Source organism: Streptomyces sp. DT224 (assembly GCF_049844595.1).
Taxonomy (GTDB): Bacteria; Actinomycetota; Actinomycetes; order Streptomycetales; family Streptomycetaceae; genus Streptomyces.
Genome location: NZ_JBNCLI010000008.1, coordinates 233,660 through 274,413, shown reverse-complemented (window position 1 = coordinate 274,413; position 40,754 = coordinate 233,660). Strand labels below are relative to the sequence as shown.

Below are 40,754 nucleotides of genomic sequence, written 5' to 3'. Positions count from 1 at the left end.
TGGGGGGTTCCAAACTCCGCTGGGGCCCCGGGGGGGGGGGGGGGGGGGGGGGGGGGGGGCCGGGGCCCCCCCCCCGCCCGCGAGGTCTTTCAGCCCTGGTCCTGCCGTCGGCCGAGGAAGCCGGTGATGATCTCCAGCCACTCCTTGGGCTGCTCCAGGAAGGGTAGGTGCCCGGTGGCGAGCTCGGCGGTCCGCGCGCCCGGAATGGCCTCATGCAGTTGGTACTGGAGGGCAGCGGGTATCAGGTTGTCGGCGGTGGTGACAACGATGAGGGTCGGGACGGTGATCAGGGCAAGGTCTGAGCGCACGTCGGCGCGGCGGACCAGATCGACCTGGGCCCTGGTGCCCTGCGGCAGCGCAGAGGCGGCCTGCTGGGCGGCGGCACGCACCTGCTCCGAGGTGAGGGAGTTCAGCGCCGGTGCACTCACGGTCAGCTGGGTCAGGTACTGGGCGAGCAGGAGGTGCTGCCCGGACTCGTAGAGCTGGTGCCAGATTGCAGCGGCCAGCTCGGTACGGGTGTCCAGACGGGCGAACGCGGCGGTCAGGATGAGGGAGGTGACGCGTTCCGGGTGGCGGGCCGCGGCACGGATCGCGACCGGGCCGCCCAGCGAGTAGCCGCAGACGGCGAAGGTGTCGAGCCCCTCGGCGTCTGCTGCGGCGACGAGCTGGTCCGCCAGCGCGTCGAGCTCCAGGGGCGTGGACGTGGTGGGACTCTTTCCTGAGCCTGGGTAGTCGACCCCGACAACGGTGTGCTGCGCGGCGAGCCCTTCCATGATCGGCCCGTAGTTGGCCTCGATCCCGCCGCCCGCGCCATGGGCGAGGAGGAGGCCGGGGCCGGAGCCGTGGACGGTGCGGGCAGGGGCGTTCGGGACTGATGTGGTCATGGACGTGTCCTCATCTGGCGAAGGGGTGGGCAGGGGGTGACTATGTGCAGCGTTTGTTATCCAGTGACCGGCGGCAGCAGGATTTGCCCGTCTGCGTGACGGCGGTGGGGGCGTGGAGCCGCAAGGGTGCGCGAGGGGCTCGGCCGGCTGGTTGCCGGTGGTGGGGGGCCAGCATCGCGGGGTCGGGGCGGGCTGGTCCGATGTCCACCGGAGGCAGGCGTAGCGCCTACCTGGCCACGGCGGGAGCGTGGGCTTCGCTGAGCCTGCGCACTGCTTCGGCGACGCGGCGGTCGGTGGCCGGGCCGAACGGGGCGACGGGACACGCTTGGGGACCGATGACGACTCCGGTCTTGCCGATCAGCGCGTCGTCGGTGGCGGCGATGATCGATGGCCTGGCTGCCGCGGACGCCGGGCCCGACGTGGACCGTTTGAACTTGCGGCGCACCAGCGGCCACAACAGTCGCAGGGCGGGAGAGACGATCTTCGGGTCGGTCAGGGTGCCGTTGGTCATGTCGGTCGCGGCGCCCCCGGGGTCGGCGGCAAAGACCGATACGCCCGTGCCGTCCAGCCGCGCGGCAAGGTCGAGGGTGTAGGCGAGGTTGGCGAGCTTGGCGCGGCCGTACCAGTGGAAGCCGTAGTAGCCGCCGGGCGGCTCGACGGCGTCGAACACCCGCTTCGCGACCCCGACCGCACCCGAGGTCACGTTCACGATCCTGCTCGGCGAACCTGCCGCCAGCGTGGGCAGGAGCAGTTCCGTCGTCAAGTACGGCGAGAGGTGGTTGACGAGGAACGACGCTTCTATCCCGTCCAGGGTCTGTCGCTCCGGGAACAGTGCCCCGACGTTGTTGACCAGCACCGCCAGCGGATCCCCTGATGCCTGGCGCTCGGCTGCGATCCGGTCGGCCAGCGCACGCACCTGGTCGAGCGAGGAGAGGTCGGCGGCCAGGAACCGCCCAGGATGCGCCGGAGCCATGGCGTTGATCCGGTCCACCGCCTGGGCGCCCCTGTCGGCGTTGCGTCCGACCACGGTGACCGAGAAGCCAGCGACGGCAAGCCCCAGCGCCGTCTCGAAACCAATTCCGGCCGTCCCGGCGGTGACTACAGCTTTCCTCATACGCCCCTCCATCTCAAGCAGAAAAACGGATAGGTCATCCGATTGCTGGAGGTGACGCTAGCACATATTCGGATGACCTATCCGTTTAGTGCGGGACCAGCATGGCCGCCATGGAGTCGCACGCCCCTCACACCCACACCGGGTACGGACGCTGCCCGCTGCAGAGGTCCTTCCTCTCCGGCCGCAAACCGGAAGACGCGGTCGTCCTTCAGCCAGCGCCCACGGCGGACGCCTGAGGAATTCCGGTCCCACGCCCCTGGGGAATTCCGTGACCGTCCGCAGGCGCGGCGAAGCCGCGAGACCGCATCGCAGTGGCGCCCGGTGGTGTGGCGCGGTGGAGCGCGCCGCACCACACCACCGCCGTCCCGGAGGTGCTGGTACGCGCTGGTGCGGTGCACCGGATGTGCCTCCATTGCCTGCCTCATTCCCGCGGCCTCCAGTTGGCGCAGAACGTCGGCGACGTCGCCGTGCTCCTCGGTGTCGGCGTACACGTGAACGTTCACGTGTACGCCGACAGCATCTGTTCAGGCCCGGTCGGGCCCGGACAGATGCCGGCGATAGCCGGTGGCTACTGCTGGGCGGGGAAGTCCGCACTGCGGGAGAGGTCCTCCCATGCGGTGAACTCGGCGCGCAGCTCGTAGAGCTCGTGGGCAGGGCTGCCGAGGAGGAGCCGGTGGGGGCCGGTCACCGGCGGTGGCCGCGGTGTAGATGGCTGCGGCGGCGCGGGCCGGGTCCTCGGGCACGCCGCCGGTGTCCTCGCGGAACGAGGCACGCGCGGCGCCCGCCGTGGCGGCGTTGTCGGCGATCTCGTGCTCCGGCACCGTCTCGTCGGCGGAGCGGCCGGCCCGGATTCGGGGTCAAGGCCCTGTCGGGCCTGACCCGCAATCGTGGACACGGGGCCCTCAGGTCCACCGCGCCGACTCCGTCGGCGTCTCTCCCGAGCATGGATGACCCACCACAGGCGGGAACATCGCCGCGTGGCGCCACTTGTGCAATGACTGGGCGAAGTTGGCGTCGACGCGGCCCTGTGCAGTCGACCAGGTCAGCCTCGTCGCATACCACCTTCGAAACGGCCAGCCCACGGCCGGAGGGCCGGGCCGACGGCACACCTCCCCAGAAGTGGCTGCCGCGTCGCAGATGATCAGCACTTACGGAGTCGGCTCGATCGTCGCCGCAGCCGCGCCCTTGGTCACCCCGGCGCGATCCGCCACCTCCTGCAGCGCGACGGGCCTCAGTTTCTGTGCGGCCGGCCCACCGGCCGCACCTGCCAGCACCCGGGCACGGCTGCGCAGGGCGCGCTCCTGCTTCAGCTCGCCCGCACCTCTTCGCGCGCGGCGGTGGGTGCGTGGCGCACCGCGGCCGCACCCTCCGTGTCGGTCGAGTCGTCCACCGGCGTCCTTCCGTGTTCGTCCCGGCTGAGCCGCCCCCGCTGTTCGGGCCTGATCACCGACACTGCCACCGCCGTCACCGCCACCACCGCGGCGAGTCCACCCGCGGCCAGCAGTGTCGTGGTGTCCGGCTCCAGCAGGGCCTGGCCCCGGCGGGCCTGCCAGACCAGCAGCCCGGTCAGGCCGGAGTAGCCGAACGCCGCGACCGCCACCAGCCGCGCCCGCTTGACGGCCAGCGCCACCAGCGGCAGGACCTGAAGGGCGTGGATACCAACGAAGTGGGCCGCGCGCAGGTCGCCCGACCCGGTCGACCACCCGGTTACGGGCATGCCGGCACCGCCGTCGGGCGCGCCGACCGAGTGCGCGCCGATGGTGGCCAGGGTCGCCCCCGCGTCCAGCGCCTGGGCCTGATCCGGGGTCGGCGCGGTCATCAGGTATCCGACCGACATGCCCGCCAGCGAGACCAGCACGCCCAGCGGGACCGCGCAGGCCATCGCCCGCGCCGCCCCGTCCGCCGGAACCCAGGACCGCGCCGAACGGGTCAGCACCGCCCGGCGTGCCGACCGGTGCTGGAGCACCAGGACGATGCCCACCGCCAGGGTCAGCGCCCAGCCCAGGTAAGCGGCCCCACCCATCACCATGAACACAGCCCCGTCCAGCGCGGTGCCGACGTTGAAGTGGCTGCGGACGCCCCGGGCCGCCTGGAAGGTGATGGCCGAGATCTCCGGCAGCACGAAGGCAGCGGCGGTCAGCGTTCCCAGCCACCACAGGGTGCGCCGCCGGGTCCGGGCGCTGCCGATCATCCAGGCCAGGGTGATCGCGTACAGGCCGAAGGAGAGGGCGAACTTCAGTGGCTTCAGCCAGACGTTCTCACCCATCACCGTGCGACCGTCCACCAGCAGGCCGACCGCGCTGAACGCGGCCAGTGCCCCCATCGCCGCCGCGCACACCGCCAGCGGGCGGTGCCAGGCGGTCCGCGGGGTCCGCCGCCGGATGCGTGGGGTGGTGCCGGTGCCGTCGAAGTAGGCGGTCATGGTGTCTCCTCGTGTTCGCCTCGACCTGCGTCCAGCCTGCTGACCGATGGCCGGCGCCACCACGGACGCGGACACCGATCCGGTATGACGGCGTCACGAAGCCGACAACCAGGGCACCGCCCATCACCGGCACGGTCGCAACAACCCGTCCCGGGAAAGCCAGGTGACGGCTCGGCAGTGGGAGGGGGTCTGTCGAACGATCGGTGTAACTCGGGTTGTTGAGGGCTACTGACGTGCTGCGGAGAGCCGGCCGCCGAGCACCACCGCACAGGCCGTGAAAGTCAGCAGGCCGCCGACGAGGAACGTGCCCCGCACCTCGACAGACGGCAGGATCAGCCCGCCGAGCGCGGCGCCCGCCGCGATGCCGGCGTTGTAGAGACCGGAATTGGCCGCGAGCGCGAGGTCCGTGCGGCCCGGTGCGCAATGGAGCATCGCGTGCTGGGTGGTCATGAACACCGGCCCGAGTGCACCGCCCATCAGTACCAGGAACACCACCGCGGCCACCGGATCGCGGCCGGCCGCGTAGAGACCGGTCATCCCCACCGCCTGCGTGGCCACGGCACCCGTCAGCGCGGCCTGCGGAAAGCGGTCCAGCACCACCCCGGTGACGCTCACCCCGATGAGACACGCCACCCCGAAGACCACGAAGAGGGCACTCACCGCGCTCGGGGAGAAGCCGCTCACCTCGCCCAGAAACGTCACGATGTAGGTGTACCCGGCGAACGCGCCGGTGGCGGACAGGGTTCCGGCCGCCAGCACGATCCCGAACCGGCGGGCGTCGGGCCTGGTCCCGTAGGCGGCGGGCTCCTCTTCCGGCCGCGAGGTCGGCAGCAGGACGGCGATCGTCACGAGGGAGACGAGCCCCAGCCCGGCCAGCACGGCGACGGGCACCTGCCACGCACTGTGCTGCCCCAGCCAGGTCCCGGCGGGGACACCCAGCACGAGGGCGAGCGAACCGGCGACGGACAGCGCTCCGATCACACGCCCACGGAGCCCGGGCGCGAACAGGCCCACCGCGACCGGCCCCATCACGGCCCAGAACAGCGCCTGGGCGAGTGCGGTCAGCAGCCGCGCCGTAAGAAGCGACCAGTACGAGGCCGCCAGGGCCGCCGCCAGACTGGATACGACCAGCGCGGCCAGCAGTCCGGTGAGTACATGGCGCCGGGGCGCTGCCCTCACGGCGTGGGCGAGCGGCACGGACGCGACGGCCACGGTGACGCCGTACCCGGTGACCAGGAGTCCGACCGCCGGCGCAGACACCCGCAGGCTGTCGGAGATGACCTCGAGCAGGCCGATCGGCAGGTTCTCCGCGGTGTTGAAGGTGAAGGCCGCCAGCATCAGGGCCGCAAGCACCACCGGCCCGCGCCATGGAACCGGTCGTGGCACGACCTTGCGTTCCCTTCCTGACCTCGTCCGCCGGATCTGCTCCGTGCCACCGTCCATGGGGGTACCTCACCGGGTTCGCGGGTCCCCCGCAACCGCATTCATCTCCTGTGGTGGGCGGGGGCGTACTTGGCCGGTCCCGCGCGGTCTCCGGGGGTTACACACCCTTCGTGAACGCGGTGGTGTGGTCGGCGACCCACTGACGGAACGTTCGCGGCGCCGTCCCGAGGACGTCGGCCACCGCAGTGGTGATGTACGCCGGCTGTCCGACCGCCGCGCTCCACGCGGCGAGCAGCATGTCGACGACCGAGCCGGGCGCCGTGCCCTCCGACAGCCTTCGGAACTCGTCCGGCGTCATCTCCTCGAAGGCGATCCGTTGTCCCAGGACGTCAGCGATGACGTCCACCTGCTCGGCCTGGGTCATCGATTCGGGGCCGGTGAGGACGTAGTCGGAGGAGGCGTATCCGTCCAGGCAGAGGGTTCGCGCCGCGACGGCTGCGACGTCACGGTCGTCGACCGGTGCCGTCTCGGCGGCGCTGTGAGGCCAGCGGACGACTTCCCCGGCTCGGATCGCGGGTGCCCACCAGGCCGGAGCGTTCGACGCGAGCATTCCCGGCCGGATGATCGTCGACTCGAGTCCGGTGGCCGCGATGAGCCGCTCGATGCCGGCGTGGAGCTCGGCCATGGGATTGGGCTGCTGGAAGAAGGGGTGCGGCGTCTGGTGCGGGGAGGAGAGGAAAACGACCCGTCGCACGTGGGCCGCCAGCCGCTCGACGACTGCCGCGGCGGTCCGGGGCGGAGCGGTCCACACGAGGAAGACCGCACCGGCGCCGCGCAACGCCGGGTCCAGTGACTCGGGCACGGTGAGGTCACCGGCGAAGACCTCGACCTCCGGAGGCAGCATCGCCGCCGCCTCAGTACGACGCGCGAGGGCTCGGACCGGCACGCCCGCGCCGAGGAGCTGATCGATGACGACGCGGCCGATCCGGCCCGTCGCGCCGGTGACGAGCACGGGAGGAATGTCTGTCTGATGCATGCCACTCATAGAAACGTTACCGAGTTAAAAACGCAACTCGGTCATGAATGTTACGGTGGTCCCATGAGCGAGGCGAAGGGACTGCGGGCCCGCAAGAAGGAGCGGACGCGGGACGTCATCGGAGACGCGGCCGTGTCGCTCTTCCTGGAGCGCGGTTTCGACAGCGTCTCGGTCAACGACATCGCCGCGGCGGCCGAGGTCTCCAAGCCGACCCTCTTCCGGTACTTCCCCACCAAGGAAGACCTGGTGCTGCACCGGTTCGCCGATCACCAGGGCGAGGCGGCACGCGTCGTACGCGACCGTAGGTCCGGCGTCGAACCGGTGACGGCGCTGCACCGGCACTTCCGGGCCGGCCTCGACCGGTACGACCCCGTCACCGGCCTCAGCGACCATCCCGAGGTGGTGGCGTTCCATCGGCTGGTGTTCAGCACACCGAGCCTGGCGGGGCGGCTCACCCGGTATCAGCTGGAGGACGAAGAGGCGCTGGCGGATGCCCTCGGCATAGGCGTCCGGGCACGCCTGCTGGCCGCCCAGGTACTCGCGGTCCAACGGGTACTCGCCCGGGCCAACTGGCAGAAGATCGCCGCCGGCCGCACCGCCCACGACGTCCGCCCCGAAGCCGTGGCCGATGCCGACCATGCCTTCGGCCAACTGGCCTGACAGGCGCCGCCGGGATCCGGGTGCCCGCCTTCCGCCTGCCCGCGCCGGTCCGGGTGGCGACCGTCCGGCAGTCCGAACCGGCTGTTTCGGCGTCCGAGGAACGGGCCTGCGGCCTCCAGCGGCCTCCAGCGGCCGCCACCGAGCCGGCGGCCTGCGCTGTGGGAACCCCCTCCCCCGCAGGGGCGTTGTCACGGGTTGCGGGGAGGACGAGGGGAGTTGGACCGTGGCGCAGAAGCACTCGCGGGGGCCGTGGCGGCTGCTGCTGGTCGAGGACGACCGGGAGCTGGCCGGCATGCTCTCCGATGTACTGCGGGGCGAGGGATACGCGGTCGATGTGGCGTCCGACGGCCAGCAGGGCCTGCATCTCGGCCTCTCCCGGCAGTACGACGTGCTCGCCGTCGACCGGCGCCTGCCGGGGCTCGACGGCCTCGACCTCATGGGCCGGTTACGGTCCCGTGGCGTGCGCACGCCCGTGCTGCTGATGACCGCGATGGGCACCGTGCACGACCGGGTCGACGGGCTGGACGCCGGCGCCGACGACTACCTCGTGAAGCCGTTCGACCTCGACGAACTCAGCGCGCGCTTGAGAGCCTTGTGCCGACGGGCCCTAGATGCCGCCGATGTACTCAGAATCGGCTCGGGGCACCTCTACGTCGGCCGCAGGGAAGTCGAGCTGGCGAACGGCGAACGGATAGCCCTCGCGCCCCGGGAGTTCGCTTTGCTGTGGGCACTCGCTTCGCGCCCCGAAACGGTGTACACGCGGACGGAGTTGCGCCGGCTGGTGTTCCAGGAGGCCCCCGCCTCGTCCATCGTCGACACCTATGTCTACTACCTGCGCCGCAAGCTGGGCAGGCGCGTCGTGCGCACGGTCCGCGGTCTCGGCTACCGGCTGGGGGCGCTGTGAATCCGCCGGCGTCGGCCGAGTGGGCGGCGGTGCGGCGGGCGCGCCTGCGGATCGCCGTGATCACGGGGGCGATCATCACGTTGCTGGTCACGGTCGTCGGCGGGGTGGCGCACACGGTGATGGTGGACGCGCAGAACGATCAGGTGTGGCGCGAGTTGCGCTACGGCGCCATGTACGGCGACCCGGCCAAGCCTCCCGTATGTACGTGGCTGTACGCACCCGGCGTGGAGACCCTGTCCAACGCTCCCCGCGGATTCCCCGTGCGCGCCGACATGGACGAGGCCCTCAGCACCCGTGAGGCCGTGGAGCGCACCGTGGAGCGTGACCACACGGTCTATCTGGTGCGTACCCAGCCCCGGGCCGACGGAGACGTCGTGCAGGCGGTGTTCGACATGCGCTTCCAGCTGGCCGACCGCGGCCATCTCTGGTTCGCACTGGCGGTGGCCGAAGCGGTGGGGCTGCTGGCCGCGGCCGTCACGGGGGTGGTCCTCGGGCGTCGTGCCGTGGCCCCGCTGGCGGAGGCCCTGACCCGCCAGCACCGGTTCGTCACGGATGCCAGTCACGAGCTGCGCACCCCGGTCACCCAGGTGCACACGCGGGCGCAGATGCTGGCGCGGCAGGCGGCCGACCAGGATCTGCCGGGCCCGCATCGTGACACGCTGGCCCGGCTGGTCGCTTCGACCGGGCGGCTCGGCGAGGTGCTCGACGACCTGCTGCTGTCCGCGAGCCTCGCGGCCGGCCCGGCACGGCGATCGGAGCACCGGCCGGTGGAACTGGTCGCGCTGGCCCGGTCGGTGGTGGCCGAGGAGTCGGACCGGGTGGGCGCACGTCGTCTCACCGTCGTCGTGGACGGTCCCCCGTATCCTCTCTTCGTCGACGGTGTCCAGTCCGCGCTGCGCCGCGCCGTCGGTGAGCTGCTGTCCAACGCGATCCGCCACACCCCGGCCGAGGGGCGGATCGAGATGGTCCTCTCGCGCTCCGGAGGGACGGTGCTCCTGGCCGTCGCGGACACCGGGCCCGGGTTCGAGCCCGCCGCGGTGGAGCAGCTGTTCCGGAGGTTCCACCGCGGCAGCGGCGATGGCGGGCGGTACGGGTTGGGGCTGGCGCTGCTGCGGGAGGTCGTCACGCGCCACGGGGGTACGGTCGCGGCCGACGGGCGTCCCGGCCAGGGTGCCCGGTTCACCATCCGCCTTCCGGAGTGCGCGGCCCCGCCCGGCGTCGTGGCCGAAGCCCGGCCGGTCGAGGCGCAACCGGTCACGGTGTCGCGTGCGCGGCGACCAGGCGGGCCGCGGTGCGGACATCCCGGTCCAGCGGGCGGTCCGGCTCGACGGGGGGAATCGCCTCGCTGAGAGCGTCGAGGAGTTCCGCGCACCGGGGCGCGGTGGGGCGGCGGGCGCCGACATGGGCCGCCTGGCGCAGGCCGAGCGCGAGCGATCCGGTGAGCAGGCCGAGGAGTTCCGCCATGTCGTGGGACCGCAGGGCGGCCTGGGTGCCGAAGGGGACGACGTCCTGGTTGTGCAGGTTCGTCGGCAGGCTCTGCATGCCGGCCGGTGTGGCGTTGCGGCGGATCTCCGCGACGAACGCGGTGGCGGCGAGTTGCACGCCCTGCAGCCCGTGTTGAAGGCCCGGTGCGGTGGCGAGCATCGGCGGCAGTCCCCCGTTGCGCGCCGGATCGGTCAGCAGGTCGAGCTGGCGTTCGGCGAGATTGCCCAGCTGGGCCGTCACGGACGCCAGCAGGTCGGCCGCGAAAGCGGCGGGCTGGCCGAAGAAGTTGCCGCCGTGCACCACTTTCCCTTCCCGGTCGGCATGGCCGGGAAAGAAGAGCGGGTTGTCGCTGACGCCGCCGAGGTCAGCGGCGACCACGCCGTCGACGTAGCCCAGCGCGTCCTCCGCGGCGCCGAGCAACTGCGGGGTGCAGCGGATGCTGTACGGCTCCTGGAGCGGCCGGCTTCCCGAGGGGCTGAGGCCGGTGAGCGTCCGCCGCATGCGCGCGCCGGCGTCGACCGCCCCGGCGTGCCCGTACGCCCGTAGCAGGTCGTCGTCCAGGAAGCCGGGGTCACAGCCCAGCAGGTCGGCCAGGAGGCAGGTGAGGACCGTGAGCGAGCGGTGTGCGTCGCGGACGCTGTCCCGGGCGAGCGCCAGGGCCGCGGTGGTGACGGAGGTGCCGTTGACGAGGGCGAGGGCATCACGGCCGTCCAGGTCGAGTGGGCGCAGCCCGGCGGCGGCCAGCGCCTCGCCGGCCGCCATGCGTCGGCCTTCCAGATAGGCGTACCCGCGACCGCGGAGTGCCTGGGTCGCGTAGGCGAGGGGGATGAGGTCGCCGCTCGCGCCGACGGACCCGTAGCGGGGGACGGCGGGCGAGAACGTCGTCGCGAACATGGCGGCGAGGCGGTCGACGACCTCGGGCGAGACGCCGGAGAGGCCCCGGGCGAGGGACCAGGTGCGCAGCAGGAGGGCGGCACGGCAGACCTCGTGGGGCAGATCCGGTCCCTGCCCCGCCCCGAGGTGGGCGAGGGTGTTGTCGCACTGGTCCGCCTCGTCGGGGCGGCCGGCGTACCCGACGAGTGCGCCGAAGCCCGTGGTGGCGCCGTAGATGGGGCGGGCGCCGCTGCCGTCGCCGTGTCGCAGCCCGTGGAAGAAGCGGCGTCCGAGGTCCACACGGGCTCGGGCGGAGGCGTCCACGGTGACGGTGAGCGGTGTCGCGGCTCGGCGCAGGGCGGCGGAGTCCAGAGGGCCGGTGAGGGAGAGGGAGTCCGTGGTGGTGAGCACGTCGGGAAAGGTAGGCGGGCAATCTCAGAGTGCTCTGAAATCGGGTGGCTAGCTTCCGGGGCATGACCCATGACTACCTGATCATCGGTGCGGGGCCCGCCGGACTTCAGCTCGCCTCGCTGCTGGAGCGGGACGGCGGGGACTACGTCGTCCTGGAACGCGGCAGCGGTCCGGGCACGTTCTTCACCCGGTTCCCCAGGCACCGCTACCTCATCTCGAACAACAAGGTGCACACGGGGTACGACGATCCGGAGCTGCGGCTGCGGATGGACTGGAACTCCCTGCTGAGCGACGACCCGGAGCTGTTGTTCACCCGGTACAGCCCCCGCTACTTCCCGCCCGCCGACGACCTGGTGCGCTATCTGTCGGACTTCGCCGCCCGGACCGGGGTGCGCGTGCGGTACGACACGGAGGTGACGGAGGTCTCGAGGAACGGGGAGGGGTTCGCCGTCACCGACCACACCGGCAAGGTGTGGCGGGCCCGGCATCTGGTGGTCGCCACCGGGATGCCCGTCCCGAACCTGCCCGCGATCCCGGGCGTCGAACTGGCCGAGCGCTACGACACGATCGACACCGATCCGAAGTCCTTCACCGACCAGCGGGTGCTCATCATCGGCCGGGGCAACTCCGCCTTCGAGACGGCCGAGAACCTGATGGAGACGGCGGCGGTCATCCACCTCGTCGGCTCGGGCTCGCTGAAGATGGCCTGGCGGACCCACTACGTGGGACATCTGCGCGCCGTGTACAACAACTTCCTGGACAGCTACCAGTTGAAGTCGCAGAACGCCCTTCTCGACGGCCGGGTCCTGGCCATCCGGCGTGACGAGGACGGTTTCCACGTCCCCATCGCCTTCGAGCGGGTCGACGAGGTCGTCAAGGAGATCCGCTACGACCGGGTGATCGTCGCGACCGGCTTCCGGTTCGACACCTCGGTCTTTGACGACACCTGCGCACCGGAGGTGATCGTCGACGGCCGATTCCCCGATCTGACGCCGCTCGGCGAGTCGGTCAACGTACCCGGTCTCTACTTCGCCGGGACCCTGATGCAGGGGCGCTCCTTCGGGAAGGCGACGACCGGCTTCATCCACGGCTTCCGCTACGCGGTGCGTGCGCTGTACCGCGGTCTGCGGCAGCGCCACGCCCAAGTGCCCTGGCCCACGACGGTGATCGGGGATTCCACCGAGCGGGCCGTCGACGCGGTGATCAGCCGGGTGAACCGTTCCTCGGCACTGTGGCAGCAGTTCGCGGTCCTCGGTGACTTGTTGCTGCTCGCCCCGGACGGCACGTTCCGCTACGCCGAGGAGGTGCCCGTGGACCATGTGCCGGGGGCGGTGCGGGCCGGGGAGTTCGGCGAGGTGGAGGCGTACGCGGTGATCACGCTGGAGTACGGGGAGGACCACGACCGGGTGGACCCCTTCGACGTCGGTGCCGGCCGCAAGTCCCAGCAGGACGTGTCGGGTCTGGACGGCCGCTATCTGCATCCGGTCGTCCGCTGGTACCGGGACGGCGAGTTCGTGGCCGACCACCACCTCACCGAGAACCTGGAGAACGAGTGGGACAGCGAGGAGGTCCACCGCGCCCCGCTGGACGCCTTCCTCACCGCCCGGCGCAGCCCGGCCGCCCCGGTGGCGCCGTGACACTCCGTGAACTCCACGAAAGGGCGCGGAAGGTACTGGACCCGGTCGTCTACGACTACGTCGCGGGCGGCGCGGGCGAGGAGCGTGCCCTGGCCGAGAACGAGCGGGCATTCGACCGCTACGCGCTGCTGCCGCGGGTGCTGAGCGGTGGTGAGGCGCGGGAGACCGGCGTCGATCTGCCGGGCGCCCCGCAGGCGTCCCCGGTGTTCGTGGCACCGACCGCCTTCCACCGCCTGGCGCACCGGGACGGCGAGCGGGCGACGGCCCGTGCCGCCGCGGCCGAGGGTGCCGTGCTGGTGACGGGAACGGCGGCCACCGTCGCCGTGTCCGATGTCGTCGCGGCGGCACGCGAAGGGGCCCCGGACCCGGCCGTGTGGTTCCAGCTGTACCTGCATCCGCGCCCTGAGGTCACCGGGGCGCTCGTCCGGCGCGCCGAGGACGCCGGCTGCACGGCCCTCGTGGTGACCGTCGACTCGCCGGTGTTCGGCCGGCACACCCGGGACCTGCGCAACGGGTTCACCGACCTGCCGCCGGGATACGCCGCGGAGAACATGCGCGGCCTGCCCGGCGCGGGACCCGGTGCGCTCACCGCCATCCCGATGTCCGCCGCGCTCCGCTGGCCGGACTTGGCCGAGGCCGTGCGCGGCACCTCGCTGCCCGTGCTGGCCAAGGGGGTCCTCCATCCGGACGACGCGCGCCTCGCCGTCGAGCACGGCGCGGCCGGGGTGATCGTCTCGAACCACGGCGGCCGCCAGTGCGACGCGGTCCCGGCGGCCGTGGACTGCCTTCCGGCGGTCGTCGCGGCGGTCGCGGGCCGGGCCCCGGTCCTGCTCGACGGCGGGGTGCGCCGGGGAAGCGACGTCGCGGTGGCCCTCGCGCTCGGTGCCAGGGCCGTCGGCGTCGGACGTCCCGTGGTGTGGGGCCTGGCCGCCGACGGGGAGGCGGGCGTGCGACGGGTCCTCGCGACGCTGCGCGACGAGTACGACCACACGCTCGCCCTGTGCGGTGGGCGCCGGAACACCGATCTGAGGTCCGGCATGGTGGTACGGAAGGGGAGCACGTGGTGAAGGCCCGTACGGGTACGGACGCGTGGTGGCTGCCGCGCGCTGTGGTGGCGCTGCGTGTCCGCATCTTCGAGAAGGTCAACGGGGACCGGGCGGTGACCCTTCCGAACGCCACGCACGGTCCGGAGGTGTTCGAGCGGGTCTACGCCCACCCCCACGCGAACGGCCGGAGCGAGGGGGCGGGTCTCTCCGACCTGTTCTGGTACTGGCTGGCGCCGGGACCCGAGGTGCACCAGGAGCACCTGGAGCCCGGTACGCGCTACCAGGACGTGGCCGCGACGACGCGGCGCATCGTCGCCGGGAACTCGGCGGACCTCACCGCGGCTGCCGCCCGTGCCGTAGGGGATGCGCTGGACGCGGTGCCGGACACGCGGATCAGTCTCGTACGGCTGCGGGACCTGGTGATGCCGGCGTGGGCCGCGTTCTGCTACGAGTTGGTCTTCCAGGAGCCGTGCCCGCCACTGGCCCGGAAATTGATCACCGCGCATGCCGACGACGTGATATCCGCGCTGAAGTGCACCGGTCTGCGCCATCCGCGCCGCCGGGCCCGGCTCACCGGCTACCTGAGGGACCGGGTCGCGGCCGGCCACGTACCGCACCGGCTGCCGCCCTCCCTGTCGGTGCCTGAGCAGGTCCACTACCTGCAGGGGACCTTCTTCAACACGGCGGTCGTGCAGCTGTCCGAGGCGACCGCGCACGTGCTGCTCGCCGTGGCCCGCCACCCGGAGGTGCAGCGGCGCCTCCGCGCGGATCCGCAGGACGACGCGTATCTGACGCGGGTGCTCGACGAGACGATGCGCCTGTATCCGCTGTTCGGCATCGCCCACCGCATCACCACCGGGGACATCGACCTGGACCCGGAGACGGTTCTGCCGACCGGTTCCGTGGTGTGCTTCAGCTACCCCGGCTACCACGCCACCGGATACGAGCGGCCCGACGTGTTCGACCCGGACCGCTGGGCGGACCTCGCCGTCAAGGACGCCCCTCACATCCCGTACGGCGTGGCGGCCAACCGCCCCTGCCCGGCCTGGCGGCTGTCGCCACTCGCTCTGCGCGCGGCGGTACGGGAGGTGCTGCACCGGTTCCGGCTGGACTCGACGGCCTCCCACACCCGCTCCCTCCCGCATCGGGCGCCTTGTCTGCTGATCCCGCACGGCCTGCCGCCCCGGCCCCGCCGCCTGGGCGCGCTCCGCGGGTTCGTCCGGCTGCGGGACGGGGTGGAGGACGTCACCCGGGGCGTCCGCCAACTGCTCCTCGGCACGGTCATGGTCCTGCACGCCCGCACACAGCGCCCGGCCACCCGGTATTTCGAGGAGCGGCGGACCGGAGGGTGCCCTGTGCCCGAGGTGGAGAGAGGCAACGGATGACGCCCCACGAGCCGTGCCCGGGCTGCCGCGAGGTGAGCGCATGACCTCGCCCGCCCGGCCCCCCTCCCTGATTGCCCGGCCGCTGATGTTCTGGGCAGGTGTGGCCCTCACGTGTACGGGTGTCGGCCAGCACGTCTGGATGTTCGTCGATTCCAGGTCCATGGGCTTTCACATGGCGATGATGGGGATGTCCGGCGTGATGTGGGCCGCGATGGCCGCCATCGCCGTGGGCGTGGTGGTCTCCGGATGCGCGGTCGTACAGAGTCCCGGTGCGGCCGAGGCCGGGACCTCCGTTCCGGACGGGACATCTCAGGCACACCGGCGCCGTCTCATCGGTGTGCTGAGCTTCGCGCTGATGGTGGACCAGATGAAGCCCGCCACCCTGGCGTTCATCCAGCCCGGCATGCGCGACGAGTTCCAGCTCAGCGCCGCCGAGATCTCCTGGCTGCCGACCGTCGCGCTGAGCGGCACCGTACTGGGATCACTCGTCGGCGGCCGCGCGGCCGACCGGATCGGACGCAGGGCGACGATCCTCATCGCGTCCCTGCTCTTCCTCGGTACGACGGTGTGCGGGGCCATGCCGTCCTTCGGCGGCATCCTGGTCATGTGCGCGCTGATGGGGATGGCCGCCGGAGGCATGCTCCCCGTCGTGTACGCCCTGATGACCGAGAGTCTGCCGCCGGGGCGGCGCGCCGCCGTCATGGTGCTGCAGGCCGGCCTCACCACCACCGGCGGCTATATGGCGGCCTCCGGGCTGGCCTCGTTGCTGATCCCGTTGACGGGGTGGCGCGTCCTGTGGTTCGCGCAGCTCCCCCTGGTGCTGATCCTCATCGCGCTGAACCGCTGGATCCCGGAGTCCGCGGCCTTCACGGCCCAGCGGGCCCGGCGCGAGCACGTCCGCGCCTCTGCCCTGTTCACGCACCCTCAGACGACCAGGACGCTGGTCGTCAGCGGCTACGCCCTCGCCTGGGGCCTCGTCTACTGGGGTTTCATCACCTTCCTGCCCAGTCAGCTGGAGGCATCACACGAGGGAGGCATGTCCGCCGCCACACTGCTGTTCCTGTCCTCACTGCTGTCCATTCCGACCTGTGCGGTGGCGGCGTGGCTCTACAAACGCTGGTCGGCGAAGGGCACCATGGTCCTCTACGCGGCCCTCACCGTCGCGGCCCTGCTCGTCCTCGCCGCAGTGGGCATGGACGGCAGCGAGCCGGTTCTCCTGACCGCCGTGATTCTGCTGTTCGCCGGTACCGCCGGGGTCATCGCGCTCATCGGCCCCTACACGGCGGAGGTCTTTCCCCTGGCCATCCGGGGGACCGCCGGCGGCTGGGCGGCGGCCGTCGGCAAGTCCGGCGGTGCCTTCGGCCCTCCGCTCATCGCCCTGGTGCTTTCGGCACCGGGGGGCATGCGCACCGCCGCGCTGCTCGTCGCCCTGCCGATGGCCGTGGCGGGCGGCGCCGTGGCGCTGCGCGGCAGCAATCCGCGTACGGCTGAGGAATCCCCCGAGGAAGCCGTTCGGCTGGAGGCCGAACTCGACGCTCTGGTGCGCGGTGAGGCCGTTGCCGTCGAGCGGGCCGATCCGACGGCGCCTCCGACGGGCCGGGACGGCGGCATGACGCCCTGACTGCCGGCGGCACGACCGGGCCCCACCCTCGTGACGAGGGCGGGGCCCGGTCCGCTAACTCCTCTGGACGAGCCGCTGTTTGTCGGGCTTTCCGGCGGCCGTGAGCGGTACCTCCTCGATGACGGTGAGCCGGGCCGGAGCGCATTCCTCCCCCACGCCCGCTGCCACCAGCGCCCGCAGTTCGGCGGGATCCGGGGTGCGACCGGACGCGGGGACGACGAAGGCGTGGACGGCCTCGCCCGTACGGTCGTCCGGTACGGCTACGACGTACGCCTCGGCCACCGAAGGGTGGCTGGCGAGCAGCCGCTCGACGGGCCCGGCGTAGTACACGTTGGCGTTGACGATGATCACGTCCCGGGTCCGTCCCGTGAGCCACAGCCGGCCTGACGCGTCGAGGTGGCCGACGTCGCGGGTGCGCACCCATCCGCCGGAGAACACCTCGGCGCTGAGGGCGGGTTCCTGCCAGTAGCCGTGGCTCTGGGACGGGGTACGCGCGAAGATCTCGCCGTCGGTACCGTGCGGGGCCGGGCGGCCCGAGGCGTCACGGATCTCCAGTTCCACGGGCGGCACTCCGAGAGAGCCCGGCGGCTCCCCCGGGACGGCCATCGAGATCATGCCGGTTTCGGTCTGGCCGTAGCCGTGGAAGACGACGGGGCCGAGCACTTCCGCGGCCTCCCGCATCCGCCCCGGCTCCAGCGGCGACCCCGACACCATCAGCGCGCGCAACGCTCCGAGGTCCACCGGCGCTGCACGTTGCGCGGCCACGAGCCTCGTCAGCCGGGCGACCGTGATCACGCTCGCGGTCGCCCGGTGACGCACCAGGGCGCCGGGGAAGTCCGGAGGGTCGGCGGTGACGAGGGTGCCGCCGGCCGCGAGGGCCAGCAGTCCGTACTCCATCATCACTTGGCTGGCCAGAGTGCCGAACACCAGGAACCGGTCGAGGCGCCCGGCGAGTTCGCGGACGGCCGGCGGCCAGGCGTCCGGCCGGTGCGCCCACCCCGCGGTCATCGCCGCGTACGTCTGGGCGCACGCCTTGGGGAGGCCGGTGCTGCCGCTGGTGTGCAGGAGCCGGGCGGTGTCCCCGGGCCGGGCCAGGACCTGCGGCCGGACACCGTCGTCCGCCGCCGCCAGCAGGTCGTCGAGCGCGAGGATCAGGCCGTTCCCCCGGTCACCGGTGTCGTCGGGCCGGTCGGTGACGGTCACTTCGACGTCTCGCACGAGGTGTTTCCGCTGTTCCTCGGTCAGGCCGGGCCGCACGCCGACGACACGTGCGCCGACGACGTGGGCGGCGACGATCGCGGCGAATGCTCCGGGGCCGACGCCCAGGAGCATGGCCACACCGTCGCCGGGTCCGACGCCGTGGCCGCGCAGGCCGTTCACCGCGCGCCGCACGGTGCCGAGGAGCCTGGTTCCGGAGATCTCCACGCCGGCGTGCTCGAACACCGGCCGGTCGCCCGCCGCTTCGAGGATGTCCAGTACGGCGCCGGGAAACTGCTCAGTCAAGGCACTCCTTCACGAAGTCGGTGAGCGGCCGGCGGTGGACCTCCGGCAGGTTCCAGTCGTTCTCCAGGTTCTCCGCCAGGTGGTGGGTTCCGGCGAGCACACCGTCCCGGTAGTGGCGGACGACGGGATGGAGATACGTGGAGTCCATGGCGTGGTCCACGTCGTTCTCGACGACGCGCGGGACAGCCACGTCGAACGGGTCGGCCTGGTCGTGCTCGGCTCCGTACTCGAGGTCGATGACGAACCGGTGCGGGGCGGGCCCGAGACTTCCGTCGGTGACATAGTCCAGCGGGACCTCCTCCTGGTACACGGCCCGGTCGCCCTCCACGCCGACCACATCGCCGAGGAATGCGAACTGCTGCCAGAGCGCCGACGAACGGTTGATCCTGGCGATGACGGCGTCCGCGATCGCGTCCGGCGTCGCGGTGAGCGTCCGGGCCGGCCAGGGGGTGTCGAGATGGCGGGCGCAGAGGATGCGGTGCAGCGCCCGGACCGCGTAGCGGAATCCGTGGATGAAGCCGTTGGTGGATTTCTTGAAGTCCCGCTGCTGCATCAGCGTGCCGGCGAAGTACAGGTCCGGCACGTTGACCGACTCGAATGACGAGGTCTGCTCGGGGAAGCGGTCGTTGATGACGAGCGCCGGTCGGCAGGTCTCGTCGAAGACGGAGGCGTCGAAGCGGAAGCCGGTGCAGGCGATGATCCGGTCGTAGTGGAGCTCGCGCAACGGCTCGACGGTCCGTGCGTAGCGCAGCATGACCCGGTAGCCACCGCTCGCCGTCTTCTCGATGCTCTCGACGGTGCCGTCGAGCACCGCGTTCTGTGACTTCAGCTGGTAGGTGTCCAGGAAGTTGTTGTTCACCGCGCGCAGGTGCCCGAGGTAGTGGGTCTTCCAGGCGAGCTTGACCGAGTGCGGACCGGCCATATGGATGACCGCTGCCTTCTCGATGAGGCCGTCGGCGGTTTCGAACGCGGAGTTCCCCTTGCCGATGATCAGCACCCGCTGGTTGGTGAAGGACGCCGGGTCGGGGTCGAAGGAGTCGTACCGTTCGGCGAGTTCGCCCCCCGGGATGGGTGGCTCGTAGAGCCGGGAGATACCCGTCGCCATGACGAGCCTCCTGGCCTGCCAGGTTCGTCCGTCACCGTCGCTCACGGTGAAGACGCCGTCCGCCCGGGTGACCCGGACGACTTCCGTGCCGTACTCGACACGCACGCCGGTACGGGCCGCGAAGTCGGCCAGGTAGTGCACCAGGTCGTCCGCAGGCGGGAAATAGCGCTCGCTGTACCGGGTGAAGAGCAGCTCCGGATCGTCGCTGAGCAGCGAGTTCCAGTCCATGCGCAGGTTGAGTTCCGGGTCGGTGAAGCCCGTGTTCACCTTGTTGGTCGATATCAGCCGGCGATGGCGGGGATACCGGGTGAAGAAGGTCCCCGGTCCGCTCCCCCGCTCCAGGACGATGTAGTCGCGCCCGTCGCGTTCGAGCAGAGCGGCGAGCTGAAGTCCGGCCGGTCCGGCCCCGATGATGAGATAGTCGCGCACCATGGGCCCGGACGGTAGCGACGCGAAATCAGAAGGCTCTGAGATTCGGCGCTCCCTCATACCCATGGATGTCCCACGCTGTCAACTCCTCTTCCCCGTGCCGGAGTCCGCGTCCTAGGCTCGGACGGTGACGCATATGAGCTGGTCGGAACTGCTGCAACTGGGCACGGCGGACCCCACCTTGACCTTCGCCCGCGAGAAGTGGACCCAGCCGGGAAAGTTCGTCTGGGTGGCCCCCCGGGAGACCGTCACGGCCCCTACCGGGGAGCAGTACCCGCTCTGCGTCACGGTGTATTTCAAGGACGCCGACGACATCGTCAAGCCCTACCAGCCGAGCATGGACGGGATGACGGAGGCCGACGACTGGTACGTCGGGGTCTCGGGCCGGCCACCCGGGGAGCGGTGAGCGGGGTAAATCACCGGTATTGACCCTAGGGCAGAGCCGTCGCGTGCGTGACAGCGTGGGTGAGGTCCGGACGGCTGAGGACCTCTGTGCTGTCGATGAACTGGTCGACGGCGCCGATCTGCGGCAGGGCGAGGACGGCCGGGTCGGTGATGCGGGCGGTCAGGGCCCCGGCAAAGCGCTCGGCGTGCAGAACCCGGTACGGCCTGTCGTGGTAGGGCCGTGTCGCGGGGTCCACGGGGTCGCAGAGGCCCAGGCGATTCTGTATGGTCGCGACGCTCTCGTAGGCGTGGGCGAGGTGGTCCTCGCGGGTGTGCCAGTCGGTCGCGGCAAGGGCGGCGGCGAGTACCGGAACGAGGGCGGGTCCCTGGGATGTGAGGGTGAAGGCGCTGCCGAGCCATTTGCCGTACGGCGGGTAGCGGCGGTCCATGAGCAGGCAGAGCCGCATCAGATCGCGCACCAGCCGGGCGGCGACGACGGCGGAGCCGAGTTCGTCGCCCACCTCGCCGCAGCGCCCGACGAAGGCTTCCTCCCGGGAAATACGCTGCCACTGGCAGGCCAGGAGGTACAGCCAGAGATCATCGGGGTACCAGCCGAGGACGGACCGGGCCGGGCCGAGGCTGCCGAGTCCGTCGTGGAAGACGGCCCCGCCCGTGACCTCGGCGAGACGCTGGGCGGGGGTGCCCAGCCATTGTTCCGGGCTGATGGCCCGGCCCGGGTCGAACCCCAGCCGCTCGGTGAACCAGGTGCTCGCGTCGGTGACCTCCACCCGGTGGCGGACCGGCCCCTCCGTCGCCCTCATGACCCCGATGCCCGCCTCCCCCGTCTCGGCGAAGTGCGTCGGATAGCCGCAGAACGACTTCGGCAGGCGCTCGGAGAGCAATTCCGTGATCGCCGTTCCATGACGGGCGACGTCGCGCGGGTGCAGGAAGATCTGCAGGCGTGGTCCCCACTCGTGGTCGGCGGAACGGGCGGTGTCGAACCCGAGGACCTCCGAACCGCTGCCGACACGGGCGGCGGAGTGCGTGAGCCCGGGGACGGCATCGTCGAGCAGTGGCCTCACGGCTTCGAGGTAGAAGCGACGTGAGAGTTCCAGTCCGGGAATGAAGGGCGGCGTGGTCATAGCGACGAGGGTGCCGCACCGGCGGTGACCAGTCGAAGCGATTTACGCGGCCGCGGGTTGTCGGCCGGCCGGCCGGCGGAAGTCAGCGCCCTGTCCGATCCGGACATGCTCATCGAGATCGAAGCCGTGGCGGTGCGCTGAGAGCCCGCCCCGTAGCACTGCGGCGAAAGCGCGTTTCCTCCGCCCGAACCTGTCCGGGCGGCCATCGGCCGGGTTACGGTGCGGGCGGCGGAAGGGCCTGGTGAGTGCAGCGGGGATGAGCCGCGCGGCAGCAGTGGCGCTCGTGCAGCGCATCCCGGATGCGGACCACGCCTCCGATGACCACCGCCCGTACCTCGGAGAGACATGTTTCCTGAGACGGTTCTGCGGACCGAACGACTGCTCCTTCGTCCATTCGGCAGTGCAGACGCGGTGAGGCTTACGGTTTGTGGGACACCCAGAGTGCTTCCGTCGGCCAGTGGTGTGCCCAGTCGGGCGGGTCCGTCTGGTTGTAGCCGTTGGCCGCATCGGGGCCGGGGCGCGGTTCGATGAGGTCGTCGATGACGAGCCCTGCGCCGCGCAGGGCCCTGATCCAGTCGCCGTAGGTGAGCTGGTAGCTGACCGCGCCCCGGTCTTCGTCGATGGCGTCCAGGCCGAAGTAGTCCCGCTGCAGCGTCGTGGTCGCGCGGCTGGTGGCTTCGTCGTAGCAGGCTTCGAACCACGGGCTGGCGACGTTGAACACGAGGCGCCCGCCGCGCCGCAGCACGCGGGCGGCCTGCGGTACGGCCAGACGCGGGGGCGCCCAGCTGAGCCCGCCGTAGTCGCAGAACACCAGGTCGAAGCTGTCGGCGGCGAACGGGAGCTGTTCGGCGGCACCCTGCACCAGCGGGTAGCGGGCCGCCCCCATCCCGCGAGCCGCTGCGGCGAGCTGCTCCTCGGACAGGTCGAACCCGACCACCGCGGCCCCCTCGGCGGCGAGCGCCCTGGCCCACTGGCCGGCACCGCAGCCGAGCTCCAGGACGCGCTTGCCGGTGACGTCGCCCAGCGCTCGCAGGTGCGCGTCGGGGATCGCGTACGTGCCCCACAGGCGGGGCGCCGCACCGATCCGCGTGTCGTGTCTGTCCTGGTAGGCGCCGCTGATCCGATTCCAGAACCGCCTGTTGCCGGAAATGCTGTCCACGGATCGACCCAAGCATCACCTGCCGGGGCGGTCAACGTGGTTGTGGTGGGCGGCCACCGCGCCCCGGTGAGACACGGAGCAAAGCGGTCCGCAGAGATCCGGCGCCGGGGAGTGGCGACTCGGGGGCGTGGGCCAGACCGTCTCGCGGCGGGCTCCCGGGCCCGCGCGATGGCCACCGGGGCGGCGCCCCCGTCACCGGGCGGAGGCTTCACGCAGAAGGCGCGCGTGGGCGCGGATGCGCGACAGGTCCTCGGGGAAGCAGCTCTCCCAGTCCTCGCCCAGGGACGTCCAGGCCGCCGGCTGGCCGCTCTCCGCCTTCAGCGGTGTGCCGGGATCCACGATCGCCGCGTACGACAGCCCAAGCGTCGCCGGCCATCGCGGGTGGTACGAGCGCACTGTCGCCGCTGCTGGTTCGGGCAGCAGTTCCGCCGCCACGCCGGTCTCTTCCAGGAGCTCGCGCCGGGCGGCCTCGCGCGGCGTCTCTCCCGGCTCGACCCGCCCGCCCGGAGGCACCCACCCCCGCCACCGGTGACGCACCAGCAGCACCCGGCCGAACCCTTCGCCGAAGACCCACACCTCCGCGGCAAGCGGCTCCGCGGGCCCCTGCCGGGCGCGAGCCAGCCACTGGCCCGCGCCGTCGAACTCGGCTCTGGCCAGCCGCACATCGGAGGTCGCCGCCTCCAGTACCCGTTGTCCCAACGCGTCATGAACCATCGCGACAATATAAGTCGTGCGTCCGACACCGATGAGTTCACCGCTCAGCAGCGGTCTGCCCAGTGACCCAACCGTTCTCGGCAGGAGCACCATGTCCACCATTCAGCCAGTGATCCTCACCGCCCGCCAGGACGTCCTGGCCGGCTTCTACACGAAACTCTTCGGCGCCGAGGAGATCTTCCGGGTGCCGACGCACGGCCCGGTGTTCTACCTCGGCCTGCGCATCGGCGACACGGACCTCGGGTTGGTGGCCAAGAAGGAAGCGGGGGAAGGCGCGGCACCCCGGATGCTGCTCAGCATCGGCGTGGACGACGTCGACGCGACGCTCGGGCGCGTGGAAGCGCTGGGCGGGTCGGTCAACCGCGCGGCGAACGACATGCCGTGGGGCCAGCGTGTCGCCCACATCCTGGACCCCGACGGCAATCCGGTGAACCTCACGCAGCCGATCCGGACCGAGTGACTTCTCCGGTCCGGGCGCTTCCGTTTGCGAAGGACCCGCCTGCCGGGCGACGCGCGGACGGCGCCGTTTTCCACCGTGCCCCGGTCCGGGCGTTCGCGCCGGACCGGCGTCACCAGGCCCTGGCGGCGGGCGGTCTCCTGGACGGTGAGCAGCAATCCGTCCTGCAGCACGGCGGTCACGACTCGTACGTCCGCCGTCCACGAGGTGGTGTTCCACGAAGCGGTACACGTCCGGGGCGACGGCGGTGACCTCCTCGATCCGAATCGACAAGCCCGGACTGCTGCCGCCCGCACCACGCAGGGCTTCCCGCAGCGTCACGAGGTCGAGGATCGCTCCGTCGGTGGTCACGAGCGCGAACGACTCGTGATGTGCGTCCAGGAACGCTTCGAGGTCAGCAGTCGTGCCGTCTCTCAGCCATGCGGCCAACCGGTCGTGATGGCGGGCCAGGAAGTGTTTCATCTGGCCATTGTGGCAGGTCAGTTGTGCCCGGAGGGCGGCCGAGCAGGCAACCTTCCGTACGAGCCGTTCGTCCTGTAGTGCATGCGAATCTCATTCCTCATCCACAACGCGTACGCGATCGGAGGGACGATCACCACCACATTCAACTTGGCTCGCGCACTGGCCGATCGGCACGATGTGGAAATCATCTCCGTGCTCCGGAGCAGGGAACGCCCGAGCCTCGCACTCGATCCGCGCGTGCGGCTCCGGCCCCTGGTCGATCTGCGGCGTGAGAAGGACGACCCGCGGCATCGGACACCGGCGAAGGTCTTTCCCTCGTCCGAGTACCGCTACAGCGAGTACAGCGCACTGACCGACGAACGCATCGGTGAAGCACTGGCCTCGCTCGACGCCGATGTCGTCGTGGGGACCCGGCCCGGGCTCAACGTCCACCTGGCGCTCCACGCGCCTGCGCGGTCGGTGCGGGTCGGACAGGAGCACCTCACACTCGACCACCACCCCCCGCGGTTGCGCAAGGCGCTGCGCCGGGCCTATCCCCGGCTGGACGCGATCACCCCTGTGACGGAGGCAGACTCGGCCGTCTACCGGCGCAAGATGCGGCTGCCGGGTGTACGTGTGCAAGCGCTGCCCAACAGTGTCCCCGCCCCGGCCCTCGCACCGTCGGACGGCCGGGGGCGCATCGTGGTCGCCGCCGGGCGGCTGGCGCCGGTGAAGCGGTTCGACCTGTTGATCGACGCCTTCGCCGCAGTCGCGGCGGCGCATCCGGACTGGCAGTTACGTATCTACGGCCGCGGCGAGGAGCGGGAGCGGCTGCGTGCGCTCATCGACCGGCTCGGGTTGTACAACAACGTGTTCCTGATGGGTGCGGTGACCCCGATGGAGGCCGAGTGGGTCAAGGGGTCGATCGCGGCGGTGACCTCCGATCTCGAGTCCTTCGGCATGGCCATCGTCGAGGCGATGAGCTGCGGGTTGCCGGTCGTGAGCACGGACTGCGCGTACGGCCCCGGCGAGATCATCACGGATGAGGAGGACGGCCGGCTGGTGCCCGCCGGAGACCGGGACGCGTTGGCCGGCGCCCTGCTGGACCTCGTCGGCGACGACGAACTGCGCCGCCGCATGGGGCGCAACGCGCTGGTGAACTCGCGGCGCTACGGCCCCGCGCACGTCGTGGTCCGGGCTGAACAGCTCTTCGAGGAGCTGCTGGCCGCCCGGCGTGCGGGCCGAACGGTGACCGGAACGGGCAGCACCTTGACGAGCAGCGGATTCGCCGCCCGGGACACGATGCTCGTCGCGGCCGGCAACGTCGCGAGGGCCGTACGGAGGGCGCGACGATGACGGGCGACGGTAAGAATGTGAACGGACTCGTGGAGAAGCCCCGTGGCGCGGTGACGGCGCAGGCCGGAGGGCGTTTGCTCGTACGCGTCCAGTGGTCCGGGTCCGCCTCGGCGCATCCGCGGCTGCTGCTCCAGCCGCGCCCGAAGAAGGGCCGGCCGGAGGAGGCCGGGCGTTCTCTCGTTCTGGACGCCGTGGGGACGGACGAGTGGCAGACCGTACTCGAGGCCGACCCCGCCCTCGATGAAGGCCGCTGGGACGCCTATGTCGTGCCCGGGCCGGGCGAGGACCGCGTGCCGTTGCTGCCCGGCCCGAACGACCTGCGCGGGCTGGTGTCCGGTGGGGACGCCGTACGGGGTGCGCCGGTGGCGGTCCGGATTCCGTACGCCACCAAGGACGGCCGGCTCGCCATACGGGCCTGGCGGCGCGCCACGCATGCGGAGGCCGGCCGGATCACCGTCGGGTCCGACGCGATGACGGTGAAGGCGCGGCTGTACGGCGCCGGTCTCGGCGAAGGCGCGGAGGTGTCGCTGAACCGGCGCGGGCGGGAGTCCGCGGAGGCTCGGATCGCGCTGAGCGCCGAAGGGGACCAGGACTTCTCGTTCACCGTCGCCTACGCGGACCTCCTGGCGGAGGTGGCGGGGGGTACAACGGTGGTCTGGGACGTGTTCGTCCGTCCCTCCGCTGGTGCGCCCCGGGTGCGGGTGGCCCGGCTGATGGACGACATCGCGGACCGGAAGACGGTGTTCGTCTACCCGGCCGCCACGCTGGACGAGGTGTCGGTGCGCCCGTACTACACCCTCGACAACGACCTCTCGGTGGAGGCGGCACCGCGGCGCTCACGGTGAACCCGCCTCCATTGCCGGTCGGGCCGGCGGCTCGCCGGGCCTCCGCGCGGGCGTACGCGCAGGCCCGGTGGGTGCGGTGTGTCACCGCCCGTCGCGCAGCCGGGCCGTCGGCCACGGTGCCCCCGGGCTCAGGGCCGAGCCACCGCCAGGGCCTCCTGGAACTCCCCGTACGCGTACGCGTCGAAGAGCACGAACCGCACCTCCTCGACGGGAGGCGCGGCCTCCGTCAGCACCGTGCGCACGGCGATGCGGGCTCCGTCGTCCATGGGCCAGCCGTAGATGCCGGTGGAGATCGCGGGGAAGGCGACGGTACGCGCCCCCAGCTCCGCCGCGACGCGCAGGGATTCGCGGTAGCACGACTCCAGCAGGGCAGAACGGTCCTCGGCTCCGCTCCACACCGGGCCGACGGTGTGGACGACCCAGCGGGCGTCGAGCTTGCCGGCGGTGGTCGCGACGGCCTGGCCCGTGCGCAGCCCTTTGCCGTACCGCGAGGCGCGCAGTTCCCGGCAGGCGGCGAGGATCTCGGGGCCACCGCGGCGGTGGATCGCTCCGTCCACCCCTCCGCCGCCGAGCAGTGAGGAATTCGCGGCGTTGACGACGGCGTCGACGGACTGGCGGGTGATGTCTCCCCGGACGAGGGTGACGGTGACGTCGGAAGGGTCGCTCATGCGGTCATCATGCCCTGACTCCGCCGGCGGCGCGGGAGTTGTCCGACGACGTTGTCAGTGCCCGGTGTTAGCGTCGCCACCATGGCGAATCGTTCGTATCTCTACTCCGCGGACTCGGTTCCGAGCGACGCGGACATCCCGCAGCGGATCCGCTGCATATCCGAGCACAACTGGGACATCCCGCTCGCGCACAAGCTCCTGGTGGGGCACGGGACGAGGGTCGTCCCGTCCATGATCTGGAACCATCCGATCTGCATCGCGGCGGATTACGCCGATGGGGCGGCGCTGCTCCGCGACGTCCTGCGCGCGGTCGGCAACGGCCTCGAGGACGACGCCGAGTTCGCCGAGTGCGTGGCCAGGACGACGGCGCACCTGGAGAAGCAGGAGGCGAAGTACTTTCTGCTCGAAACGGGCGAGATCGTTTCGATGACGGACGACGACCCGGCGGAGAGCGTTCGGCGTCTGGCGTGCGAGGACGTCCCGGAGGCGGTGTCCCTGGCCGAGGCGGCGATCGCCGGTCGCAACGACGCCTGGCTCGCTTCCGTACGGGCCGACTGGCAGCGGCACTTCGCCTCGTTCTACGCCGACGCGCTGTACTTCTCCTTTCCGGAATCCACGGACGACTGACAACGGGAGTACGTGATGGCGAAGTTCATGCTGCTGGTCAACCACGACGGCGGGGTCTTCGAGGAGCCGATGGACACCTGGCAGCCGGGTGACATCGCGGCCCACTTCGACTACTACGCCCTGTTGACCAAGGAGTTGACCGAGAGCGGGGAGCTGGTCCGGTTCATGGCGCTGGCCGACCCGCGGCAGGCACGTACGGTCCGCGCGGACGGCGTCGCGCCCTCGGTGGTGACCGACGGGCCGTTCGCCGGGTCCAAGGAGGCGCTGGCCGGCTTCAACGTCTTCGAGGTCGAGTCGGAGGAGCGGGCGCTGGAGATCGCCGCCCGTATATCGGCCGTCCCTGGCCCCGGTGGTGTGCCCACGCGACAGCCGGTCGAAGTACGACAGGTCATGGCCGACGAGCACGGTCAACTGTGAGGCGAGCGGGCGCCCCATGACCGGCCCGGTGCGCGTCGAGGACCTGCCGCCGCTCGCTCCGCGGGTCCTCGACGCCCTACGGTGCGATGCGGGCGAGTGAACCCGTCTCCAGCGCGGTCCACAGGGCGCCGTCGGGGCCGACGGCGATGCCGTGCGGTTCCGAGTCCGGGGTGGGCAGGGCGTGGGCGGTGACGGTGCCGCCCGGGGTGATCGTCGCGACGCGGTTGGCGCCCCACTCGGTGAACCACACGGCGCCCTTTCCGTCGACGGTGACGGCGTGCGGCCGGGCGGCGCGGTCGGGCAGCGGAAACTCCGTGATCTGCCCGTCGGGGGTGATCCGGCCGATCTGACCGGCGGCGATCTCGGCGAACCACAGGGCGCCGTCGGGGCCCGCCGCGATGCCGACCGGGCCCGCCGCCTCCGTCGGCAGGGGGTGCAGGGCGACCGTGCCGTCCATGCCGATCCGCCCGATGGCATTGCCCTGGTTGAGGGTGAACCACATCGCGCCGTCGCCCCCGGCGGTGATCGCGGACGGGAACGCGCCGGTGGCGGGGAGCGGGAACCGGGTGACGTCGCCGTCGACGGTGATGCGGCCGATGCGGTCGGCGGCGGTCTCGGTGAACCAGAGCGCTCCGTCCGGGCCCGCCGCGATGCCGAACGGCCCGGAGCCGGAGCCCGGTACGTCGTACTCGGTGATCGCGCCGTCGGTGGTGATCCGCCCGATCCGGTCGGCCCGGTACTCGGTGAACCACAGCGCGCCGTCCGGACCGGGTGTGATGACCGTCGGTCCGCAGTCGGGGGCGAGGCGGTGCTCGGTCGGCTGCTCGCCGGGGACGAGGCGGCCGATCCGGCCGCTGTGGACGAGGGTGAACCACAGCGCTCCGTCCGGGCCCGTGGTGAGGGTGTACGGTCCGGCGTCGGGGCCGGACACCGGGTGCTCAGCGATCGATACCGGGGTCGCGTCGTGCACAGGTTTCCTCTGTTCGTGTTCGGTGGTGGGACAGGGGCGTGTTCCGCGGTCCCTCAACGGCTGCCCGCTGTGGTGGGCTTCGGCGTATCGGTGGACTGTACCGGCGTCGCGGCGCCTGCCACGGACCCGCCCTTCGTCAGCCACAGGCCCGTGAACACGGCCGTGGCCAGGGTGAGGGCACCCGCCGTCAGGAAGGCGCTGTCGAGCCCGGTCTCGAAGGAGGCACCGCTGGACTCCCTGGCGCGGACCACGGCTCCGAGGACCGCCACGCCGAGCACCGCGCCGATCTGCCGGACGGTGCTGCTGATGCCCGAGGCAAGGCCCCCTTCCTGCGGGCTGACGGCCTGGATGGCGGCGCCGGTGAGCGGGGACATCGTCAGGGCGAAGCCGACGCCGACGACCGCCAGCCGCCACCACACGTTCCCGTAGGCCGTGTCGGCGTGCACCGTGCCGAGGGCCAGCAGTCCGAGCCCGGCCAGGGCCAGACCGGCGGTGACCACGACGCGGAAGCCGTGCCGGGCGGCGAGCCGCCCCGCGTACGGGCTGACGATCACCATGGCGAGGGTGGCGGGAAGGGTCTGCAGCCCGGCGCGCAGGATCGAGCTGCCCTGGACGTACACGAAGAACTGGGAGAAGAAGAACGTCGAGCCCATGAGCGCGAAGCCCACCACGCCCATGGCGGTGTTGGAGACGGTGAACAGGCGCTCGCGGAAGAGCCCCAGCGGCAGCATCGGCGCGCGGCGGCGCGCTTCGACGGCCACGAAGGCGGCGAGGAGGAGCGCCGCGGCGGTGAAGCTGCCGAGGATGAGCGGCGACGTCCAGCCGCGCACTCCGCCCTCGATCAGCCCGTAGGCCAGGGCGCCCACTCCCAGTACGGACAGCACCGTCCCGGGGATGTCGAGCGCGGGGGCGTCCGGATTGCGGGCCTCCTGGAGGTGACGCAGCCCGACCACGAGAAGGACCGCGCCGATGGGCAGGTTGACCAGGAAGATGGCGGCCCATCCGAAGGCGTCGGTGAGCACGCCGCCGGCCACGGGCCCCGCGGCAAGACCGACTCCGCTGAGTCCGGCCCACAGCCCGATCGCCTTCACGCGTTCCTGCGGTACCGGGTACGCCGCCGCGAGCAGGGCGAGCGAGGCGGGACTGAGCGCCGCGGCCCCGATGCCCTGGAGCACCCGTCCGGCGATCAGCCAGCCGAGCGAAGGCGCGAGGCTGCACACCACCGATGCGGCGGTGAACATCGCGACACCGGACAGGAAGACGCGTTTGCGGCCGAACCGGTCGGCGAAGATGCCGCCGGACAGCAGCAGCATGGCGACCAGCAGGACGTACGCGTCAACGATCCATTGCAGGCCCGTGAGTTGAAGGTGCAGGCGGTGCTGCATGTCGGGCAGCGCCGCTCCCACGATCGTGTTGTCGAGCAGGACCATGAACTGGCCCAGGCAGGTCACCGTGAGCAGCACGGCGCGGTTCGGCCGGCCGCTTGCGGACTCGTGCGATGCAGTAATGGCAATCCCTCGTTTCCTAACGCAGCCAGCGACTGCGTTAGGCGACTGTAAAGGATGCTGATCCGTAAACGCAAGCATCGACTGCGTTAAAGTGGGCGCATGAACGAACAGCGAGCCCGGCGGCCCGGTGGGCGCAGCGCGCGCGTCGGCGCCCAGGTGCACCAGGCCGTCACCGAGCTCATCAGCGAACGCGGCTACGGGAACTTCACCGTCGGCGAAGTGGCGGCGCGGGCGGGCGTGGCCGACAGCAGCATCTACCGCCGGTGGGGCGGCCTGGAGGCGCTGCTCAGCGACGTGGCGCTCAACCGCCTCAACGCGCGCTCGCCGATGCCCGACACGGGGAGCCTGGCGGGCGACCTGCGTACGTACGCGGCCCAGGTCGCCCGCGAGATCACCGGACCCGACGGACCGGCGGTCCTGCACCTGGCCGTCGCCCTGTCGGCCACCGGTCAGCAGGGTGCCCAGGCCCGCGACGCCCTCCGCGAAGAGCGCAGCGGGCAGTTGCAGTCCATGCTCGACCGCGCACGCGAGCGCGGCGAGCCCGCACCCGACGCGCTCACCGTGCTGGACCACGTCCTGGCACCGATGTACATCCGTGTCTTGTTCGGCATGGGCCCGCTCACCCCGGAGTACGTCGAAGGGCTGGTCGACCGGCTGCTGTGACCCGGGCCCGGTGTCCGAATTCCGGTGGCGTGAGGTGCCGTCACCCCCACACTGTTCCTGTAGCGATCAGCGGCCCACGGACCAGCCACGGGGGAAGTTCATGACGGACCACGAAGACGCGTACCGGGCCCCGGCGGACCGACCGCCCCAGGGCCATCCGTACACCCCGCCGGCCGGGGTCTTCGGGCCGCCCGCGGACGTCCCGCCCCAGCACTCCCCGTACGCCGCCCCGCCCGGGGCATTCGGGCCGCCGCCGCAGGTGCCGCACCTCCCGCAGGCCGTGCCGCCGCCGCGCTCGCCCTACGGGCCCGGGCCGCAATATCCGTACGGCCCTCCGCAGTACAGCCCCGCGCAGCCGCCGCCCGCCCGGCGGCGCAAGCGTCTGCTCCTGTTCGGCGCGGCCGGAGTGGCAGCCGCCGGCCTGGTGGCCGGGCTGCTGGTCTGGCACGGGGGGCCGGGACCGAAGGAGCCGGTCGCCAAGCTGGACCTGAAGCCGTTCCGGCAGGCCGTGGTCGCGCTGGCCGACGCCCCCGGGCTGCGGTACAAGGATTCGGGTGACGACCCGGTGAAGCGGGACATCACCGTGACCGCGTCCGGCAGCCGCTTCGGCGCCATGGAAGCCGGGGGCTCCGGACTCGCCCGCGAGGTTCTGCACATCGGCGGCAGGACCTTCACCCGGGCGAAGGACTCGGTCTCCGCCGCGTGGGCGGCCGCCGACGAGAGCGACAGCGTCACACGGGAGACGGTCGGCCGCATGCCGGCCCCGGCCGACCTGGCGACCGCGCTCTCCAAGGCGCTCGACCGGCTGGAGGGCACACCGGCCCCCAGCGGGTCCGCGCAGCCGCCCTCCGTCGACGGCACCCCGGCCCTCGCGGTGGACACCTCGGCCGGCCGGCTGCTCGTCACCGAACAGAAGCCGCACCGGGTCCTGCGCCTTGAGTCGTACGGACCCTCCGGCCCCGGAGGGACGTCGGGCGGTTCGGCCGAGGCGGCCTCGTTCCGGCTGACGTCCGTCACGGCGGAGGGGGACTCCGAGGACGAGGATCCGCCCGAGATCCCCGAGGTGACGGACGGCCCGCTGGCGGACAGCGATTCCGCCGGGCTGGACCTTGCGCCGGTCGCCGAGGACGCCGTCGACCCCATGTACGACACGCTGGAGAAGCAGACCGAGGAGCTGAAGAACGCCACCGACAGCGGCATCAACCTGACCCTCAGCAGCGGCGGAACGGTGAAGTGCGGTTCCGGTGGCTGCACGGCGAAGAACAGCTTTTCCGGACACATCACCACCAGCGCCAAGAGCCGCCTCATCAGCGGCAAGGTCACCGCGGTGATGACCGCCTCCTTCAGCATCGACGGCAAGTCCGCCGGCCGGTGCACCAGCCCGCAGAGCTCCTTCGCGGTCTCCGGGACGTCGGTCTCCGGCAGCCTGTCCTGCTCCAATCCGGGCGCCGGGCCCACCTTCTCCTCGGTCGAGGCGCAGAAGAAGAACGAGGCGCGCGCCCGGTCCCGGGCCAGCGGCGGGCGGCTCGTCCAGTACCGCATCCCCTACCGCGCCGACACCCTGATCAACGCCTACGCCCTGGCGAAGACCGAGGTCAGGAAGCTGGTCGACAAGGTCCGCGAGGAGCACGACACAAGCGGCTGCGGGCTCCGCACCCCGGCATCGGGCGCGGCGGCCCGCTCCCAGGGCGTCACCGTGCCGGCCGGACTGTTCCACTCCCCCGCCCCCACACACCACCGGCCGTCCGTCGGGGCCGGGTTCTTCACGGGCGCCAAGTGCCCCGACGCCAAGGCGGTCAAGGCCGCGGAGACCGTCATCGACCGGGCCGGGGCCGGCAAGGTGCGCAAGTCGAGCAACTACCACCCCCACTTCAGCGACGAACGCGTGGTGGAGATCCTCAAGACCCCGGACGCGGTGTACGTCTCGCAAAAACAGCGGGGGGACCTCATCTTCCGGAAGGGCGAGGACATCGTGGTGACGAAGGGCCCCGGCGCCGGGGCGGGCGACGTCATCACGGGCTACGGCCCCTCCGGCAAAAAGGGCGAGACCGGGGCCAAGGCGTTGGGCGGGTCGCCCGACGACCCGCAGCCCCCGGTGACCCACGAGGACATCGTGAACGGAAAGATCCGCGACACCAAGGGCGGCTATCTGCCGGCCGCCAGGCGCATCAGGTGAGGCGACGGCCACAGTGAAGATCACCATCGGCGACGGCATGGCCGCCGCGACGACGGACAGACCCCTCGCGTTCACGCCTCGCTTCGACTTCCGCGATCTCCAGCTGATCGTCGCGGGGTACGCGGACCCGGCCGGGCGCGAGCGGGAGCTGTCCGAGACGTTCGGGAGCATGCGGTGGCTGTGGTCGGAGGACGAATACCTCCGCTTCGACCGCGACAGCCGCGAACTGCGCAGTCTCACGTTCTTCGTGCCCGCGCGGTACGTCTCCGAAGCCGCGGGCGGTGGGCCGCGAACGCGTGCCGCCGGGCTCCGCGCGGACGTCGTCAGGGAGTTCGGCATGCCCCCGGCCACGGTATTCCACTGCGACTCCGAGGCCCGCGCCCTGAGCTGCCTCACGGACGCCCGCCTTCTCCGCGGGGAACCGGACGCGCGGCTCGGGGTCGCCCCCGATGTGGCCCTCCTGGTCCACGAGGGGGCGGTGACCGGATGGAGCCTCGGCGACCCCGCGCGGTATCTGACGGACGGGTTCGCCGAGCCCCCGTCCGGCCCGCCGGCGCCCACCACGCGGCTGCGGCTGGCGGAGTGCCTGGAGTTGGTGTCCTCGCCGCTCGTGGACCGGGTCATGGACCTGCAGCCGGAGGCGTGGCGGAGGCTCCGGGCGGTGGAACGGGCCCTGGGGGAACAGCGGGAGGACCGGGCCCGGGCCGACGTCCTGCACGGGGTCGTCAGCCGCCTCATCGAGGATTACGAGGGGTGAGCCGGGGTCAAATTGACATGAACACGCCCTCTCGTGGATAGGGTCATGGAACCGGTCCGTCCCCGCGAGCCCCCGTACGGGAAAGGGAAGCCATGAGACTCTCCCGGATGCCCGGCGTGGCAGCCTTCGCGCTGTCCATGCTTCTGACCCTCACGATGTCACTTCTGTCCGCCCCTCCCGCCGAGGCGGGACAGACGTCCATCCGTGGCGCCGACCCCAGCGTGCTGCGCGTGGGCGGTACGTACATCTCGGTCCAGTCGACGGGCGGCGGCATCAGCGTCCGGCAGGCGTCCTCAACCGGCGGTCTGGCCTCGGCCCCGGCCCGGCAGGTGTGGGCGGACACCGGAAGCCTGGGTGAGATCTGGGCCCCGGAGATTGTGCGGGACGGCGGCCGGTACTACGTCTACTTCTCCGCCGGCCGGGGCTCCGCCCACCGCATGTACGTGATCAGCTCCGCCACGGCCGACAGCGGCTACACCTCCGCGACGAAACTCGCCCTGCCCGACGACAGGTGGGCGATCGACGGCACCCTGTTCACCTTCAACGGGCAGCGTTGGTTCGTCTGGTCCGGCTGGGCCGGCACCACCAACGTCGAGCAGAACCTCTACATTGCGCGCATGAGCAGCCCGACCACCCCGACGGGCGCCCGGTACATCATCTCCCAGCCCAGGGAGAGCTGGGAGCGTGTCGTCGGCAACCCCTTCATCAACGAGGGCCCGGAAGCGATCAAGGACCCGAACGGGCAGCTGCACATCACCTACTCCGCCAACGGCAGCTGGAGCGATCAGTACTGCATCGCGGAACTGCGGCTCCGGGCGGGCGGTGACCCCACGTACGTGTGGGACTGGTACAAGTCCAACGGCTGCCTGTTCGGCTCCGACAGGGCGACGATGATGACCGGCTGGGACCCCACCCTGTACGTGAACGGCCCCGGCCACCACACGTTCGTGCTGCTCGACGGCGACATCGGCACCAGCCCCCCGGCCGGTCCCACCTTCCCCCTGATGTTCCACGCCGTGCCCAAGGGAACCCCGTACAGCTGGGAGAACCGCTACTGGTACACGGGCTCCTTCTGCTGGTGGGGCAACACCACGTACAGCCGCGCCAACGTCCCCGGGCCGAACACCGACACCGGGTACAGCCTCAAGTTCTTCGAGTGACACCGAGCACCTCGTGAATCCGCTCCGCGGTGGCGCGCGGGCGGAACACGTATCCGTTGTGGCCGCCGGGGAAGGGCTCCAGACGCGTCCCCAGCGCGCCTGCGAGAAGCCGGGCGCAAGTGTGCGTCCAAAGGTTTCCCGACTTCTCGCCGGCGGCGGGCACGATGCGGGCGGGTGAGCCGGCGAGCGCGGCCGGGTCGAGGACGTGGGCCCTGATCGCCGGCAGGTCGTGGGTGAGCAGCACCTCCATGTCGCGCAGGCGGTCCGGCCCGGGGGCGCGTGGCGGGAGGTCCGGCTCGGAGTCGGCCGGGTCGATGTCGAGGCCGGCCGCGAACGCGCGCATGGCCGCCTCCGCACCGTGCGTCCGGAAGGTCTCCTCGACAGCGAGCAGCCGCCCGATGCCCTGAGCGGGCTCCGGAAGCAGCCGGACGGCAGGCGGCTCGTGAGCGACGACTGCCGCGACCTGCTCGGGATGACGGCCGGTCAGTTCCAGCGCGACGAGGGCGCCGAGGCTGGTTCCGTAGACGAGCGCGGGCTCCGGTGCGAGGCCGCTCAGCAGGCGGGAGGCGTCCTCGACGTGCGTGGCGAGCGTCTTCGCGGGAGCGTCGGTGGTGCTCCCGGACAGGCCGCGCCGGTCGTAGGTGACGACGGTGTACCGGTCGGCGAGGTGGCGGGCGAGCGGTTCGGTGGCGTCGATGCCGTGGTGGCCTCCGGCGATGAGCAGGAGCACGGGGCCGTCGCCGCGGATGGTGTGGCGCAGTCGCGCGCCCGGAACCGACAGGGTGGATTGTCTCATCGTGCGACCGCCGATCTGCGTGTCGGACAGGCCCCCGACGGGCCCTGCGCCGATGGTGCCGCTGCCGGCGTCCGGCCGGAAGCGGAGCGCTGTGCCCAGGACCGGCGGTCCCAGGATGCGCGGGCCGGGGGCCGCTACCCTGGGGACGACATGACACCGAAGCGTCCAGAGCTCGCCGATTTCCTGCGGCGGTCCAGGGAGCGGCTGACGCCGCGCGACGTGGGGCTCGCCGAGGGGCCCAGGCGGCGGACACCGGGGCTGCGCCGCGAGGAGGTCGCCGTCCTCGCGGGGATGTCCGCCGACTACTACATGCGGCTCGAACAGGCCCGTGGACCGCAGCCCTCGGTCCAGGTGCTCGGCGCCCTGTCCGGTGCGCTGCGGCTGACCGAGGACGAGCGGGACCATCTGTACGTGCTGGCCGGGCACCGCCCGCCGGAAGGCACGCGGGCCGGCGGGTATCTGCGCCCGGGCCTGCGGTATCTGCTCGACCGGCTGGACGGCGTGCCCGTCCAAGTGGTCAGCGATCTGGGCGACTTGCTGGCGCAGAACGACCTGGCGCTCACGTTGTTCGGCTGCGTTTGTTCGGTGGCGGAGGAGGACCGCAACATCGTCCTGCGCTGGTTCACCGATCCGGCGGTGCGGGGCCACTTCGCGGCCGAGGAGCACGAGGAGCAGGCGCGGCAGTTGGTGGCCGATCTGAGGGCCGCGACGGCCCGGCGCGGGGACGACGCGGTCTCCCGGACGCTGGTGGCGCGGTGCCGGGCGGCGAGCCCGGAGTTCGGCGCGCTGTGGGACCGGCAGGAGGTCGCCGTACGACGGTCGCACCCGTACCGCCTCGTCCATCCCGGGCTGGGCAGGATCGATCTGGACTGCGAGGTGCTGGCCACGCCCGCCGTGGACCAGCGCCTGCGCATCTTCACGCCTCCCCCCGGAAAGGCCGCGGTGCTGGACGAGTTGCGCGCACTCGGTCCGCGCCACCTGTGCGAGTGACCGGTCAGCCGCGCCGTGCCGGACCTCGGCGAACCGGTCCGGGTGCGCGAGGGGGCCGGGGCGGCGGTCTGTTGTCCGCTGTCCCGGCCCTTGTCGGCGCAGGTGTTACGAGTGCCCCGGCGCGGCGGGCTCGGTGCCCGGCTCGGCCTTCATCGCCTTGGCCTCGCTCTTGAGAATGCGGGCCGACTTGCCCAGGGAGCGCGCCATGTCGGGGAGCTTCTTCGAGCCGAACACCATGATGACCACCAGCGCCACGATGAGCAGGTGCCACGGTTCCAGGCCGTTGCGGAGCATCACGTCACCTTCTTTCCTTCGTTGTCGTCCGCGCGTGCGGGGGCACGCCCGTACAGCAGACACCCTAGGCGCCGGAGCTGTGAGCCGTCCGGGCAGGTGGGACGGGTCGCGCCCCCAGCGGTCCTACTTCAGGTGCCGGGTGAAGAAGTGGGCCGCCGCGGCCCCCGCGTACGCCGGGACGCCGGTGTGGCCGCCCATGTTGGCGTGCAGCGACTTCTCCTTGGAACCGAACGCGTCGAACAGGTCGAGCGCCGCCTGCCGGTCGTTGCCCTCGTCGTCCCACTGCAACAGGACGTGCAGCGGGATGGTGAGCCGGCGGGCCTCGTCGTACATGGTGCGCGGGATGAAGCTGCCGGCGAAGAGGCCGGCGGCCTCGATGCGCGGGTCGACCGCCGCGAGCCGGACGCCGATGGAGATCACACCGCCCGAGTATCCGACCGGGCTGGTGACCTCGGGGAGCGCGAGGATGGCGTCCATCGCGGCCCGCAACTCCGGGACCGCCTGGTCGACCAGCGGGAGGACGACGGCGTCGATGATCTCGTCGGTGACCGGTTCGCCCGCCTGCAGGGCCCGGCGCATGTCGGCGCGGGCCCGGTCGTGCTCGGGCAGCCGGGGCCGGTCACCGCAGCCGGGGAGTTCGACGGCGGCCGTGGCGAAGCCGTCCGCCGCGGAGTGCCGCGCCCGGTCGGCCAGGCGCGGGTACATCCGCCGGAGGCCGAGCGTGGGGTGGCCGAGGAGGATCAGCGGCACCGGTGCGGAGGCGGACGCGGACTCCGGCGTCCAGAGGATGCCCGGGATGTCGTCGAGCGTGAAGGAGCGTTCGAGTACGCCGTCGTCCAGGCGCTGCTCGGAAGTGAATTGCATGATCGTGCCTTTCGGGAGTGCACACAACGGCGCTCCCGGACGACCTGCCTATCGCCCGACCGTGACCCCGGAGGGGAGCACCCATGTCGATACTGCGTTCACGGGTACCACCTCCTCGTTCTTTCGCACGGCCGGGAGGAATCTAGCAGGATGCCGCGGCGGTCGCCTAACGGGTTTCGGTACGGGCCCGCCTGCCGCGCAGGGCCGCGGCCACCAGGGCCACGGCGATCCCGCCCGGTCACCGCCACGATCAGTGCGGCGTCGGCCTTCCGCTCCAGCAGCCGCGCCCTGGCCTGCGCGCGGTCCTGGACTGCGGTGACCTGCACCGGTCGAGCGCTTTGCCTCCGCCACGTGCCGGACCCGCTCTCCGCAGTGAGTGCCGGGCCGGTGCGCCGCGGAGAGAACACGCATGGCCGGTGCCGTACCCACCCGGTCGGCCCAGCACCGGCGTGCACGCGGTGATTCACTCCTGCCGTTCGAACCGGTGAGCGGCCCACAGCAGGGCACCCGCGCCGCCGACCAGAAGCAGAGCCGCCTCCACGGGGAGCGGGAGGGAGTGGCCGGCCCAGCTGATGCCTCCTCCGGCAGCCGCGTCCGGGGCGCGCAGGGCGATGCTGCCGCGCAGCATGTCGACGCCGTACGCGAGCGGATTCACGGCGGCCACGGCATGGGCCCAGTCGGGCAGCGCCTCCAGAGGGAAGAAGCCGCCGGAGAGGAACAGCAGGGGCATCATCATCACGCCGAGCAGCGTGTGGAACGTCTCGGGCCTGCTCAGGCTCACCGCCAGGGTCAGGGCGAGGGCGGTGATCGTGAAGGAGATCAGGGCCATGCCGGCGAGAAGCAGCGCCAGAAGGAGCGGGTCGTAGGGCAGGCCGACGACTCCGGCCAGGCTCAGCAGCACGGTGCCCTGGATGGTGGCGACCATCGTGCCGCCGGCACAGCTGCCCAGGAGCAGGGTCGCGCGGCTGACCGGAGCCATCAGGAGTTCGCGCAGATAGCCGCTCTGCCGGTCGGTGATGAGGCGGATGCCGACCAGGATCGCCGGGGTCTGCACCGTCATCATCAGCATGCCGGGGAACAGGTAGGTCTGATAACCGACGCCCAGCCTGGCGTCGGAGATGAGTGCGGCGAGTCCCCCGCCCAGGATCAGGAGGTACAGCACGGGGTGGAGCAGCATCAGCGCGGTGTGGGCACGCTGACCGGCCAGGCGCAGCAGGTCCCGGTGGACCAGGCCGTGGATCGCGCGCAGTTCGTGCCGCAGGCGGACCGGCCGTCCGCCGGTGCCGGTCGCATCGATCGGGAGTGTGGTCATCGGCCGCCGCCGGGCTGTGTGCTGTGGATGCTGCGGCCGGTGTGGTGGAAGAAGACGTCGTCGAGCGTGGGCGGGGTGGCGGAGGCGGCGCGGACGGCGATGCCGTGGCTCTCCAGGGTCGCGCAGAGGCGGGGGATCCAGGAACTGCCGTCGGGCACCCGCAGACAGATCCCGTCGGCGTCCCTGGTCACGGAGTGTCCGCGCGGGACCATGCGGTGGACGACGCGGTGTGCGCGCTCGTCCTGGCTGGTGCGCAGCACGACCCGGTCGTCGCCGATGGCGGCCTTCAGCGCGCCGGGCGCGCCCTGGGCGACCAGCCGGCCGCGGTCGATGATGGCGACGCGGTCGCAGTTGGCTGCCTCTTCGAGCTGGTGGGTCGTGATGAAGAGCGTGCTGCCGTTCCGTTCCCGCAAGGCGTACAGGTGGTCCCAGATCTGGGCGCGGGCGTGGGGGTCGAGGCCGGTGGTGGGCTCGTCCAGGAACAGTACGTCCGGTGCGTGCAGGAGTTGGCGGGCGATTTCCAGGCGGCGCCGCATGCCTCCCGACAGGGTACGTACGGGGGTGGCCCGCCGGTCGGTGAGTCCGGCCACTTCCAGTACGTCGGCGGTGCGCTCTCGGACGTGGGCTCGGCGCATCCCGTAGAGGCGTGCGTGGATACGGAGATTCTGTTCGGGTGTCAGGTCGGGGTCGAGGGCGCTCTGCTGGAACAGCATGCCGACGCGCTGCCGCACCAGGTGGGGCTGGGTGCGCACGTCGGCGCCCGCCACCGTGGCGTGACCGGCGGTGGGGCGGGCCAGGGCGCAGAGCATGGCGATGGTGGTGGACTTCCCGGCGCCGTTGGGCCCGAGGAAGGCGAAGGTCTCGCCCCGGTGCACGTCCAGGTCCAGGCCGCTCACGGCGTGCGTGACGGCGCCCTTGGGCCCGGGGTAGCTCTTGACGAGGCCGCGGGTGCTGATGGCGCACTCGGGCGGGTCGAGGGTGGCGGGGGTGTGCTCGGGGGCGGTTGCCTCTCCGCCGACGTGAAGTCGCATGTCCGGTCCTCAGCTCTGGTTCGCCGGTGGGGTCCGGCCCGGGGGGGGGGCCCGGGCCCCCCCCCCCCCCAGGGGGGGGGGGGGGGGGGGGCGGGGGGGGCGCGAGCGCCCCGGGGTGGGGGCCG

38 protein-coding genes are annotated in these 40,754 nt (G+C 71.8%); 19 read left to right on the top strand and 19 right to left on the bottom strand.

Annotated elements, in window-relative coordinates:
* Window positions 1-89 precede the first annotated feature (89 nt).
* From ACLQ2N_RS21775 to ACLQ2N_RS21755, 5 genes are all read right to left on the bottom strand, one after another.
* Entirely contained in the window at window positions 90-884 is a 795-nt protein-coding gene (locus ACLQ2N_RS21775; protein ID WP_425815498.1) for an alpha/beta fold hydrolase, read from the bottom strand.
* A gap of 226 nt (window positions 885-1,110) precedes the next feature.
* Window positions 1,111-1,998: an SDR family NAD(P)-dependent oxidoreductase gene (locus ACLQ2N_RS21770; RefSeq protein ID WP_425815496.1), complete on the bottom strand. Its 888-nt coding sequence runs from the start codon at window positions 1,996-1,998 to the stop codon at window positions 1,111-1,113.
* Window positions 1,999-3,304: 1,306 nt separating this feature from the next.
* Window positions 3,305-4,420 (bottom strand): hypothetical protein, encoded by a 1,116-nt coding sequence (locus ACLQ2N_RS21765; protein ID WP_425815494.1) that lies wholly within the window; start codon window positions 4,418-4,420, stop codon window positions 3,305-3,307.
* 225 nt (window positions 4,421-4,645) lie between these two features.
* A complete protein-coding gene (locus ACLQ2N_RS21760) occupies window positions 4,646-5,758 on the bottom strand; it encodes an MFS transporter (protein ID WP_425815768.1) in 1,113 nt (370 codons plus the stop codon).
* 202 nt (window positions 5,759-5,960) lie between these two features.
* Entirely contained in the window at window positions 5,961-6,839 is an 879-nt protein-coding gene (locus ACLQ2N_RS21755) for an SDR family oxidoreductase (RefSeq protein WP_425815492.1), read from the bottom strand.
* Between the two features lie 63 nt (window positions 6,840-6,902).
* Here ACLQ2N_RS21755 and ACLQ2N_RS21750 point away from each other — a divergent pair, with 63 nt between their 5' ends.
* The 3 genes from ACLQ2N_RS21750 to ACLQ2N_RS21740 all read left to right on the top strand — a co-directional run bounded on the left by ACLQ2N_RS21750 (window position 6,903) and on the right by ACLQ2N_RS21740 (window position 9,752).
* The gene (locus ACLQ2N_RS21750) at window positions 6,903-7,499 is read left to right on the top strand and encodes a TetR/AcrR family transcriptional regulator (RefSeq protein WP_425815490.1); all 597 of its coding nucleotides are present in this window, start codon (window positions 6,903-6,905) and stop codon (window positions 7,497-7,499) included.
* Between the two features lie 223 nt (window positions 7,500-7,722).
* Window positions 7,723-8,403 carry a response regulator transcription factor gene (locus ACLQ2N_RS21745; protein ID WP_425815488.1) on the top strand — a complete coding sequence of 227 codons (681 nt, stop codon included), beginning with the start codon at window positions 7,723-7,725 and terminating at the stop codon, window positions 8,401-8,403.
* Entirely contained in the window at window positions 8,400-9,752 is a 1,353-nt protein-coding gene (locus ACLQ2N_RS21740) for a sensor histidine kinase (RefSeq protein WP_425815486.1), read from the top strand. The genes ACLQ2N_RS21745 and ACLQ2N_RS21740 overlap by 4 nt, the downstream gene beginning before the upstream one ends.
* Here ACLQ2N_RS21740 and ACLQ2N_RS21735 read toward each other — a convergent pair.
* Entirely contained in the window at window positions 9,658-11,172 is a 1,515-nt protein-coding gene (locus ACLQ2N_RS21735) for an aromatic amino acid ammonia-lyase (RefSeq protein ID WP_425815484.1), read from the bottom strand. The two genes, ACLQ2N_RS21740 and ACLQ2N_RS21735, sit on opposite strands and share 95 nt — an antisense overlap.
* A 62-nt stretch (window positions 11,173-11,234) precedes the next feature.
* Between ACLQ2N_RS21735 and ACLQ2N_RS21730 the strand changes: the two genes are divergently transcribed.
* Genes ACLQ2N_RS21730 through ACLQ2N_RS21715 form a run of 4 tightly spaced genes read left to right on the top strand, consistent with a single transcriptional unit; the run spans window position 11,235 to window position 16,861 of the window.
* Entirely contained in the window at window positions 11,235-12,809 is a 1,575-nt protein-coding gene (locus ACLQ2N_RS21730; protein WP_425815482.1) for an NAD(P)-binding domain-containing protein, read from the top strand.
* A complete protein-coding gene (locus ACLQ2N_RS21725; RefSeq protein WP_425815480.1) occupies window positions 12,806-13,876 on the top strand; it encodes an alpha-hydroxy acid oxidase in 1,071 nt (356 codons plus the stop codon). Before ACLQ2N_RS21730 ends, ACLQ2N_RS21725 begins: the two co-directional genes overlap by 4 nt.
* A complete protein-coding gene (locus tag ACLQ2N_RS21720; protein WP_425815478.1) occupies window positions 13,870-15,240 on the top strand; it encodes a cytochrome P450 in 1,371 nt (456 codons plus the stop codon). The genes ACLQ2N_RS21725 and ACLQ2N_RS21720 overlap by 7 nt, the downstream gene beginning before the upstream one ends.
* 40 nt (window positions 15,241-15,280) lie before the next feature.
* Entirely contained in the window at window positions 15,281-16,861 is a 1,581-nt protein-coding gene (locus tag ACLQ2N_RS21715) for an MFS transporter (protein WP_425815476.1), read from the top strand.
* 54 nt (window positions 16,862-16,915) lie between these two features.
* On the opposite strand, the gene ACLQ2N_RS21710 is transcribed toward ACLQ2N_RS21715, so the two are convergent.
* Window positions 16,916-18,364: a class I adenylate-forming enzyme family protein gene (locus ACLQ2N_RS21710; protein ID WP_425815474.1), complete on the bottom strand. Its 1,449-nt coding sequence runs from the start codon at window positions 18,362-18,364 to the stop codon at window positions 16,916-16,918.
* The gene (locus tag ACLQ2N_RS21705; RefSeq protein WP_425815472.1) at window positions 18,357-19,901 is read right to left on the bottom strand and encodes an NAD(P)-binding domain-containing protein; all 1,545 of its coding nucleotides are present in this window, start codon (window positions 19,899-19,901) and stop codon (window positions 18,357-18,359) included. The genes ACLQ2N_RS21710 and ACLQ2N_RS21705 overlap by 8 nt, the downstream gene beginning before the upstream one ends.
* Window positions 19,902-20,034: 133 nt before the next feature.
* On the opposite strand from ACLQ2N_RS21705, the gene ACLQ2N_RS21700 reads away from it, so the two are divergent.
* Window positions 20,035-20,304, top strand: a complete 270-nt coding sequence (locus tag ACLQ2N_RS21700) for a Thoeris anti-defense Tad2 family protein (RefSeq protein ID WP_361026482.1) — start codon at window positions 20,035-20,037, stop codon at window positions 20,302-20,304.
* Between the two features lie 25 nt (window positions 20,305-20,329).
* Here the strand turns inward: ACLQ2N_RS21700 and ACLQ2N_RS21695 are convergent, their stop codons facing one another.
* The 3 genes from ACLQ2N_RS21695 to ACLQ2N_RS21685 all read right to left on the bottom strand — a co-directional run bounded on the left by ACLQ2N_RS21695 (window position 20,330) and on the right by ACLQ2N_RS21685 (window position 23,297).
* Window positions 20,330-21,424, bottom strand: a complete 1,095-nt coding sequence (locus tag ACLQ2N_RS21695) for a DUF4037 domain-containing protein (RefSeq protein ID WP_425815470.1) — start codon at window positions 21,422-21,424, stop codon at window positions 20,330-20,332.
* Window positions 21,425-21,842: 418 nt separating this feature from the next.
* A complete protein-coding gene (locus ACLQ2N_RS21690; RefSeq protein WP_425815468.1) occupies window positions 21,843-22,583 on the bottom strand; it encodes a class I SAM-dependent methyltransferase in 741 nt (246 codons plus the stop codon).
* Between the two features lie 192 nt (window positions 22,584-22,775).
* Window positions 22,776-23,297 carry an NUDIX domain-containing protein gene (locus ACLQ2N_RS21685; RefSeq protein WP_425815466.1) on the bottom strand — a complete coding sequence of 174 codons (522 nt, stop codon included), beginning with the start codon at window positions 23,295-23,297 and terminating at the stop codon, window positions 22,776-22,778.
* A 91-nt stretch (window positions 23,298-23,388) separates the two neighbouring features.
* Here ACLQ2N_RS21685 and ACLQ2N_RS21680 point away from each other — a divergent pair, with 91 nt between their 5' ends.
* The 4 genes from ACLQ2N_RS21680 (at window position 23,389) to ACLQ2N_RS21665 (ending at window position 26,396) form a co-directional block, all read left to right on the top strand.
* Window positions 23,389-23,757 (top strand): VOC family protein, encoded by a 369-nt coding sequence (locus ACLQ2N_RS21680; RefSeq protein ID WP_425815464.1) that lies wholly within the window; start codon window positions 23,389-23,391, stop codon window positions 23,755-23,757.
* A gap of 144 nt (window positions 23,758-23,901) precedes the next feature.
* Window positions 23,902-24,294: a hypothetical protein gene (locus ACLQ2N_RS21675; protein WP_425815462.1), complete on the top strand. Its 393-nt coding sequence runs from the start codon at window positions 23,902-23,904 to the stop codon at window positions 24,292-24,294.
* Window positions 24,295-24,297: 3 nt separating this feature from the next.
* Window positions 24,298-25,551, top strand: coding sequence for a glycosyltransferase family 4 protein (locus ACLQ2N_RS21670; RefSeq protein WP_425815460.1), 1,254 nt, complete (start codon window positions 24,298-24,300; stop codon window positions 25,549-25,551).
* On the top strand, window positions 25,548-26,396 hold the full coding sequence (locus ACLQ2N_RS21665) for a hypothetical protein (RefSeq protein WP_425815458.1): 849 nt from the start codon (window positions 25,548-25,550) through the stop codon (window positions 26,394-26,396). The genes ACLQ2N_RS21670 and ACLQ2N_RS21665 overlap by 4 nt, the downstream gene beginning before the upstream one ends.
* A 128-nt stretch (window positions 26,397-26,524) precedes the next feature.
* On the opposite strand, the gene ACLQ2N_RS21660 is transcribed toward ACLQ2N_RS21665, so the two are convergent.
* Window positions 26,525-27,064, bottom strand: coding sequence for an O-acetyl-ADP-ribose deacetylase (locus tag ACLQ2N_RS21660; protein WP_425815456.1), 540 nt, complete (start codon window positions 27,062-27,064; stop codon window positions 26,525-26,527).
* 81 nt (window positions 27,065-27,145) lie between these two features.
* On the opposite strand from ACLQ2N_RS21660, the gene ACLQ2N_RS21655 reads away from it, so the two are divergent.
* Window positions 27,146-27,691 carry a hypothetical protein gene (locus ACLQ2N_RS21655; RefSeq protein WP_425815454.1) on the top strand — a complete coding sequence of 182 codons (546 nt, stop codon included), beginning with the start codon at window positions 27,146-27,148 and terminating at the stop codon, window positions 27,689-27,691.
* 15 nt (window positions 27,692-27,706) lie between these two features.
* Window positions 27,707-28,108 carry a YciI family protein gene (locus ACLQ2N_RS21650; protein ID WP_425815452.1) on the top strand — a complete coding sequence of 134 codons (402 nt, stop codon included), beginning with the start codon at window positions 27,707-27,709 and terminating at the stop codon, window positions 28,106-28,108.
* 76 nt (window positions 28,109-28,184) lie between these two features.
* On the opposite strand, the gene ACLQ2N_RS21645 is transcribed toward ACLQ2N_RS21650, so the two are convergent.
* Together ACLQ2N_RS21645 and ACLQ2N_RS21640 are read right to left on the bottom strand one after the other, a co-directional pair.
* Window positions 28,185-29,078, bottom strand: coding sequence for a virginiamycin B lyase family protein (locus ACLQ2N_RS21645; protein ID WP_425815450.1), 894 nt, complete (start codon window positions 29,076-29,078; stop codon window positions 28,185-28,187).
* A 53-nt stretch (window positions 29,079-29,131) separates the two neighbouring features.
* Window positions 29,132-30,508, bottom strand: a complete 1,377-nt coding sequence (locus ACLQ2N_RS21640) for an MFS transporter (protein ID WP_365685034.1) — start codon at window positions 30,506-30,508, stop codon at window positions 29,132-29,134.
* A 177-nt stretch (window positions 30,509-30,685) separates the two neighbouring features.
* On the opposite strand from ACLQ2N_RS21640, the gene ACLQ2N_RS21635 reads away from it, so the two are divergent.
* The 4 genes from ACLQ2N_RS21635 (at window position 30,686) to ACLQ2N_RS21620 (ending at window position 35,342) form a co-directional block, all read left to right on the top strand.
* Window positions 30,686-31,249: a TetR/AcrR family transcriptional regulator gene (locus ACLQ2N_RS21635; RefSeq protein ID WP_425815448.1), complete on the top strand. Its 564-nt coding sequence runs from the start codon at window positions 30,686-30,688 to the stop codon at window positions 31,247-31,249.
* Between the two features lie 100 nt (window positions 31,250-31,349).
* Window positions 31,350-33,425: a hypothetical protein gene (locus ACLQ2N_RS21630; protein ID WP_425815446.1), complete on the top strand. Its 2,076-nt coding sequence runs from the start codon at window positions 31,350-31,352 to the stop codon at window positions 33,423-33,425.
* Between the two features lie 13 nt (window positions 33,426-33,438).
* Window positions 33,439-34,182: a hypothetical protein gene (locus ACLQ2N_RS21625; RefSeq protein ID WP_425815444.1), complete on the top strand. Its 744-nt coding sequence runs from the start codon at window positions 33,439-33,441 to the stop codon at window positions 34,180-34,182.
* 107 nt (window positions 34,183-34,289) lie between these two features.
* On the top strand, window positions 34,290-35,342 hold the full coding sequence (locus ACLQ2N_RS21620; RefSeq protein WP_425815442.1) for a glycoside hydrolase family 43 protein: 1,053 nt from the start codon (window positions 34,290-34,292) through the stop codon (window positions 35,340-35,342).
* Here ACLQ2N_RS21620 and ACLQ2N_RS21615 read toward each other — a convergent pair.
* Complete coding sequence (locus ACLQ2N_RS21615; RefSeq protein ID WP_425815440.1) at window positions 35,326-36,138, bottom strand: alpha/beta fold hydrolase; 813 nt, start codon at window positions 36,136-36,138, stop codon at window positions 35,326-35,328. The genes ACLQ2N_RS21620 and ACLQ2N_RS21615 overlap by 17 nt on opposite strands.
* A 150-nt stretch (window positions 36,139-36,288) precedes the next feature.
* Here ACLQ2N_RS21615 and ACLQ2N_RS21610 point away from each other — a divergent pair, with 150 nt between their 5' ends.
* On the top strand, window positions 36,289-37,128 hold the full coding sequence (locus tag ACLQ2N_RS21610; protein ID WP_425815438.1) for a helix-turn-helix transcriptional regulator: 840 nt from the start codon (window positions 36,289-36,291) through the stop codon (window positions 37,126-37,128).
* Between the two features lie 105 nt (window positions 37,129-37,233).
* Here the strand turns inward: ACLQ2N_RS21610 and tatA are convergent, their stop codons facing one another.
* From tatA to ACLQ2N_RS21590, 4 genes are all read right to left on the bottom strand, one after another.
* A complete protein-coding gene (gene tatA / locus ACLQ2N_RS21605; RefSeq protein ID WP_425815436.1) occupies window positions 37,234-37,425 on the bottom strand; it encodes a Sec-independent protein translocase subunit TatA in 192 nt (63 codons plus the stop codon).
* A 120-nt stretch (window positions 37,426-37,545) separates the two neighbouring features.
* Entirely contained in the window at window positions 37,546-38,286 is a 741-nt protein-coding gene (locus ACLQ2N_RS21600) for a dienelactone hydrolase family protein (RefSeq protein WP_425815434.1), read from the bottom strand.
* A gap of 463 nt (window positions 38,287-38,749) precedes the next feature.
* Window positions 38,750-39,598: an ABC transporter permease gene (locus ACLQ2N_RS21595; RefSeq protein WP_425815432.1), complete on the bottom strand. Its 849-nt coding sequence runs from the start codon at window positions 39,596-39,598 to the stop codon at window positions 38,750-38,752.
* Window positions 39,595-40,629 carry an ATP-binding cassette domain-containing protein gene (locus tag ACLQ2N_RS21590; protein ID WP_425815430.1) on the bottom strand — a complete coding sequence of 345 codons (1,035 nt, stop codon included), beginning with the start codon at window positions 40,627-40,629 and terminating at the stop codon, window positions 39,595-39,597. Before ACLQ2N_RS21590 ends, ACLQ2N_RS21595 begins: the two co-directional genes overlap by 4 nt.
* Between the last annotated feature and the right edge of the window lie 125 nt (window positions 40,630-40,754).

Coding starts and splice junctions, on each gene's coding strand:
- ACLQ2N_RS21680 (WP_425815464.1), top strand. CDS start 23,389: ATGTCCACCATTCAGCCAGTGATCCTCACCGCCCGCCAGGACGTCCTG.
- ACLQ2N_RS21730 (WP_425815482.1), top strand. CDS start 11,235: ATGACCCATGACTACCTGATCATCGGTGCGGGGCCCGCCGGACTTCAG.
- ACLQ2N_RS21775 (WP_425815498.1), bottom strand. CDS start 884: ATGACCACATCAGTCCCGAACGCCCCTGCCCGCACCGTCCACGGCTCC.
- ACLQ2N_RS21655 (WP_425815454.1), top strand. CDS start 27,146: ATGGCGAATCGTTCGTATCTCTACTCCGCGGACTCGGTTCCGAGCGAC.
- ACLQ2N_RS21695 (WP_425815470.1), bottom strand. CDS start 21,424: ATGACCACGCCGCCCTTCATTCCCGGACTGGAACTCTCACGTCGCTTC.
- ACLQ2N_RS21640 (WP_365685034.1), bottom strand. CDS start 30,508: ATGGTCCTGCTCGACAACACGATCGTGGGAGCGGCGCTGCCCGACATG.
- ACLQ2N_RS21595 (WP_425815432.1), bottom strand. CDS start 39,598: ATGACCACACTCCCGATCGATGCGACCGGCACCGGCGGACGGCCGGTC.
- ACLQ2N_RS21650 (WP_425815452.1), top strand. CDS start 27,707: ATGGCGAAGTTCATGCTGCTGGTCAACCACGACGGCGGGGTCTTCGAG.
- ACLQ2N_RS21750 (WP_425815490.1), top strand. CDS start 6,903: ATGAGCGAGGCGAAGGGACTGCGGGCCCGCAAGAAGGAGCGGACGCGG.
- ACLQ2N_RS21660 (WP_425815456.1), bottom strand. CDS start 27,064: ATGAGCGACCCTTCCGACGTCACCGTCACCCTCGTCCGGGGAGACATC.
- ACLQ2N_RS21685 (WP_425815466.1), bottom strand. CDS start 23,297: ATGGTTCATGACGCGTTGGGACAACGGGTACTGGAGGCGGCGACCTCC.
- ACLQ2N_RS21620 (WP_425815442.1), top strand. CDS start 34,290: ATGCCCGGCGTGGCAGCCTTCGCGCTGTCCATGCTTCTGACCCTCACG.
- ACLQ2N_RS21755 (WP_425815492.1), bottom strand. CDS start 6,839: ATGCATCAGACAGACATTCCTCCCGTGCTCGTCACCGGCGCGACGGGC.
- ACLQ2N_RS21630 (WP_425815446.1), top strand. CDS start 31,350: ATGACGGACCACGAAGACGCGTACCGGGCCCCGGCGGACCGACCGCCC.
- ACLQ2N_RS21610 (WP_425815438.1), top strand. CDS start 36,289: ATGACACCGAAGCGTCCAGAGCTCGCCGATTTCCTGCGGCGGTCCAGG.
- ACLQ2N_RS21635 (WP_425815448.1), top strand. CDS start 30,686: ATGAACGAACAGCGAGCCCGGCGGCCCGGTGGGCGCAGCGCGCGCGTC.
- ACLQ2N_RS21765 (WP_425815494.1), bottom strand. CDS start 4,420: ATGACCGCCTACTTCGACGGCACCGGCACCACCCCACGCATCCGGCGG.
- ACLQ2N_RS21590 (WP_425815430.1), bottom strand. CDS start 40,629: ATGCGACTTCACGTCGGCGGAGAGGCAACCGCCCCCGAGCACACCCCC.
- ACLQ2N_RS21770 (WP_425815496.1), bottom strand. CDS start 1,998: ATGAGGAAAGCTGTAGTCACCGCCGGGACGGCCGGAATTGGTTTCGAG.
- ACLQ2N_RS21760 (WP_425815768.1), bottom strand. CDS start 5,758: ATGCTGGCGGCCTTCACCTTCAACACCGCGGAGAACCTGCCGATCGGC.
- ACLQ2N_RS21715 (WP_425815476.1), top strand. CDS start 15,281: ATGACCTCGCCCGCCCGGCCCCCCTCCCTGATTGCCCGGCCGCTGATG.
- ACLQ2N_RS21705 (WP_425815472.1), bottom strand. CDS start 19,901: ATGGTGCGCGACTATCTCATCATCGGGGCCGGACCGGCCGGACTTCAG.
- ACLQ2N_RS21615 (WP_425815440.1), bottom strand. CDS start 36,138: ATGAGACAATCCACCCTGTCGGTTCCGGGCGCGCGACTGCGCCACACC.
- ACLQ2N_RS21600 (WP_425815434.1), bottom strand. CDS start 38,286: ATGCAATTCACTTCCGAGCAGCGCCTGGACGACGGCGTACTCGAACGC.
- ACLQ2N_RS21665 (WP_425815458.1), top strand. CDS start 25,548: ATGACGGGCGACGGTAAGAATGTGAACGGACTCGTGGAGAAGCCCCGT.
- ACLQ2N_RS21670 (WP_425815460.1), top strand. CDS start 24,298: ATGCGAATCTCATTCCTCATCCACAACGCGTACGCGATCGGAGGGACG.
- ACLQ2N_RS21700 (WP_361026482.1), top strand. CDS start 20,035: ATGAGCTGGTCGGAACTGCTGCAACTGGGCACGGCGGACCCCACCTTG.